Origin of the sequence: Ancylobacter koreensis, from assembly GCF_023016525.1 — a bacterium.
In the GTDB taxonomy this organism is placed as follows: domain Bacteria; phylum Pseudomonadota; class Alphaproteobacteria; order Rhizobiales; family Xanthobacteraceae; genus Ancylobacter; species Ancylobacter koreensis.
Map to the genome: position 1 here is coordinate 166733 of NZ_JALKCG010000005.1, position 55064 is coordinate 221796.

Consider the following 55064-nt stretch of genomic DNA (forward strand, 5'->3'; position numbering starts at 1 on the left):
CTACGACGGCGTGCTGGAGCCGCCCGAGCATGTGAAAGCGGCGTGGGCGCAGCTCGACCTGACGCCGGAGAATTTCCTTGCCCCCATCGGCCTGTCGATCCCCTCGGGCGAGAAGGACCGGCTGCTGATCGAGCTGGTCTCCTCGCGCCCCACCTTCGAGGTCAACGGCCTGTGGGGCGGCTATACGGGCGAAGGCTCTAAGACCGTCATCCCCTCCATCGCCACTGCCAAGATTTCCTGCCGGCTCGTCGCCGACCAGGACCCGGCGCAGGTGCGCGACGCGGTGCGCGCCTTCATCCGCGCGAACATCCCGGCCGACTGCACCGTCGAGTTCCTCGGCGGCGAGGGCAGCCGCGCCGTCGCCGTGGCGCATGACAGCCCCGATCTCGCCAAGGCCGCCGAGGCGCTGGAGAAGGAATGGGGCAAGCCGCCCGTCACCGCCGGCGAGGGCGGCTCCATTCCCGTGGTCGGCCAGTTCAAGAAAGTGCTGGGGCAGGACACGCTGCTGATCGGTTTCGCGCTGGACGACGACCGCATCCATTCGCCGAACGAGAAATACGACCTGGCCTCGTTCCACAAGGGCATTCGCAGCTGGGTGCGCATCCTCGCGGCGCTGGCGGAGTAGTATCGATGTCGCACTGGAGCCGGACCTTCACCTTTCTCGACGGGCAATGGCACGAGGGCAACGTGCCGATCATGGGCGTGCGCACCCATGCCGCCTGGCTCGGCACCTCGGTGTTCGACGGCGCCCGCGCCTTCGAGGGCGTGACGCCGGACCTCGCGCAGCACTGCGCGCGGGTGAACCGCTCGGCGGTGGCGATGGGGCTGAAGCCGGTCGTTTCCGTGGAGCAATGGGTCGAGCTGACCCATGCCGGGCTGAAGCACTTCGCGCCCGACGCCGCGCTCTACATCCGGCCGATGTACTGGGCGGAATTTCCCGGCGCCCGCACGGTGGATGCCGATCCCGAATCGACCCGCTGGTGCCTCAGCCTTTACGAGGCCGGCATGCCCGACCCCGCGCGCGGCACCTCGATCACCCTGTCGCGTTTCCGCCGCCCCACCATCGAATGCGCCGTCACCGACGCCAAGGCGGGCTGCCTCTACCCCAACAATGCCCGTGCCCTCGCCGAGGCGCATGCGCGCGGCTTCGAGAATGCCGCGCTGTGCGACATGCTGGGCAACGTCGCGGAACTCGCCACCGCCAACGTGTTCATCGTCAAGAACGGGGTGGCGCTGACACCGGCGGCGAACGGCACCTTCCTCGCCGGCATCACCCGTACCCGGACCCTGGAGCTGCTGCGCGCCGGCGGCGTCGAGGTGGTGGAGACGGCGCTGACCTGGCGCGATTTCCTGGAGGCGGACGAGGCCTTCTCGACCGGCAACTACTCGAAGGTCTCGCCGATAACGCGCATCGAGGAGCGCGACCTGCAACCGGGGCCGGTCTATCGCCGGGCGCGCGAACTCTATTGGGATTTTGCCCATTCGTGACGCCAGAGTTCCTGAATCCCCGCCGTCAGGCCGCCACCGCGCAAGCAAAAGCCCCCGCCTTCAGGCGGGGGCCCGTACATGGCATCGCGACGTTCAGCGCGGTCCCGCTCACATCTTGAAGCGGCGGCTCCAGTCGTCGATCTGGCGGTTGGCCTCGTCCTTGGCGAGGCCGTAGCGCTCCTGAAGAACGCCTTCGAGCTCCTCGCGCTTGCCGTGCAGGCGGTCGATGTCGTCGTCGGTCAGCTTGCCCCACTGCTGGCGCACCTGACCCTTGAGCTGCTTCCAGTTGCCTTCGATACGATCCCAGTTCATTGGGGTCTCCCTTGGTCGAACGTAGCCGTGCCTCGTCAGGCGTCGGCCGGGCTGCTAGCATCGCCCCGTTAACGCGCAGGTCCCGGTTTTGATCCACGCCCGCCCGCTTCCCCCGCTCGACGATCTCGTGAACGGCGTGCGCGAAGGGCGGCGCGCCATGCTCGCGCGCGCCATCACGCTGGTGGAATCGCGCAAGGCCGAGCACCGGGCGCTGGCCGAGGAGCTGATGCAGGCGATCCTGCCCTTCACCGGCCAGGCGCTGCGGGTCGGCATCACCGGCGTGCCGGGCGTGGGCAAGTCCACCACCATCGACGCGCTCGGGGCCTGGCTGCTGGAACAGGGCCACCGCGTCGCCGTGCTGGCGGTCGACCCCTCCTCGACCCGCACCGGCGGCTCGATCCTCGGCGACAAGACCCGCATGGCCCGCCTCTCCATGGACGAGCGCGCCTTCGTGCGCCCCTCGCCCTCCGCCGGCACGCTGGGCGGGGTGGCGGCGCGCACGCGCGAGACCATGCTGCTGTGCGAGGCCTCCGGCTACGACGTGGTGCTGGTCGAGACGGTCGGTGTCGGCCAGTCCGAGACAGCCGTGGCGGACATGACCGACACCTTTCTGGTACTGATGCTGCCCGGCGCCGGCGACGAGCTTCAGGGCATCAAGAAGGGCATCGTCGAGCTTGCCGACATCGTGGCGGTGAACAAGGCGGAGGGCGCCAACGCGGCGCGTGCCAAGGCTGCCGCCGGCGAATACCGGGCGGCGCTTCACGTGCTGGGCGGCCGCGAGGCGCACTGGTCGACGCCGGTGCTCACCTATTCCGGCCTCACCGGCGAAGGCATCGCCGAATTGTGGACGCAGGTGCGGCTGCATCGCGCGCGCGCAGAGGCGGCGGGGGCCTTCGCGGACAAGCGCAGCGCCCAGCAGGTGCGCTGGATGTGGACCCTGTTCGACGACCGGCTGCGCGAGCGGCTGCGTTCGGACCCCGCGCTTCGCGCAGAACTGCCCGATATCGAGCGCGCCGTCGCCGGCGGCACGCTCGCGCCAACCCTTGCCGCAGCACGAATTGCGAGGCATTTTGGCTGGTGACTCGCAAAAAAGCCTGATTGATTGCATTAATAGATCTTAATGAGATCGGGGCCGCGGCGGTTTCGAAAAGCCGCGGCGGGCGAATGCTGGCCGCACCGGCATCGGGGGACGAAACACCATGGGCGAGGCGCACGAGCTGTCGGGCCGACGCGTCTTTGTTGTCGAGGACGAAACCCTCGTCGCCGCGATGATCGAGGCGATGGTGGAGGAACTCGGCGCCGTGGTGATCGGCAGCGAGACACGCATCGCCGACGCCCTCAGCTTCATCGACAGCCGCCATGGCGATATCGACATCGCTCTGCTCGACCTCAATCTGGGCGAGGGCCGCAGCTACGACATCGCCCAGGCAGTGTCCCGCCATGACATCCCGATCGTGTTTTCCACCGGCTATACCGACGGCGCCATCGACGAGCCCTGGCGCAACCGGCCGCTGCTGAGCAAGCCTTTCCGCCTTGCGGACCTTGAGGGCGCGTTGGCGCGCGCGCTCGCCGCGCGTGTGCTCTGAGGCGGCCCGGCCGGCACGCGGCGACAGACCGCGCATCCTCGTCACCGGCTTCGGCCGCTTTCCCGGCATGCCCTCCAACCCGTCGGCGAGCCTCGCCCGTGCGCTCGCGCGGGGCCGTTCCGGAGCCGGGCGCGTCGACGCCCGCATTGAGGCCCGCATCCTGCCGACGCTGTGGAGCGAGGCAACCGCCTTCCCCGCCCTGCTCGACGCCGCCGCACCCGATATCGTGCTGATGCTCGGCGTCGCCGGCCGGCGGCGGCAGGTCTGCATCGAGTGCGTGGCCCGCAATGCCACAGGCGTCTTCCCGGATACGGCCCGCCGCCGACCCGGCGGGCGGCGGCTGGAGATTGGCGCACCGGCCCAGCGCGCCCTCGCCGCCAGCCCGATGCCGCTGCTGCGGGCGCTGCGTCTGGCCGGCCTTCCCGCCCGCCTCTCGCGCGACGCGGGCGGCTATGTCTGCAACGCGCTGGCGTGGCGCGGATATGGCTGGGCGGCCGAGGGGCAAAGGCTGGCCGTCTTCATCCACATTCCGCTGCCGCGTCCGGGCGCCCTCTCGCGACAACGCCTCCAGCGCGGGCTGGAGGCGTTGCTGGTCGCGCTGGTGGCGCAATGGCGGCAGCACTCGCGCGCAGTTCGCACAGCGAAGACCTAGGGCGGCGTCTGCGCCGTTACCTGGATCGAGGCGTACCAGGCGGCGAGATTGGCGACGTCGGAATCGCTCAGCCCCTTGGCGATCACCGTCATCATCTCGTTCTCGCGCTTGCCGGAGCGGAAGTCCTCAAGCGCCTTGATCAGGTAGAGTTCCTGCTGCCCCGCGAGATTGGCCGCCGTCGGCATCTGCGCGATGCCGTTCGGGCCGTGGCAGACGGCGCATTGGGCGGACGCCTTGGCTCGGCCGGCCTTGGCGTCCTGCGCCATTGCCGGCGCGCACATCATTACCGATGCCGCCAGCAGCGGCACGCAGATCGTCCATTTCATCGACTGTTCCCGGCATGAAGAAAGGGTCCCCCGCGACGGTTGCCGCGGGGGACGGGAGGTCTCACTCGCCGTAGGAGATGCGGTAGATCGCACCCGAAGTGTCGTCCGACACCAGCAGCGAGCCGTCATTGAGCTGCGCGACCGAGGCCGGGCGGCCGAGATACTCGCCGTTCGGCGTCAGCCAGCCGGAGGCGAAGACTTCCGTCTTGGCCGCCGTGCCGTCGTCCTTCAACGAGGTGAACATCACCCGCGCGCCGACCGGGGTGGTGCGGTTCCACGAGCCGTGCTGCACCGAGAAGATGCCGCCGCGATACTTCGCCGGGAACTGCTGGCCGGTGTAGAAGGTCATGCCGAGATCGGCGGCATGGGCCTGCATCTCGACCTCGGGCTTGACCGCGTCGGCCGGCGGCGTCTGGTCCTTGTACTCGGCGGTGCGGACGGAACCGCCGCCGAAATAGGGGAAGCCGAAGTTCTGGCCGGCCTTGGTGGCGCGGTTCAGCTCGCCGGGCGGGATGTCGTCACCCATGCCGTCGACCTGGTTGTCGGTGAACCACAGGGTCTTGTCCTTCGGGTTGAAGTCCATGCCCACCGAGTTGCGGATGCCCCAGGCATAGACGTCGCGGTTCTTGCCGTCGCGGTCCATGCGCACGATGCCGCCGATGCCGTTCTTCTTGTAGAGGTCGAATTTCTCCGGCGCGAACACGTTGAAGGGCTGGCCGAGCGTGATGTAGAGCTTGTCGTCCGGCCCGATGCGGCAGACGCGCGCCGTGTGGTTATAAGATTCTTCCGAGGTCGGGATCAGGTCACCCTGCTTGACCACCTCGAAGGCGGCGACGTCCGGCCCCTCGTAGAAGAACTCGGCGGCCGGGAACAGCAGCACGCGGTTCTGCTCGGCGACGAACAGGAAGCCATCCTTCGAGAAGCAGACGCCGTTGGGCAGCTTGAAGTTGATCGACGGGGCGAACACCTTCACCTCGTCGGCCACGCGGTCCTTGTCGCGGTCCGTCACCGCCCACACCTTGGACTTGCGGGTGCCGACGAAGACCACGCCGGCGCTCGGGCCGACCGCCATCTCGCGGGCGTCCGGTACGATGGCGTAAAGCGAAATCTTGAAGCCGTCCGGCAACTTGATGCCCTGGAGCGTCTTGTTGAAGGCGGCGACGCGAGGACCCGTCTGCGGAACCGTCTCCATTTCCATGGAGGCGCCCGTCGACTGGAAATTGGAGAGCTTCTGCATGTTGTCGGTCGACTGGGCGTTCGCCGCCGCCGAGAACATCAGGGCACCGGCGAACATGGTCGACGCGAGCAGCGCGGCGGAGCGCCGGCTGCGCGAAACGATAGACATGGGTTTCCTCCTAGACATACCGGACCTCGTTCGGATCCGTTGACGGCGGCACGCTAGCACGCGCCCCGCGAAGGTTAAGTCAGCAAACCTGCCCCAATGGGCAAATTTCTAATATTACCTTCAGACCATGGTCTAAATTTATGACCATGTATTAGCCAGATACTACAACTCCGTTCGATCACTTCCAAACTACATTATGTGGGATAATGTATTAGCCAAATCCACGCCGAAACCGGGCGACGGCACCCGCCTGCCGCCCTTCCGCCTATCCGCCACAGCGCGGCGGCACGCGAATCCTGCTACTCCCTTCGACGTCCTCCCGCCCGCCGGACCGCCCGCCCCGTGACCATCTACCTGCCCATCGCGGAACTGCCGGTGAACATCTTCACCCTGCTCGCCCTCGGCGGCGCGGTGGGGTTCATCTCGGGCATGTTCGGCGTCGGCGGCGGCTTCCTGATGACGCCGCTGCTCATCTTCCTCGGCGTGCCCCCGGCAGTGGCCGTGGCGAGCGTCTCCACTCACATGGCCGCCTCGTCCTTCTCCGGCACGCTCAGCTACATGCGGCGCGGGCTCGTCGACGTGCCGCTCGCCCTCGTGCTGCTGGCGGGAGGCCTGACGGGGACGCTCTGCGGCGTGCTCACCTTCATGGTGCTGCGGCGCTTCGGGCAGCTCGATCTCGTCATCGCCATCACCTATATCGCGCTGCTCGGTACGGTCGGCACGCTGATGCTGGCGGAAAGCCTGCGCGCATTGCTGCGTGAATGGCGCGGCCAGAAGGCACAGGTGAAGCGGCCGGGCGCGCATCCCTGGTTCCTGCGCATGCCGTTCAAGATGCGCTTCCGCCAGTCGCGCATCTATGTCTCGGCGATCCCGGTGGTGACGATCGGCTTCTCCATCGGCTTCCTCGGTGCGCTGATGGGCATTGGCGGCGGCTTCCTGCTGGTGCCTGCGCTCATCTACCTGCTGCGCGTGCCGACCGTGACCTCCATCGCCACGGCGCTGATGCTCACGCTGGTGACGATGATCGCCGCCATCGTCATGCACGCCGTGCTCAACCAGACGGTGGATGCGGTGCTTGGCCTCGTGCTCATGGTGGGCGGCACCATCGGCACGCAGTTCGGCGCCCGGGCCGGCCAGACCATGAAGGCGGAGCGGCTGCGCCTGCTGCTCGGCCTGCTCGTGCTGGCGGTCGGCATCCGCGTCGCCGTTGACCAAATCGTGCGGCCGACCGATCTCTACACCGTCAAGATCGACGAGGCGGCCCGATGAGGCGGCTGGCGGCGCTGGTTCTCATTCTCCTCGCCCTGCCCGGCGCGGCCATGGCCGGCGACCTCGTGCTGTCGCTCTCCAAGTCGCGCATCACCATCACCTCCAGCTTCGCCGGCGAGAGCATCGTGCTGTTCGGCGTGATCGAGGCGGGCGACGCGGGAGACGACGGCCAGCCCTACGATGTCGTCGTCACCGTGCGCGGGCCGAATGAGAGCTTTGTCACCTGGCGCAAGGAGCGGCGGTTCGGCCTGTGGGTGAATGTCGACAGCCGCTCCTTCCTCGCCGCGCCGTCCTATCTCGCCGTGCTGAGCAACCGCGAGCCCTCGCTCATGGCGCCGGCCGACATTCTGCGGCAGGAGCAGGCCGGCTTCGTCAACAACCGCCTGCTGCAGCGGGTCGGCTCGGATTTCGCCGACGTGGTGCCGGAGGACCCGTTCCGGCAGGCATTTCTGCGGGTGAAGCAGGCGCAGGGCCTCTATATCGAGAACGCCGCCGGCGTCGAGTTCCTCGCCCCGCATGTCTTCCGCGCCGCCTTCCCGATCCCCGGCACGGCGCCCATCGGCACCTATGAGGTGGTGGTGAAGACCTTTGCCGGCGGCGCCCCTGTCAGCCGGGGCGCGGTGCGCCTCGACGTCGGCAAGGTCGATTTCGAGCAGGCGGTGGCGACGGCGGCGCAGGACCATCCCTGGTTCTACGGCCTCGTGACCGCCTTCGGCGCGCTGGCCGTCGGTTTCGTCGCCAACGTCGCCTTCCGCCGCGACTAGAGCGCCGGCTCGGGCGCGTAGGCGACGCCCGCCGCCTCCAGCACGCCGGCGGCGCGCAAGGCCACATCCTCCCGCCACGGCGCCGCGATGAGCTGCACGGCAATGGGCAGCTTCTCCTCCGTCGGCACCGGGGCCGCCGCCACCGGCAGGCCTATGAAGGAGATCGGCTGGGTGTAGATGCCGATATTAGGCCGCACCAGCATCTCGCGCCCGTCCAGCACGAAGGTCGCCTGTCCGCTGCGCGGGGCCGGCACCGGCGTCGCCGGGGCGATCAGCACATCCCAGTCGGCGAACAGCTCCAGCGCCCGCTCCCGGAACCAGCGCCGGAAGATCTGCGCCCGCACCACGGCGGCGGCCGGCAGCACGGCGCCGGCCAGCAGCCGCTCGCGCACCGCCGGGTCGAAATCGCCCGGCCGCGTGCGCAGGCGCTCAGTGTGCAGCGCGGCACCCTCCGACATGGAGATGATGAAGGCGGCCGCGCGCGCCCGCTCCACCTCCGGCAGTTCGACCGTCGCCGTGGCGCCGAGTGCCTTTGCCGCGCGCGCCACCACCTCATAGGCCTGCGCCGTGCCCTGCCGGGCGAACCAGCCGCCGAGCACCGCTACCCGCAGCCCGCCAGGCACGTCGAGCGTCGGTAGGGTCGGCGCGAACGGCATATTCGCCTGGCCAGGATCGTCCGGGTCGGGGCCGAGCAGCGCGTCATAGGTCGCGGCGAGGTCGCCGACATGGCGCGCGAACGGCCCCAGATGGTCGAGGCTTGCCACAAAGGGGAAGCTGCGCGCCCGCGACAGCCTTCCATAGGTCGGCTTCAACCCGAAGATGCCGCAGAAGGAGGACGGCACGCGGATCGAGCCATTGGTGTCCGAGCCGAGCGAGAGCGGCACCAGCTTGCCGCCCACCGCCGTGCCGGAACCGCCGGAAGAGCCGCCCGACATGTGGCCATGGTCGTGCGGGTTGCGCGAATTGCCGTCATGCAGGTTCTCGCCGGTGAAGTCATAGGCATATTCGCCCATGTTCAGCGAGCCGAGGCACACCGCGCCGCTCGCGCCCATCCGCTCCACCAGCGTGGCGTCGCGCGTTGCCGGGGGACGGTCGCGGTTGATCTTCGAGCCGGCCCGCGTCGGCAGACCCTTGAGATCGAACAAGTTCTTCACCGCATAGGGCACGCCGGCAAGGGCGCCGAGCGGCGCCCCCGCCGCCCGCGCGGCGTCAATGGCGTCGGCTTCCGCGCGGGCGCGCTCGGCGGTCACGTCGGTGAAGGCGTTCAGCACCGGATCGAGGGCGTGGATGCGGGCGAGCGCCGCCTCGGTCACGGCGCGCGCGCTCACCTGCCCCGCGCGGACGGCGGCGGCAAGGTCGAGCGCGGGGCCGGCGAGCAGGCACGCGGCGGCGTCGAGTTGGCTCGTGTCGTCGGGCATGGCGCTCACGGCACATAGACCGGAGCAGGCTCCGCCTCGTCGGGGAGCGGGAAATCCGTCACCAGCTTCGCCATGGCGAAGGCGGTGGCAAGGTGCATCAGGACGCGCGGGCGCAGCTCGCTCTCCAGCGGCAGGCCGGCGAGGCGCAGCCCCGAATCGAGAAAGGCGCCGAGATCATCCCCGGCATCGGCGGCGCTCGGCCCGCCCGTCTGGTCGCTCATACACTCCCCCGTCCTGTCGGCCGGCACGCCCGGCACAGGCCCGCAAGCATACAGAAACCGTGCCACGGGCGCGCGCGGTCGGGCCACCGGCGGCTTTTCCGCGCGGCACTGCAAAGGCTTGTGCAGGGTGCGGCCCGCCATTGCGCGGCGGTCTTGCAAAGCGCGGGCCGGGCAAGTAGGTTCCGCGCCGTTCTGGCACGCAGCTGTAGCTCAGTTGGTTAGAGCGCCGGTCTGTGGAACCGGAGGTCGGTGGTTCGAGCCCACCCAGCTGTACCAGAATCGCTTCCCTATCATTGTCGCTCCGCGTCTACGGGCACCGGCCGCGTCCGTTGACACGGTTCCTTCGCTGCGTGAGGCTTCGACATGCCCGGCTCGACGCGCCCCACCCTCTATCTCATCCTGCTCGGCATCGTCGCCGTGGTGGGCGGCGCGCTCCTTACCGGCAATGGCGAGATGCTGGCCGGGCTGCTGCCGTGGCGGAAATAGGCCGCTGGCGCGCCTGCGGGGCGGCGCTGCTGCTGGCGGCGGCGCTGTCCGGTCCACTCGCCATGGCGCAATCGGAACCGGCCGTCAGGGACGTTGTGGTGTGGGACGTTCCTGCCCTCGACCAACTTCCCGACGATGATTTCGGCCGGCTCGCCCGCTACGGCCGCTCGGTGGTCGAGGCGACCTATGCCCATATCGGCCCCGCCGTGACGGACGAGGCCGCCCGCTTCGCCGGCAACAACCTTGCCTGCGCGAGCTGCCATCTCGAAGCCGGGCTGAAGAAATTCGGCCTGCCGCTGGTCGCCGCCTCGGCCGACTACCCCGCCTACAGCACGCGCAGCGGAGAGGTCGCGTCGCTCTTCGACCGGGTGAACCAGTGCATGCGGCGCAGCCTCAACGGCCGGCCCATGCCGGAGGACTTCCGCCCCATGCGGGCGATCCTCGCCTACCTCGAAGTGCTCTCGACCAACGTTCCCCATGACGCCGCCATCGCCGGCGCGGCGGCCGGCCGGATGCCGGAGCTCGACCGCGCCGCCGATCGCGCGCGCGGGGCGCAGGTCTATGCACGCGAATGCGCCGACTGCCATCGCCGCGACGGGCTGGGCGTCCGGCGCAACGAAACCCTGCCGCAGATGGGCTATGCCGTTCCGCCTCTGTGGGGCGACGACAGTTTCAACGACGGCGCCGGCCTCGCCCGGCTGATCACGCTCGCCAATTTCGTGCATGACAACATGCCGAACGGCACCTCCTGGGTCGCCCCGACGCTTACGCCGCCGGACGCCTGGGACGTCGCGGCCTTTGTGGCCAGCCAGCCGCGCCCGCGTTTGGCTGGGCTGGAGCGCGACTTCCCGGACCTGCTGCTCAAGCCCGTCGACGCGCCCTACGGCCCCTTCGCGGACGGCTTTTCGCAGGAACAGCACCGCTTCGGCCCCTTCGCGCCGATCCGCGCCGAGATCGCCCGGCTGAAGGCCGAGCGCGGGGCGATCGACAACCCGAACGCGCGCTGAACGCGCGCGCATCCGGCGCGCAATCTTCCTCGTGACGGCGCTCCCTGCTAGCATCGGGGCAATCGGTACGCGCCGGCAGGTAGACAGGAGCCCCAAGATGAACCGGACCGCCTCCACCCGCCTTCTGGGCTCCCTCATGGTGATCGCGTGTCTCGGCGGCACGGCGCTGGCGCAGAACAACCCGCTGCCGCCCGCCGATTCGGGCAATCCCGGCAGCCCCGGCCCGTCCTCGCTCAATCAGGCCCCCGACATCAATCTCGGCCCCGACGCCCCTGCACCGCTGACCGGCGAGCTGGTGCCGCTGCCCGGCCCGCCGCCCGAAGGGCAGGCGGCGAAGATCAAGCTGCCGGACTGCGCGCCGCCCAATTGCGGGGTGCCCGAGATCATGGCCCCCTGAGCCTGTCCCTGCGCCCCGCCGGCGGCGCAGGCTGTCGTTCGGCCCCGGGCCTGCATTTTCCCGGTTGACCCGATCCCTGCGCTTTGGCCAGAGAGAGCGCCGAGGAGAAGCAGCATGGCGCGCAACCCGGTCTTCGTGTTCGGCTCGAACCTCGCCGGCATCCATGGCGGCGGCGCGGCGCGCTGGGCCTATGAGAATCGCGACGCCGAATGGGGCGTCGGCTTCGGGCTCACCGGCACCGCCTTCGCCATCCCGACCAAGGACTGGAACATCGAGACGCTGCCGCTCGGCGAGATCGAGAAATATGTGCGCCGCTTCCTTAAATTCGCGACGGCGCGGGCCGACCTGTCCTTCCAGCTCTCGCCCATCGGCTGCGGCCATGCCGGCTACAAGCCCGAGCAGATCGCGCCGATGTTCAAGGACGCGCCGGAAAACGTCCTGCTGCCCGACGAGTTCAAGGCCGTGCTCGGCCGCCACTAGGGCCCCGCGTCAGCGCGCGTCGCACATGTAGAGCGACATGTCGGCGCCCGCCGTGCTCAGCGCGCGCCAGACTTCCGGGCGCACCCGCAGGCGCGCCCCGCGCTTGCGCAGATAGGCCATCGCGAACGCATCCGTCGCGCGCACGCAGTCCTCCGACATGGCTTTCGAGCCTCCCCGTTGCGACCCGGTTTTCCATGCAAGCGGACGGCCAGCCGCAACGGAAGCGAAGGGTCAGGGCGCCAGCACCCCCGCCCCAACCGTCGCCTTTGGATAAGGCAAGTCGTTCACCAGCTTGCCCGCCGGCTTCTCCTGCGCGAACAGCGCGTCGAGCTCGATGGTGAGGAAGCTGGTGCGGTTGGCGTAGTCCGCGATGGTCAGGCGGTTGTTGGTCAGGTCCTTCAGCACGACCCACTGGGTGTAGTCCGAGCCGGTGCTGCCGTCGGCATTGCGGAAGGCGGCGACGCCGAGCGGGATATCGACATTGTTGAGAATATGGGCGACCGCCTGCGTCGCCTCGGTGATATCCTTGGGCGGCGTCACGTAATGGCGCAGGAAGGCCGCGCGCACGAAGCGCGAGGGCGGGGTGTAGTCGCCCGGCAGGCCGACGAGGCCACCGCCCTGGCCGATCTCCGTCACATTGGCCGAACCGACCTGCCGGCTCGACACGGCGAGGTTGGAGAGGCTGAGATAGTTGCGCAGATTGGTCAGATGCCAGTCATAGGTCGGCGCGTTGGTGAGCACATGGGCGGCGTTGTCGTGGATCTTCAGCGCGCCGCCGACATATTCCACCACCATGCCCGCTCCGCTGCGGTCGACGAAGACGAAATGCAGCGTCGCCGGCGTCGGCCCGGTCGGCAGCGAATCATCCGCCCACACCTTCATCGCCGGCAGCGCTGCGCGCAGTTCCGCGACGCTGGCGAAGCCGCCCAGCGCCCAGGAGCCGAAGGTGAGGATGGACTGGTACTGCTTATCCTCCTTCGTCACCGTCTGGTACTGCGTGAAGCCCGGCAGGAAATTGCCGCTCATCGAGAGCCCGGCCGAGTTCTGCCCGTCGAGCAGCGTCACGCCCGGGATGATGCCGGCGCTGACGCCGACCACCGCATATTTCGTGGTGAAGCTGTTGGCGGGAAGGCCGGTCTCCTTCGGCGCCGCGAGCTGGAGCTGCGTGCCCTTGGGCTGGTTCACCAGCATCCATTTCATGTCGAACGCCCATTCCATGGTGCGTCCGGCAAGCACACTGCCGTCGGAGGCGGCGATGTCGACCGCCGTGCAGCCGAGCGCGAGGTTGACGCTGGCCAGCAGCGCGACGGCGGTGGCGAGAGCGCGTTTCATGGTGGCTTCCTCCGGATGGCTTTTGTTAAAGCGCCGGTCGGCGGCCGCGCCGCTCCACCTGCGCCCCTCTATGAAAAAAGGCCCGGCGGGTGACGCCGGGCCTTGATCGTTTCCTCGCCGGCCGCGCCCTCAATGCGCGAGGAACAGCGGCACGGTCGTGCGGTCGAGAATGTCGCGCGTCACGCCGCCGAGCACGAATTCGCGCAGGCGCGAATGGCCGTAGCCGCCGAGCACGATGAGGTCGATGTCGCGCGCCTCGACCTCCTTGAGCAGCACGTCGACAATGCCCTCCCCGCTGGCCGGCACGAGGCGGCGCAGTTCCACCCTCTTGCCGTGGCGGGCGAGATGGCGGGCAAGGTCGGCGCCGGGCAGGTCGCCGTGCTTCTTCGACTTGCCGCTGTCGACCACCACCGCCTCGACGAGATCGGCATGGGCGAAGAGCGGGCGGGCCTCGGCGATGGCGCGGGCCGCCGCGCGGCCGCCGTCCCAGGCGACGAGGATGCGCTTGGCGGAGAACGGCTTCTGCTGCTTGCGCGGCACCACCAGAACCGGCCGGCCGGAATCGAACAGCACCGCCTCGGTGATGACTTCCTCGGCGCCCAGCTTGTCGGGGTCCGCCTGATTGACGATGGTCAGGTCGTAGAGGCGGGCGATGGTGCCGATCTGCTCGGCCGCGCCGCCCGGCGTGCCGTCGATCAGCCGCACCTCGGCGGTCAGCCCGAGCGAGCGGGACGCTTCGCCGAAATGATCGACCGAGAGCTGCGCCAGGCGCTGGCTTTCGGCGCGCTGGGCCTCGATGAAATCGGTCGAGAAGGCCTCGGTGTAGACCGGGGGAACGTCGATCTGGTAGCTCACCGCGATGCCGGTGAGATCGGCGCCGAGCGCCGCCGCAGCAGAAACCGCATAGTCGACGGCCGTGTCTTCGCCGCCTTCCCCTACGCGAAGGCTGACGAGAATATCCTTGATCATCTGGTTTCCTCCACTTCTGACGTTGGCAATCTTCTTACCAATAAAGTGTGGCCGCGTTGACGGGCGTCAAGTTGTGCCGACGCGCCGGAACCGGCGGCGCACCCCGACACTCGCGCAGTCGCCGCGCGGCGGCTATAAGTGCTGAAACCGATCCAGGAATTTTGATATGGCCGCCGTCGGGCGCACGCTCGCCGTCACGTTCGTGCTGCTCGCGCTGTGGGAAGCCGTGGTGCGGCTGTTCGCCCTGCCCGCCTATATCCTGCCCGGCCCGCTCCGCATCGGCGTGACGGCGTGGGACAATGCCGACATCCTCGCCCATAACGCTGCCATCACGCTGGGCGAGATGCTGCTCGGCCTCATCTGCGGCTCGCTGCTCGGCATATGCTGCGCGCTCGCCATGGCGTCCTCCCCGCTGATGCGGCGCGCCATGCGCCCGGTGCTGCTGGTCGCGCAGGCGCTGCCGGTCTTCGCCATCGCGCCGCTGCTGGTGATCTGGTTCGGCTTCGGCCTCGCCTCCAAGATCGTCATGGCGAGCCTCATCATCTTCTTTCCCGTCGCCTCCGCCTTCCATGACGGGCTGGCGCGCACCGAGCAGGGGCTCGTCGACCTCGCCCGGCTCGGCGGAGCGGGCACGGCGGCGACGCTGCGCTTCATCCGCATCCCGGCTGCGCTGCCCGCGCTCGCCTCGGGGCTGCGTGTCGCCACCGCCGTCGCGCCGATCGGCGCGGTGGTCGGCGAATGGGTCGGCGCCTCGGCGGGGCTCGGCTATCTGATGATCTATTCGAATGCGCGGATGCAGACCGACATGGTGTTCGCCGCGCTCGCCGTGCTGCTCGTCGTCGCGCTGGCGCTGTTCGCGCTGGTCGACCGGGCGCTCACCCGCCTCCTGCCCTGGGCGCCGGAGACGGTGCCGGGCTGAGCCGGCGGCGGCTCTGACATGCGCGACAGGGGGCTTGCTTCGCACAAGGCTTGCATGGACGATGAACCAGTTCCGGCCCTGTGGGGATCCATGATCTCGCGCCCCGTGATCTATCAAGCGCTCGCCGACGTGTTCGAGCTTTCGCCCGTGGCCATCTGCATTTCGACGGCCGAGCACGTCTCGCGCTACATCATGGCCAATCCCGCCTATCTCACCATGATCGGCCGGAGCTGGGAGGAGATCGACGGCAAGCCGATGTTTCTCGACACGGTGCGCCCGCTGGAGGACCCTCAGCGCCTGCGCCGCATAGAGGCACTGGACTCGGTCGGCCTGTTCGAGCTTGAGGAGGTCGATCTGCGCCATTCCTCCGGGCGCATCGTGCCGACGCTTATTTCCACCCAGCGCCGCACGATAGACGGGCAGAAATTCGACATCGAGATCATCATCGACAACACCGAGCGCAAGGCGTTCGAGCGCCGGCTGCTGGAAGCCGCCTTCACGGACGCCGTCACCGGCCTGCCCAACCGCGCGGCGTTCGACCACCGCCTGCGCGGCCTTCTGGAACAACGCGCCGAGGGCCATGGCATCGGCCTCGCCTATATCGACCTCAACGGCTTCAAGGCGATCAATGACCGCTTCGGCCACATGGTCGGCGACCGCGTGCTGCGCACATTCGCCGACCGGCTGCGCCACCAGTCCCGCCCCGAGGACTTCCTCGTGCGGATCGGCGGCGACGAGTTCGCCCGCATCAGCACCTTCGAGCCGCAGGACGCGCCGACCATGGCCGACATGCAGCTCTTCGCTGACACGCTGTGTGCGGTGATCGAGGACGACGGCAACAGGCTCACGGTCGGCGCGGCCATCGGTGTGGCGCTCACCCGCAAGCCGGTCGACGTCGATTCGCTGCTGCGCTGCGCCGACACGCTGATGTACGCCGCCAAGGCGACCGGCCGCGACATCGCGGTGAAGCTCGACTGGATCGGTGACGCGTGAGCCTGCGCCTGTCCAATGCCGATGCGCGGCGCATCTTCCTCGCGCGACAGCAGCTCAGCCGGCCGCGCGGTGCCGCCGGCAAGGCGGGACTGCTGGAGCTGATCCACGATCTCGGCTTCGTGCAGGTCGACAGCATCTCGACCGTCGAGCGGGCGCACCACCACATCCTGTTCTCCCGCAACCCTTCCTACAGGCGCGAGCACCTCGCTGCGCTGCTGGAGAAGGACGGCACGCTGTTCGAGCACTGGACTCACGACGCCGCCATCATCCCCTCCGCCTTCTTCCCCCACTGGAAGCACCGCTTCGCGCGGGCGCGGCAGACGCTGGCGGCGCGCTGGCGAAGCTGGCACGAGAACGGCTTCGAGACCTATGTCGACCATGTGCTGGAGCGGGTGCGCCGCGAGGGCCCGCTGATGGCGCGCGACTTCGAGCGGGAGGCGGGCACAGAGAAGCGTCAGCCCGGCTGGTGGAACTGGCACCCGGAGAAGACCGCGCTCGAATATCACTGGCGCACCGGGGCGCTCGCCATCGCCGGCCGCGAGGGTTTCCAGAAAGTCTACGACCTCACCGAGCGCGTCATCCCCGCCCCTCTCGCCGTCGGCGAGGTGTCGCCGGAGGCCTTCGTCGACTGGGCCTGCAGTTCGGCGCTGGAGCGGCTCGGCTTCGCCACCCATGGCGAGATCGCCGCCTTCTGGGACCTCGTCTCGCCCGAGGAGGCGCGGGGCTGGGTCGAGGCGAACCGGGCCCGGCTGGCCCCGGTGCTGATCGAGGGCGCCGAGGGCGGCAAGCCACGCGCCTCGCACGCCTTCGCCGACGCGATTCCCGGCTTCGATACCTTGCCCGCCCCGCCCTCGCGGCTGCGCGTGCTGAGCCCCTTCGACCCGCTGCTGCGCGACCGCACCCGCGCCGAGCGGCTGTTCGGCTTCAGCTACCGCATCGAGGTGTTCGTGCCGGCGCCGAAGCGGGTCTATGGCTACTACGTCTTCCCGCTGCTGGAGGGCGACCGCATGGTCGGGCGCATCGACATGAAGGCCGACCGCAAGGGCGGCACGCTCGACGTGCGCCGGCTCTGGCTGGAGCCCGGCGTGCGCGCCACCAAGGACCGGCTCGCTGCGCTCGACGCCGAGCTCACCCGCCTCGGCCGCTTCGCCGGGGTCGAGCGCACGGTCTATCTCGACGGCTGGCGCGGGGAATAGGGCGCGTTATCCCGCCCGCCCGATTTGCCGTGGCATGCCGGCGATGCTAGCGTGCGCCGCATCCGAGGGGTGTCCTGCGGCCGAAAGGCCAAGGGGCTGAGATGGCATCCGCCAGACCCTTTGAACCTGATCCGGGTCATGCCGGCGAAGGGACGGAACGACGGCAGGATGGCGCGTGGCGCGAACCTGCGCCGGATTCTCCCGTAAGCTCATGCGCCGGATCTCCACTGGGAGGAGATCCATGTTCAAGACCATCGCCGCGACGGCATTCGCCCTCGCGCTCGGCCTCGCCCAGGCGAGCGCGGCCGACAAGCTCACTGTGCTGCTCGACTGGTACGTCAACCCCGACCACGCCCCGCTGGTCGTGGCGCAGGAGAAGGGCTTCTTCAAAGCCCACGGGCTCGATGTCGAGCTGGTCGCCCCCGCCGACCCCTCCGCCCCGCCGCGCCTCGTCGCCGCCGGGCAGGCCGAGATCGCGGTGAGCTACCAGCCCAGCCTCTATCTCTCGGTCAAGGAAGGCCTGCCGCTGGTGCGCTTCGGCACGCTCATCTCCACCCCGCTCACCGCGCTGGTGGTGCTGAAGGACGGGCCGATCAAGTCGCTGGCCGACCTCAAGGGCAAGACGGTCGGCTATTCCGTGGCCGGGCTGGAGGATGCGCTGCTCGGCACCATGCTGGCGAGCGCCGGGCTGAAGCCCACCGACGTGACGATGATCAACGTCAATTTCGCGCTCTCCCCCGCCCTCGTCTCCGGCAAGGTCGACGCGGTGATCGGCGCCTATCGCAATTTCGAACTCACCCAGATCAAGCTGGAGGGCAAGGAAGGCGTCGCCTTCTTCCCCGAGGAGCACGGCGTGCCGGTGTTCGACGAACTGATCTACGTCGCCCATAAGGACAAGATCGGCGATCCCCGGCTCAAGGCCTTCCTCGCCGCCGTCGAGGACGCCACCATCTATGTGCTCAACCACCCGCAAGAGGCGTGGGAGCTCTTCGTGAAGGCGAATCCGAAGCTCGACGACGAGCTCAACCGCACCGCCTGGACCGACACGCTGCGCCGCTTCGCCCACGCCCCGGCGGCACTCGACGCCGGCCGCTATGAGCGCCTCGGCGCGTTCATGAAGAGCCACGGGCTGATCGACAAGGTGGAGCCGGTCTCGACCTACGCGCCCGCCCTCCCCTGATCCGCCCCGCCCTGATCCGCCGGCGGCGTGGCGACGGATCGCCGCGCCGCCGTAGCGTCAGCCGCGTCTACGTTCTTCCGATACCCGCCCGCCGATGCTACCGATGCCCTCAACTGATCGAAGCATGAGCGGAGGCATCGGCGCGGCATGGGCAATGCGGTCTATCACCTCGTCGCGATCGCGGTGGGCGCTGTCGTCGGCGTGCTCGGCGTCGCGCTTCATGTCGGCGTCGAGCGGTTCTCCGCCGCATGGCCGGCCTTCCTCGACACCACGCTCGGCCTCGACGGCCTGCCGCTCTACGCCGCCGCCGCGCTCGTCGCCGTTACCATGACCCTCGTCTCGCTCTGGCTGGTGCGCAACTTCGCGCCGGAGGCCAGCGGCTCGGGCGTGCCGGAGATCGAGGGCGCGATGGAAGGGCTGCGCCAGGTGCGCTGGCACCGCGTGCTGCCGGTCAAGTTCGTCGGCGGCTTCCTGTCCCTCTCCTCCGGCATGGTGCTCGGCCGCGAGGGACCGACCATCCATATCGGCGCGTCCGTGGCCAAGGCGGCGTCCGACCTGATGAAATGGCAGTCCGAGGACATGCGCGCCATGCTGGCGGCGGGCGGCGCGGCGGGGCTCGCGGCGGCGTTCAACGCACCGCTGGCGGCGGTGCTGTTCGTCATCGAGGAGACGCGGCGCCAGTTCCCCTATTCGGCGCGCAGCTACATCGCCGTGGTGCTGGCCTCCATCGCCAGCGCCATCGTCACCGAAACCCTCACCGGCAACCGGCCCTACATGCTGCTGGAGGCGAGCGCCATCCCCTATGGCTGGCTGCCCGCCTTTCTCGTGCTCGGCGTCATCCTCGGCGCGGTCGGCGTCGGCTTCAACCACACGCTGGTGTGGTCGCTCGACCATGTGCGCCGGCTCGGCGAGCGCCGCTCCTACTACATCTTTCCGACCGCCGTCGGCCTCGTCGTCGGCGTGCTGGTGTTCGTCCGGCCGGAGGCGACGCAGGGCGGCGAACTGCTTGCCGTGCAGCTCACCCGGGAGGGCCTGCCGCTCGCCATGCTGGCCTTCATCGTGCTGCTGCGCTTCGTCATGACCATGGCGAGCTATTCGACCGGCGTCGCCGGCGGCATCTTCGCGCCCATCCTCGCCCTCGCCACCACCATCGGCCTCTGCTATGGCACCGCCATCGAGAGCGTGACGGCGCTGCCGGAGCACGGCCACGCCGCCTTCGCCATCGCGGCGATGAGCGGGCTGTTCGCCTCCACCATCGGCGCGCCGATGGTGGGCATGGTGCTGGTGCTGGAGCTGACCGGCGCCTATTCCGTGCTGGTGCCGGTCATGATCACCGCCATCTTCTCCAACATGACCTCGCAGGCGCTGGGCGGCCGCCCGATCTACGAGATCCTGCTGGAGCGCACGCTGGCGATCGAGGCGGCGGCGCGCGCCGCCGCCGCGCCGCGCTGAGCCGCGTTCAGGCACCGGCCGGCAGCGCCTGCGCCAGCTCGAGCCGTGCCGGCCCGTCGCCGGCGCGGGTGAGCTCGATATGGCGCTCATGCATCGCGCGCAGCGTCGAACGGTGGCCGATGGAGAGCATCGCCGTCGCCGGCAGCCGCTCGCGCAGCAGCCGGTAGAGAGCCGCCTCGCCCGGCTCGTCCAGCGCCGAGGTCGCCTCGTCCAGCAGCAACACGTCCGGCTTCAGCAGCAGGGCGCGGGCGACCGCGAGGCGCTGCTGCTCGCCGCCCGACATCACCGCCGGCCACAGCGCGCGCTCGTCGAGCCAGCCGGCAAAGCCCGCGAGGCCGACCGCCTCCAGCGCGAGCCGCATCTCCTCGTCGGAATGGCGCTCCATCGGGTCGGGATAGGCGAGCGCCCCGCGCAGCGTGCCGATCGGCAGATAGGGGCGCTGCGGCAAAGTGAGCATGCGCGCGCCCGCCGCCAGCGCGATCTCGCCATGCCCATAGGGCCAGATTCCGGCGATGGCGCGCAGCAGCGTGCTCTTGCCGGCGCCCGAGGGGCCGGTGAGCAGCACGCGCTCGCCGCGCCGGATCGCGAGGTCGTCGACGGTGAGCAGCGCCCGCCCGTCCGGCAGGCGCACTTCCATCTGCGAGACGGCGAGCGGGGCGTCCCCGGCCGCCGCCGGCGCGGCGCGGAAGTCGCTCTGCAGCGCCTCGGCCTGCGTCGCCAGCACGGAGCGCTCGAAGCCGACCAGACGGTCGACGACGGACTTCCAGTCGGCGAGCTGGGCATAGGCGCCGATGAAGAAGGAGAAGGAGCCCTGCACCTGTCCGAAGGCCGAGCCCGTCTGCATGAGCTGGCCGAGCTGGATGGTGCCGGCGAAATAGGCGGGCGAGACCACCACGAAGGGGAAGATCATCGAAAGCTGGCTGTAGCCGGCGGTGAACCAGGTCAGCCGTTTCTGCGCGATCATGATGCCCCAGTAATTGTGCACCACATGGGCGAAGCGCGAGAGCAGGCGCTCGCGCTCCACCGGTTCGCCGGCCATCAGCGCGATCTGTTCGCCATTCTCGCGCACGCGCACCAGCTCGACGCGGTAATCCGCCTCGAAGCGCTGCTGGTCGAAGTTCAGCTTCACAAGCACCCGGCCGATGAGGTGGGCGAGCGCCGTGCCCGCCGCCGCATAGGCGAAGGCAGCCCAGACGAGATAGCCGGGAATGTCCCAGCTCGCCCCGAACAGGTTGAAGGAGAAGTCGCCCGACAGCCCCCACAGGATGACGGCGAAGGAGCACAGCGTCATCACCGCGTTGAGCAGGCCGAGGAACAGGCTGATGGTCTGGGCGATGTAGCTGCGTATGTCCTCGGCAATACGCTGGTCGGGATTGTCCGCGAGGTCGCCCTTCAGGCGCATGCGGTAATGCGTCTGGTTGGCGAGCCAGGCGGTCAGGTACTTGTCGGTCATCCAGTTGCGCCAGCGTATCTCCAGCCACTGCCGCAGATAGACCTGGTAGACCGCCACCGTGATCGCCCCCGCCGCGATGAAGGCAAAGATCCAGAGCTGGCGGGTGAAGGCGGCGTAGTCCTTCTCCTGGATCGCGTCGTAGAAGACGGCGTTCCACTTGTTCACCATCACGGTGGCGAAGACCCAGGCCACCTCCATGGCGACCACCGCGCCGAGCAAAGCGAGGCCGCGCCAGCGGTCCTCGCCGCGGAAATAGGGAATGGACAGCCGCCAGACGTCGGCGAGAAGCGAGAGGATGGCACGCAAGGGAGCGACTCCGGTGACGCGGAACGGCCATATGAGCCGGCCGATGCTGGCAGCATGGTGTCCGCGACATTAATGTTTGGAGAGCTTTAGCGCCATTTGCCGCGCGCGCCCCGCGCGCCGCGCGACATGAAAAAGGCGCGGAACGGGCGTCCGCGCCTTTTCTGCCGGAATAGGGAGGACGGGCCGGACCCGCCGACCCTCAGATGAAGCGCGTTTCAGATGAAGCGCTTGCGGATGCGCTGGCTGATCATGTCGAGCATGGTCACGGTCAGGATCACGATGATCAGGATCGCCGCCGCCTGCGAGTAAAGGAAGCCGCGCATGGTCTCGTTGAAGGTCATGCCGATGCCGCCGCCGCCGACGATGCCGAGCACGGTGGCCGAGCGGACATTCGATTCGAAGCGGTACAGCGCGTAGGAGATCCACAGCGGCAGCACCTGCGGCAGCACGCCGTAGATGATCTCCTGCAGCCAGGTGCCGCCCGTGCCGCGAATGCCCTCGACGGGCGCCGGGTCGATGGCCTCCACCGCCTCGGAGAACAGCTTGGCGATCACGCCCGTGGTGTGGATCCACAGCGCCAGCACGCCGGCGAAGGGACCGAGGCCCACGGCGGCGATGAAGATCAGCGCGAAGACCAGCTCGTTGATGGCGCGGCAGGCGTCCATCACCCGGCGGATGGGGAAGGCCACCCAGTGCGGCACCACATTGTCGGCGGAGAGGATGCCGAAGGGGATGCCGACGATCACTGCCAGCAGCGTGCCCCAGATCGCGATCGCCAGCGTCTCCAGCATGGCGTTGAAGTAGACGTCCCAGTCGGTGAAGTCGGGGCGCAGGAAGTCGGCGCCGAGCGTTGCCATGTTGCCGGCGTCGCGCACGAGCTGCGCCGGGTTCATCTCCGCCTCGTGCCAGGCGAACACCAGAACCACCGCCACCAGCGCCGCGCCGGCGAGCCGCGTCAGGCGGGTCAGGAACGGCGTCACCGGCGGAGCCGGCAGGGTGCGCTCGGCGGCGCGGTGAGCGGTACGCTCGGCTTCGGTGGCGAACATGGCGGGTTCCCTGTCGTCGGCACGGCCGCGGCGTCGCGGCGGCAAGGCGGGCGTCTTCGAAGGAGAGCGTTCGTCGCGGGCGGGGCTGTGCCGGCCGCCTCTCGCGGCGATCCCGGAGACGGCTCGGCGCCGCTCCGGGATCGGTCGGAATCCGAGGAGGGCTGCGGGCGGCGCGGCGGCCGCCCGCTGGGGCTCACATGCTCGGCAGCTTCTTGGACTGCTCTTCGAGAGCGGCGAGCTTGTCGTCGATCTCCTTGACCTTCTTGGCCTTCTCGTCAGCCGACAGCTTGTCGTCGTTCTGGATCTTGACCTTGGACTTGAACAGCTCGAGCTGACGGATCGGGATCAGCTGGGCGTCGGAGGAGGCGAGGAAGGGGCCCCAGCCGTCCGAGGTCTTGGCCAGCACGGCGCGGGCGTGCTCGATCTCTTCCGGGGTGCCGTTGCGGCCATAGGTCATGAAGAAGGTGTAGATCTTGGCCTTGAGGTCGGCCGGCAGGTCCTTGCGCCACACGATCGGGTCGCCGGCGATCAGCGGGGAGCGCCACACTTCCTTGATCTTCTTCGCCTCTTCAGGGCGGGTCATCTGCAGGCGGGTGACGTTTTCGGTGTTGTTGGTGGCAAAGTCGACCTGCTTGTTGGCGACCGCGAGCAGGTTGCTCTCATGGTTGCCGGTCACGACGCGCTTGTAGCACTTGACCGGATCGACATTGTTCATCGCGAACACGTAGTAGCCGGGGACCAGGAAGCCCGAGGTGGAGTTCGGGTCGCCATTGCCGAAGTTGAAGCCCTTCGAGCAGTCCAGCACGTCCTTGAGATCGTTGATGTCGCTGCGGTCGGCATTGGTGACGATCAGCGCATAATAGCCCGAGGAACCGTCCGGCTTGGCGGTCTTGACGAAGACTTCGCCGTTCGAGCGGTCCACCGCTTCCATGGCCGACTTGTTGCCGAACCACGCAACATCGACCTTCTTGAAGCGCATGCCCTCGATGACACCGGCATAGTCGCCGACGAAGAAGGGCTTCACCGGAATGCCGATGGCCTTCTCCATGTCCTTGAGCAGCGGCTCGAAGCTCTTGGCGAGGTTGGCCGAGGACTCGGTGGAGATGAAGCCGAAGTTCAGCTCCTTGATCTCGTCGGCGGCGCGCGCCGGAGCGCTCGCAAGGGCGGCCAGCGCGAGGCCGGCGGCAAGGATACGCTTCATGGTCGTGGCTCCTGTCAGGATAATGTGTGCGAAGGGGCGGCGTCGGCGGGGGCCGCCACCGCAAACTGGCTCGGCAGGATCAGCTCCTCGGCGCTGGCGCCGTAGAGCTCGGTCAGGAAGGCCGCGTTGATCTGCGAGGCCGGGCCGTCGAACACGACGCGCCCGGCATTCATCGCGATGACGCGGTCGAAATAGGCGGTGGCGTAGTCCACCTGATGCAGCGACACGACCAGCGCGATGCCGTGGTCGCGGCTCATCGTCACCAGCGTGTCCATCACGCGCTTGGCGCTCTTGGGATCGAGCGAGGCGATGGGCTCGTCGGCCAGCACCAGCTTGGCGCCCTGCACCAAGGCGCGGGCGATGGCGACGCGCTGCTGCTGGCCGCCGGAAAGCTCGCGCGCCCGCTTGGCGGCGTGCTGGGCGATGCCGACCTCGGCGAGCGCGGCATAGGCGGTGCGCTTCTCGTCGGCGTTGAACAGGCCGAGCGTGCCGCGCAGCGCGCCGATGCGCCCGAGCACGCCGACCAGCACATTGGTCATAACGCTCAGCCGCCCGGCGAGCGCGAACTGCTGGAAGACGAGGCCGATATTGCGGCGGGCGGCGCGCACCTCGGAGGCGAGCCGGCCGCTTTCCTGCACCTTGAGGCCGAAGGCGTGCACGGCGCCGGTGCCGCTGCCCTGCGCATCGGCGAGGATAAGCCCGGAGGCGAGGCGGATCAGCGTCGACTTGCCCGACCCCGAGGCGCCGATCAGCGCCACGCGCTCGCCTTCGCGAATGAGGATGGAAACATTGTCCACGGCGCGCATGGCGCCATAGGTCTTGCTCACCCGGTCGAGTTGCAGCGCTGCCGCCATCGGATCTCCCGCCGGCCTGTTGAAGACCGGCTTGGGGTAGTCCTCGTGCGTGACGGGTGGATGAAGCCCGGATTACAGTTCGATGACGGGGCGCGGGAGAACGCTTCGACCTTCGTTGACATTGCCCGCGCCGCCGCCACACTTCGCCCGGGGCCGATCGACGGGGGTGAGGATGTATTACGCGGTCATAGCGCTGACGATGGTGGTGGCGCCGCTCGTCAGCATCGCCATCGAGTTCGGCAGCATCACCAGCCTCGGCGGCTTTGTCCTCGCCGCCACCAAATGGTTCGCCTTCTGGGCGGTGGGCGTGCGGCTGCTGCTGGCGGGCGTCTCGCAGATCCTGCGGCCGGGCTACACGCTGAGCGGCATCCTCGGGGTGGAGGAGCCGCGCGCCCATGTCATCGTGCAGGAGCTCGGCTTCGCCAACGTCTCCATCGGCCTCGCCGGCCTGCTCTCCATCATCTTCTCGATCTGGGCGCTGCCAGTGGCCTTCATCGGCGGGCTGTTCCTCGCCCTCGCCGGCTTCAACCACATGAAGCGCCCGGAGCGCAGCCTGCGCGAGAACGTGGCGATGGTCTCCGACCTCTGGGCCGCCGCCATCCTGCTCGCGGTGTTCGTGTTCAGCCTGTTCTGAGCGCGAACTGCGCGCGCAGCCAGCCCGCCGCGCGCGCGAGCCCGGCACGCCCGTCGGCCAGCCGCGCGGCCCATACCATCCACGCATGGATCATCTGCGGCCACACCTCCAGCACCACCGGCACCTCGGCGGCACCGAGCGCGCGGGCAATGCCCACCGCGTCGTCCAGCAGCGCCTCGCTGGAGCCCACCTGGACCAGCGTCGGCGGCAGGCCGGCGAGGTCGGCGAAGAGCGGCGAGACGGCCGGATCGCGCGCGTCGCGACGCGCCAGAAAGGCGTGCGCCAGCCCGTCGAGATACTCCCGGCTGATCAGCGGGTCGACGGCGGCCTTGCTGTCGAGCGTGGCGCCGCCCATCGTCAGGTCGGTCCAGGGCGAGACCAGCCAGGCGGCGGCGGGCATCTCCTCGCCGGCCTCGCGCAGGGCGACCAGCGTGGCGAGCGTCAGATTGCCGCCGGCGCTGTCCCCGCGGATCGCGATGGACGGCGCCGCATAGCCCTGCGCCCGCAGGAAGCGCCAGGCGGTGAGAGCGTCTTCGAGCGCGGCGGGGTAAGGGTGCTCCGGCGCCAGCCGGTAGCCGATGGCGAGGGTGCGTATGCCCGCCTGTCGGCCGAGGGCGCCGACCATCGCCCGGTGGCTGCGGATCGAGCCCGAGCAATAGCCGCCGCCGTGGAAATACAGCAGGACACGTGCCGGGTCGCTCCCCGGCGCCAGCGACCATTCGGCCGGAAGTCCCTCAAGGTCGACGGGCGAGAACACGACGTCATCCGGGGGCGGGTCGAGGGCGCAGATCTCGTCCATCCGCTGCCGTCGCTCCGCCCAGCTTGCCGGGCGCGGCTGGCCGGCGAAGAGCTGCCTCAGTTCGTCGATCTCGCGAGCCATCGCTTCCCCCGTGGCGATGTCGGTCACCGGCCGCTCACCTCGGCCGGAAGCCGACATAGCCGCCTTCGCCGTCATAGAGCACGTCGAAGCCGTTCAGCAGGTGGTAGCTGGTGTTCACGAAAGCCGGCCGGTCCTGCGCCACCCGCAGATGCACCGCGCTCGGCGTGACGGGCGAGCCGTCGCCGACCGCGAAGCTGTAGAGCGGGAAGGCCGCCTCCCCCGCCCCGACGCTCACCGCCACCGGCGTGCCCGGCGGCAGCGTGCCCTGCGCGCCGGCCGCCTGCACGGGCGGGACGGTCATGTACATGACCGAGACGCCGGTATCGACCAGCACCGAGCCGCAGGCCGGCGGCGTCATGCCATTGAGCGCGATGCAGGCCGGCGTCGGCTTCCAGTCCGTGCCGTCCGCATTGCGCTCCAGCTTGAGATAGCGGAACGGGCCGCGCGTGTTGGCGGCGGTCAGCCCCACATGCACGCCCTCGCGGGTGAGGATGTAGCCCTGCCGGCGCGGGCCCTCGCCGCGCGCGACATGCAGCAGCGGGTTCTTGTCCGGCGTGCTCTGGCTCTGGCTGTCGCCCTCGCGCGCGAAGCCCACGCCCACCATGGCGATGTTGCGCGGGCTCGTCGTCGGTTCGCACATGCGCGCATAGTCGAGGCACTGCACCTCGGTGACGACCAGCACCGGCATCGGGTCGGTCGTCACGCTCGCCCCCTCGCGCCCGGTCAGCGTCACCGGCATCACCGTCCACTGGCCCACCATCACCCGGCCGGAGCTGGAATAGGTGAGCCTGGCCGGGCCCTGCGAGGGATACTGCTCGAAGCCGGGCACGAATTCGGCGGCGACGACGATGCCGGTGGAGCCGGAATCGATGACGGCGCGCAGCGGATGCCCGCCGAAGGAGAGGCCGATGCGCGGCACGGCGTCGATCTCCTCGGGCACCGCGCTGAGGTAGCGCAGGAAAAGCCCCTCGCGGAACGGGCCGTAGTCCGGCCCCTGCTGGGCCGAGGCGGGCCCGGCAACGAGGCCGGCCCCAAGCGCCATCGCCGGAAGGAGGGCGGGAAGCCGGGAGAGCCGAAGCCGGAAAGACATGCGCGCCTCACATGTTGGGGTAGTTCGGCCCGCCACCGCCCTCGGGCGCCACCCAGGTGATGTTCTGGTTCGGATCCTTGATATCGCAGGTCTTGCAGTGGACGCAGTTCTGCGCGTTGATCACGTAGCGCGCCTCGCCCGCCCGTCCATCCGCCTCCACCCACTCATAGACCCCGGCCGGGCAGTAGAGCGCGGAAGGCCCGCCATAGACATCGTGCTCGGAGGATTTCTGCAGCGCAAGGTCGGCGACCTTGAGGTGAACGGGCTGGTCCTCCTCGTGATTGGTGTTCGACAGGAACACCGAGGAGAGCCGGTCGAAGGAGACGACGCCGTCCGGCCGGGGATAGTCGATCCGCTTCGTCTGCGCCGCCGGCTTCAGCGTGGCGTGGTCGGGCTTGCCATGCTTCAGCGTGCCGAAGGGCGAGACGCCGAACAGCGTGTTCAGCCACATGTCGAGCCCGCCCAGTGCGATGCCGGCATAGGTGCCGAATGTCGACCAGAGCGGCTTGGCGTTGCGCACCTTCCACAGGTCGCGCCCGATGGCCGAGCCGCGCCAGCCGGCCTCGTAGCCTTCCAGCATGTCGTGCTGCCGGCCGGCGGCCAGCGCGGCGGCGATCTCCTCGGCGGCGAGCATGCCCGAGAGCACCGCGTTGTGGCTGCCCTTGATGCGCGGCACGTTGACGAAGCCGGCCGCGCAGCCGACCAGCGCGCCGCCCGGAAAGACCAGCTTCGGCACCGACTGGAAGCCGCCCTCGGTGATGGCGCGCGCGCCATAGGAGATGCGCGTGCCGCCCTCCAGCGTCGGGCGCACCAGCGGGTGTGTCTTGAAGCGCTGGAACTCCTCGAAGGGCGACAGATGCGGGTTGGCGTAGTTGAGGTGGACGACGAAGCCCACCATCACCTGCCGGTCCTCCATGTGGTAGAGGAAGGAGCCGCCGCCGGTGGCGGAATCCAGCGGCCAGCCGAAGGAATGCTGTACCAGCCCCGGCCGGTGCTGCGCGGCCGGCACGGTCCACAGCTCCTTGAGGCCGATGCCGTATTTCTGCGGCTCGCGTCCCTCGCCGAGCGCGTAGCGGGCGATGACTTGCTTGGAGAGCTGGCCGCGCGCGCCTTCCGCGAACAGCGTGTATTTCGCCCGCAGCTCCATGCCGCGCGTGTAGCGCTCGGTCATCTCGCCGTCGCGGCCGATGCCCATGTCGCCGGTGGCGATGCCGGCCACCGCGCCGTCCTCATACAGCACCTCGCTGGCGGCGAAGCCGGGATAGATCTCGACGCCGAGCGCCTCGGCCTTCGCGGCCAGCCAGCGGCAGACATTGCCGAGCGAGCCGATATAGGCGCCGTGATTGTTCATCAGCGGCGGCATCAGCGCATTCGGCAGCCGCAGCGCGCCGGCCGGGCCGAGGAAATAGAAGCGGTCGTCGGTGACGGGGGTCTTCAGCGGGGCGTCCGCCTCCTCCCGCCAGCCGGGGAACAGCCGGTCGAGCCCGATGGGGTCGATCACCGCGCCGGAGAGGATGTGCGCGCCGACCTCCGAGCCCTTCTCCACCACCACGACGGAGAGGTTCTCGTCGAGCTGCTTCAGCCGGATAGCCGCCGCCAGACCCGCCGGTCCGGCACCGACGACCACGACGTCGAACTCCATGGCCTCGCGTTCCGGCAGTTCCGCCGCGTCCATCACCCAAACCTCCGCCGCAACGTGCTGATTGGACTTCTTCCACGCTTGCCCCGACCTGACAACTGCGTCCGCGACGGATAGGATCAGACTTCCGCCGCGAAGAATGCGCCTGATGACCTCGACACTTAGCGACAGCGAATTCGGCGAGCGCGACGCTCTGGCCGACATTCTCGCCTTCCATCTGGAAGCGGGGGTCGACGTCGCGCTGGGCGAGGAACCGGTGGACCGCTTCACTGAGAGCGCCGCCGAGCGCGAGGCGGCCGCCGCCCGCGCCGGGCGCGCGCCCGAGCGCATGGCGGACAGAGCGGCGGCGCCCGCTCCTTCCACCGCCCCGGCGCCGGTGCGCCCGCCTCAGGCCCCCGCCGCCCCCCGCGCGCCTGCCGGCCCGGCCTTGCCCGCCGACGCCCCGCCCCCGCCGGACCTCGCCGCCGTGGAAGCGCGCGAGGCCGCCGCCTCGGCGCCCGATCTCGACACGCTGCGCGCCCTGCTGGAGCGCTTCGACGGCTGTCCGCTCAAGCACACGGCAACGCGCCTCGTCTTCGCCGACGGCAACCCGCAGGCACGGCTGATGCTGGTCGGCGAGGCGCCGGGACGCGACGAGGATATCGAGGGTAAGCCCTTCGTCGGGCGCTCGGGCAAGCTGCTCGACCGCATGCTGGCCGCCATCGGCATCGACCGCACCGGCGCCTACATCGCCAATGTGGTGCCGTGGCGCCCGCCGGGAAACCGCACGCCGACCCCGCAGGAAACCGCCATCTGCCTGCCCTTCATCCGCCGGCAGATCGAGCTCGCCAATCCGGAGGTGCTGGTGTGCCTCGGCGGCCCCTCGGCGCAGACGCTGCTGGGCATACGCGACGGCATCACCAAGGCACGCGGGCGCTGGGTGGAATACGACACCGGCACGCGGGTCATCCCCGCGCTCGCCACCTTCCATCCCGCCTATCTGCTGCGCACGCCGCTCGGCAAGCGCATGGCGTGGCGCGACATGCTCGCCATCGAGGCGAGGCTCGCCCGCCTGCCGCCGCGCGACTGAACAGGCGGGTCCGGCCACTATGTCACATAGGACGAATTGAACGGTTCCATACTGCCGCCGACAGGCTTAACCTGTCCCGTGTCACCCGAAGCGAGCGGTGACAGCAGAGGGGTGCGCGATGGAATTCGACCCTATTCTACTGGCGCGAATCCAGTTCGCCTTTACCGTTTCCTTCCACGTCATCTTTCCGAGCTTCACGATCGGCCTCGCGGCCTATATCGCGACGCTGGAGGTGCTGTGGATCGCCACCGGGCATGAGCGCTACCACCGCATCGCGCGCTTCTTCACCAAGATCTTCGCCGTCTCCTTCGCCATGGGCGTGGTGTCGGGCATCGTGCTGTCCTACCAGTTCGGCACCAACTGGAGCCGCTTCGCCCATGTCGGCGGCAACGTCATCGGCCCGCTGATCGGCTATGAGGTGCTCACCGCCTTCTTCCTGGAGGCGACCTTCCTCGGCATCATGCTGTTCGGCTGGAACCGGGTGCCGCGCGGGCTGCACGTCTTCGCCTGCGTCATGGTGGCGGCCGGCACCTCGCTCTCGGCCTTCTGGATCCTCGCCGCCAACAGCTGGATGCAGACGCCCGCCGGCTACGAGATGATCGACGGCATCGCCCATCCGGCCGACTGGCTCGCCGTCATCTTCAACCCGAGCTTCCCCTACCGCTTCGCCCACATGGTGACGGCCTGCTACCTCACCACCGCCTTCGTGGTGCTGGCGGTGGGCGCGCGCTACGTCTATGCCGGCCGCTTCCCCGAGGACGGGCGCACCATGATGCGCATGGCGATCGGGCTCATCGCCATCCTCGCGCCGCTGCAGGCCTTCATCGGCGATTCGCACGGTCTGAACACGCTGGAGCACCAGCCGGCCAAGATCGCCGCCATCGAGGCGCATTGGGGATCGAGCGACGATATCGGCGGCAGCGTGCCGCTCGTGCTGTTCGCCATCCCCAACGAGGAGACCGAGAGCAACGACTACCAGATCGAGATCCCCTATCTGGGCAGCCTCATCCTCACCCACAGCCTCGACGGCAAGATCAAGGGGCTGAAGGAGTTCGCCCGCGAGGACCGCCCGCCGGTCGCCATCCCCTTCTTCGCCTTCCGCGTCATGGTCGGCCTCGGCCTCCTGATGATCGCGGTCGGCTGGCTCGGCGCGTTCCTTTTGTGGCGGCGCCGGCTGTTCGAGACCGACTGGTATCTCGCCCCGCTCCAGCACATCTGGCCCATCGGCTTCGTCACCATACTGGCGGGCTGGTTCGTCACCGAGGTGGGCCGCCAGCCCTATGTGATCTACGGCATATTGCGCACCGAGGACGCCATCTCGCCGGTCGCCGGCTGGGCGCTCGCCACCTCGCTGGCGCTGTTCGTGCTGGTCTATTGCATCGTGTTCTCGGGCGGCATCTACTACATCAACCGCCTGATCGCGAAGGGGCCGGAGGGTGCCGCGCTGGAGCCGCCCGAGGGCGTGCCGAACCGTCCGCTCGCCTCCGCCCACGAGGCGACGCGCGCCGCCATCAACGCCCGGGAGGAATGAGCCATGGCCGTCACCGCCGGCATGGAATGGTATCTGCCCGTCATCTGGTCGCTGCTGCTCGCCGTCGCCATCGCCATGTATGTGGTGCTGGACGGCTTCGACCTCGGCATGGGCATCCTTTTTCCCTTCGCGGCGAACGACCGCGAGCGCGACCAGATGATGAACTCGGTGGCGCCCTTCTGGGACGGCAACGAGACCTGGCTGGTGCTGGGCGGCGGCGGGCTGCTGGTCGCCTTCCCCCTCGCCTACTCCATCGTGATGCCGGCGCTCTATCTGCCGGTCATCTTCATGCTGCTGGCGCTGGTGTTCCGCGGCGTCGCCTTCGAGTTCCGCCACGTCGCCGACACCAGCCGCTATCTCTGGAGCATCTCGTTCGCCGGCGGCTCGACGCTGGCGGCCTTCTTCCAGGGCGTGCTGCTCGGCGGCTTCGTGCAGGGCATCAAGGTGGAGAACAACGCCTTCGCCGGCGGCCCGCTCGACTGGGCGACGCCCTTCGCGCTGCTGTGCGGCCTCGGCGTCGTCGCCGGCTACGCTCTGATCGGCAGCGTCTGGCTGGTGATGAAGACCGAAGGCGCGGCGGCCGCCGCCGCCCGTGCCCGCGCCCGCGTGCTGCTGCCGGTGGTGCTGGTCTTCATGGCCATCGTCAGCCTGTGGACGCCGCTCGCCTTCCCGCGCATCGCCGAGCGCTGGTTCACCACGCCGAACCTGTTCTATCTGGCTCCGGTGCCGCTGGTGACGCTGGCGCTCGCCTATGGCGTGTGGCGCTGGCTGGAGAAGGGCTACGACAACCTGCCCTTCTTCGGCGTGATCGGCCTGTTCCTGCTCGGCTATGTCGGCATCGGGATATCGATCTTCCCTTACCTCATCCCGCCCTCGCTCACCGTCTGGGAGACGGCGGCGGCGCCGGCGAGCCAGATCTTCATGCTGATCGGCACGGTGTTCCTGCTGCCGGTGATCCTCGGCTACATCTGCTTCGTGTACTGGCTGTTCCGCGGCAAGGTCCGCGAGGGCGAGGGCTACCACTAGCCCCGCCGTCCAACGTTGCCGGCGGGCGCTATTCCGCCGCCGCCAGCCGGGCGCGGATGGGGGCGAAGGAAGTGCGGTGGTGGCGGCAGGTGCCGAGCTGGGCCAGCGCCTGCTGATGCTCGGGCGTTCCGTATCCCATGTGACGCTCGAAGCCGTAGCCGGGATGGGCGGCGCCGAGCGAGGCCATCAGCCGGTCGCGCGTCACCTTGGCGACGATGGAGGCGGCCGCGATCGAGGCGACGAGGCCGTCGCCGCCGATAACAGTGCGCGCCGTGCAGGCGACGGGCGGCGCGTCGTTGCCGTCCACCAGCACGAGGCGGGGCGCGCGCGGCAGCCCGGCCACGGCACGGGCGAGCGCCCAGAGCGTCGCCTGCCGGATGTTGTGGCCGTCGATGCGGGCCGGCGGGGCAAAGGCCAGCGACACCTCCGCCGTGGCGCAGATGATCTCGAACAGTTTCTCGCGCTGCGCCGCCGACAGGCGCTTGGAATCGTCGAGCCCTTCCGGCACCCGCGCCGGATCGAGCACCACGGCGCAGGCGACGACCGGGCCGGCCCACGGACCGCGCCCCACCTCGTCGGCGCCGGCGACGGGAACCTCGCCGGCCGCCCAGGCGGCACGCTCATGCGAAAAATCCGGCAGGCTGCGCGGGGCCGTGTTTCGCGTGCCGGAGTTTGGCGTAACAGCCATTCAAGCGGTTCCCGAGATGCGATTCGGCGCCTCGACCGGCACCGGCCGGCAAGATGCCGCCCCGCCCGGCCCGGCGCAACCGCCGCCGCGCGTCGCTGTGGACGGCGGCGGGGATACGTCCGCCGTCATGGCCGGGTTTGTCCCGGCCATCCACGCCTTCCCTGCGGCCGCCGAAAATCGTGGATCCCCGGGTCAAGCCCGGGTACGGCGGTTGGCAAGTTCAAAAGCAAAGGGCGCGGCTTTCGCCGCGCCCTTGCCTGTCTTCATCATCTCTGCCGGAAGCAGGAACGGATGGACTTCCTCAGAAGTCCATGCCGCCACCCGAAGCCGGGCCTGCCCGGCTTCGGCACTCAGCAACCGCAGGGGCGGATGGACTTCCTCAGAAGTCCATGCCGCCCATGCCGCCACCCGGCATGGCGGGGGCGGACGAGGCGGGCTTCGGCAGGTCGGCGATCATCGCTTCGGTAGTGATCAGCAGGCCGGCGATGGAGGCGGCATCCTGCAGGGCGGTGCGCACAACCTTGGCCGGGTCGACGATGCCGGTGGCGATCATGTCGACGAACTGCTCGGTCTGGGCGTTGAAGCCGAAGTTCTGGTCCTTCGACTCCAGCACCTTGCCGACCACGATCGAACCCTCGACGCCCGAGTTCTCGGAGATCTGGCGGATCGGGGCCTCAAGCGCGCGCAGCACGATCTTGATGCCGGCCTGGATGTCCGGGTTGTCGGAGGTGAGCTTCTCGACCGCCTTCTTGGCGCGCAGCAGGGCGATGCCGCCGCCGGGGACGATGCCTTCCTGCACGGCCGCGCGGGTGGCGTTGAGGGCGTCGTCGATGCGGTCCTTCTTCTCCTTGACCTCAACCTCGGTCGCGCCGCCGACGCGGATCACCGCGACGCCGCCGGCGAGCTTGGCCAGGCGCTCCTGCAGCTTCTCGCGGTCGTAGTCCGAGGTGGTCTCCTCGATCTGCGCCTTGATCTGCGCCACGCGGCCTTCGATGTCCTTCTTCTTGCCGACGCCGTCGACAATCGTGGTCTTTTCCTTCTCGATGATCACCTTCTTGGCGCGGCCGAGCATGGCGAGCGAGACGCTCTCCAGCTTGATGCCGAGCTCTTCGGAGATCACCTGGCCGCCGGTGAGGATGGCGATGTCTTCGAGCATCGCCTTGCGGCGGTCGCCGAAGCCGGGAGCCTTCACCGCCGCGACCTTCAGGCCGCCGCGCAGCTTGTTGACGACGAGCGTGGCCAGAGCCTCGCCCTCGACGTCCTCGGCGACGATCACCAGCGGCTTGCCGGACTGAACGACGGCTTCGAGGACCGGCAGGATCGCCTGCAGGCCGGAGAGCTTCTTGTCGAAGATGAGCAGGTAGGGATCTTCCAGATCCACCGTCATCTTCTCGGGGTTGGTGACGAAATAGGGGGAGAGGTAGCCACGGTCGAACTGCATGCCTTCGACCACGTCGAGCTCGGTCTCGGCGGTCTTGGCTTCCTCGACGGTGATTACGCCCTCATTGCCCACGCGCTGCATGGCGCCGGCGATCATCTCGCCGATGGACGCGTCGCCATTGGCGGAGATGGTGCCGACCTGCGCCACCTCGTCGGAGTTCTTCACCTTCTTGGCGCGCTTCTCGATGTCCTTGATCGCCTCGATCACGGCCAGGTCGACGCCGCGCTTGAGGTCCATCGGGTTCATGCCGGCGGCGACGAACTTGGCGCCTTCGCGGACGATCGCCTGGGCCAGCACGGTGGCGGTGGTGGTGCCGTCACCGGCGAGGTCGTTGGTCTTCGAGGCCACTTCGCGCACCATCTGGGCGCCCATGTTCTCGAACTTGTCCTCGAGCTCGATCTCCTTGGCGACGGTGACGCCGTCCTTGGTGATGCGCGGAGCGCCGAAGCTCTTGTCGATCACGACGTTGCGGCCCTTCGGGCCGAGCGTGACCTTCACCGCGTTGGCGAGGATGTCGACGCCGCGCAGCATCCGATCACGCGCGTCACCACCGAATTTTACGTCCTTGGCAGCCATCTGGCCTACTCCTGAATTCTGTTGCGTCCGGGTCGGTTCGGCCAGATCAGCCGACGATGCCGAGAACGTCGGATTCCTTCATGATCAGAACGTCCTGACCGTCGATCTTGACCTCGGTGCCCGACCACTTGCCGAACAGCACCTTGTCGCCGGCCTTCACGTCGAGCGGCACCAGCTTGCCGGCCTCGTCACGCGCGCCGGGGCCGACGGCCACGACTTCGCCCTGCGAGGGCTTTTCCTTGGCGCTGTCGGGGATGATGATGCCGCCCGCAGTCTTCTCCTCGGCATCGAGGCGCTTCACCACGATGCGGTCGTGCAGGGGGCGGAACTTCAGCTTGGCCATCGGTAGATCCTCGGTCTTCGTGTCGCGCGCCGCGTGGCGCTGGGAGAGCAGCGATTAGCTGGGCAGGTTATTAGCACTCTTCGAAAACGAGTGCCAATCGCGGCGGAGATAGGCAGGCGGCCGGAGGGTGTCAAGCGCCGGCGGGCGAACAAAAAGGCGGCGTGGCGCCGGGTCGCGGCGGCATCTGCCGGGCGCTCGCGAGAGGCTCACCGCACACGAAAAGACCCGGCCCGCGCAGGCGGACCGGGTCTCGGCATTACGATGGAAAGGCGCTCAGGAGGCCTTCTTGATGGACTTCTCGACCGAGGCCTTGATCGGCTCGGCGGTGTCGGTGGCAACCTTCTGGGCCAGCGTCGACAGTTCCTTGGCCTGGGCCGAGAGAACGTCGAACTGCTTGCGCAGGTGGCCGGTCGAGATCTCGACCGCTTCCGACACGCTCTTGGAACCCAGCAGCAGGCCCATATAGTCGAAGGCCGCGTTCACATTGGTGCGCAGCGACTCGAGCGCCACGGCGTTGTACTCGGCCACGCCCTTGGTGGCGGTGGAATAGGTGTCTTCGAGGAGGTCGGTGGTCTCCTCGGCGCTGGACTTCATCTTCTCATAGGCTTCGCGCGCGCTCTGCACGCTCTTCTCCGCCATCTCGCGCATGACGGCCGGCACTTCGAGATTGGCCGGAATGTCGAGCTTGGGCATCGCCGCCTCGAAAGCGGACGTCGCCGCCTTGGCGACCTTCTTGGTGGACGCAGTGACCGGGGTGGCCTCAACCATGGGTTTCTCCTCACGTTCGCGGCGACTACGGAAAGGCACCGACCGCTTCCGCGCGCGCGATCGTGCCCGACCGGCAGACCCGGCTCCGAACGAAGAGCCGCAGGCTGTCCTGATCTCGTCTGCCTTAATTGTGCATTGCAATATCATATTGCAATGCACAATCAACCCGTCTGCGGGATTTTTTCGCGCAAAGGACGCCAGAAACCGTCAGGTGGAGCTACTTGGCTTTGCCGAGCCCCGCCGCCGCCCCGGCATGCTCGCCCAGAACCTTGGTCTGCTCGGTGAGGCGGGCCGCCTGCTCCTGCACGTAGTCGGCATGGAGGCGCGCCCATTCGTCCACCGTCGTCGCCCTGGCGAGGCGGGAGGCGAAATCGAAGCCCGCAGCGATGTTGGCTTCGGCGAAGTCCAGCGTGGTGCGGCCCATGTCGCGCGCATTGTCATGCGCGGCGTCGAACTGCTTGCCCGCATCGTCGAGCGCCTTGTGCGCGGCGTCGATGAAGCCGTCTATGGCGGCGCGGGCCTGGTCGACCCCCTGTTCCGCGATGGTGCGCAGTTCCGGGGGAATGTCGAGCTTCGGATCATCGGCCATGTCGCAGACTCCGTCCCTTGGGTGAACGTCGATCCTAGCCACCGCCCGCGCGGGGAACATCGGGGCACATGCCTACAACCAAAGTAGTAGGTGCGGTGCAAAAGGCAACCGGAAAAGTGCGCATGCCCTCTCCCCTCGGTTGCAAGTGATTAACCGGGATCGGTGGCAACCGGTTAACCGGAAAACGTGAAGCTGCCACGACAGGGCCGGGTTCGCGTGGCACGCGGGGCCGGCCGGCACTATTGTTACGTTCCGGCGGCGGGCCTTCTCTGCCTGCCGCTCCGTCCGGCGAGGTGCCGGCGGCTTCACTTCTGGCGGGTCATGAACACTCCGACGGACGGTTTCGGCAACGCGGCGATCGACGCCCTACGTGCCCAGGCGGCCACCGCCCTGGCGGCAGCGCCGGCGGCCGTGCTCGTCCATGCCGACGGCACCGTCCTTGCCGCCAATGCGGGCGGCCGCGCCGCTCTCGACAACGCGCTCGCCGCCGCCCTCGCCGCCCGCCTCGCCCCCGGCCTGCGCCCGGACCGGCCGGCGCGGCTGGAGCGCGTGCGCCTGCCCGGCCGGCTGACGCCCGCCACCTTCGCCTGCTCGCTGCTCGCCTCCGGCCCCGCGCGCGCCGTCCTGCTGGTCGGCCTGGACCTCGCCCCGGCCACCGCCGTGGAACCGGCGCCGGCCGCGCCCGCCGCCCCGCGCGGAGAAACCCCGCCCGCGCCCGCCAATATCCGCTTCACCTGGCGCACCGGGCTCGACGCCCGGCTGTCCGCCATCGACCCGCGCCTTGCCGCCGCGCTCGGCCGCGCGCCCGAGGAGATCGCCGGCCTCGACTGGCGCACGCTCGGCGCGCATGGCGCCCACCGCGCCGTGCTCGAGGGGCTGAGCTTCAACCACCTGCCCGTGCTGCTCGCCACCGCGCAGGGCGACGCGCTCGACGTCGAGCTCGGCGGGGCGCCCATACGCGGCGAGGGCATGCGCGGCTTCGGCATCGTGAAGGGCCGGCGCGCCGCTGCCGCCGTTCCGCCGACCGAGCCCGCCGCGCCGCCCTCCTCTTCCTCCGCCCTGCCGCCCGCCGCCCCGCGCCCACCGCAGCCCGAATCCGCCCCTCCCGCCGCTAGCCCGGAGACGCCGCCGGTGCGGGTGACGCTCAGCATCGTGCCCTCGGCACCCAATGTGGTGCCGCTGCGCGGGCCCGCGAGCCCGACCAACGGCCATGGCGACGCCCGCGCCGATGGCGTGCGCGCCTCGTGGGAGGGCCTGTCGACTGGCGAGCGCAACGCCTTCCGCGAGATCGCCCGTGCCCTCGGCGCGCGTCTGGAGGGCGTCGACGACTTTTCCGAGCCGTCCACGCTGCCGTCCGCTCCCCCTTCCGCCGAGCCGCCCGCCGCCGCGCCGGAAATCCCTGCCGCGTCCGATCTGCCGCCGCCCCCGGCCCAGCTTGCGCCGCCGCCCGCGCCCCTCGCCGTCGAGCCTCCCGCCCTCCGCCCCTCCCCGGTCCCTGCCGGGCCGGACGGCTTCCAGCGCCTGCTGGCGGAAGGCGAGCGCCCGGTGCTCGACCGGCTGCCGCTCGGCCTTGTCGCCTTCCGTGGCGACCGCCTGCTCTACGCCAATCGCGCCCTGCTGGACTGGACCGGCTATCCCGACGTCGCCGTGATGGAGGATGCCGGCGGGCTCGCCGCCCTGTTCGGCGCCGGCGGCGCGGACGAGGCGGACGGCCGCGCGCTCACCATCTTCGACGCCGCCGGCGCGCCCATCGCCGTCGAGGCGCGGCTCATGTCGGCGCCGTGGGACGGCGGCACCGCCATGCTCTATGTGCTCCACCGCACCTCCGGCGGCGCCGACGAGCGGCTGCGCGAGAACCTGCGCACCGCCGAGCTGGCGTTGCGCGAGGCGGAGAGCTCCGGGCGCGAACTGCGCGCCATTCTCGACACGGCGACCGACGGCGTGGTGCTGCTCGACGCCGCCGGCGCCATCCTCAGCATGAACCATCCGGCCGAGGCGCTGTTCGGCTTCAATGCCGCCGACGTGCAGGGCGAGGCCTTCACCCTGCTGCTGGCGCCCGAGAGCCACCGCGCCGCCGTCGACTATCTCGACGGCCTCGCCTCCAACGGCGTGGCGAGCGTGCTCAATGACGGACGCGAGGTGATCGGCCGCGTGCGCGAGGGCGGGCTGATTCCGCTCTTCATGACCATGGGCCGCATCGGCGAGGACCCCAGCAAGTTCTGCGCCGTGCTGCGCGACATCACCCAATGGAAGCGCGCCGAGGAAGAGCTGACCGACGCCAAGCGCCTCGCCGAGCGCGCCAACCTCGCCAAGTCCGACTTCCTCGCCAAGATCAGCCACGAGATCCGCACCCCGCTCAACGCCATCATCGGCTTCTCCGAGGTGATGATGGAGGAGCGCTTCGGCGCCATCGAGAACCAGCGCTACCGCGACTATCTGCGCGACATCCACGCCTCGGGCGAACACCTCATCTCGCTGATCAACGATCTGCTGGACCTCTCCAAGATCGAGGCCGGCAAGCTCGACCTCGCCTTTACCAGCGTGCCGCTCAACGAGATCGTGCAGCAGTGCATGGGCATCATGCAGCCGCAGGCGAACCGCGAGCGCATCATCATCCGCTCCTCGCTCGCCACCGACCTGCCCCCCGTGGTGGCCGATGCGCGCTCGATCCGCCAGATCGTGCTGAACCTCGTCTCCAACTCGATCAAGTTCACCCATCCCGGCGGACAGGTCATCGTCTCGACCACACTGACCGAGGAGGGCGAGGTGGTGATGCGGGTGCGCGACACCGGGGTGGGCATGTCGGAATCCGACATCGCCATCGCCATGGAGCCGTTCCGCCAGATCGCCACCTCCGGCCGCGCCGGCTCGGGCGGCACGGGTCTTGGCCTGCCGCTGACCAAGGCGCTGGCGGAAGCCAACCGCGCCGCCTTCAACATCCGCAGCGCGGTGGATGTCGGCACCATCGTGGAGATCACCTTCCCCTCGACCCGCGTGCTGGCGGAGTGAGCGGGTCCTTGCTGGCGCCGGCGGGCGGCTAGAGGGCGGCCCCGCGCGATGATCGACGCCATCCTTGTGGACGCGGCCGCCTACGCCGGCCTGTTCGTCGCCGCGCTGGCAGCCGCCACCATCCTGCCCATGCAGTCGGAAGCCGCGCTGGTGGCGCTGGTGCTCGCCGGGGCGCAGCCGCCCTGGGCGCTGGTCATGGTGGCGAGCGTGGGCAACGTGCTGGGCTCGGTGATCAACTGGGCGCTCGGGCGCGGTATCGAGCGGCTGCGGCACCATCGCTGGTTTCCCGCCAGCGAGGCGGCGCTGGAGCGCGCGCAGGGCTGGTATCGCCGCTACGGAAAATGGTCGCTGCTGCTGAGCTGGATGCCGCTGATCGGCGACCCGCTCACCGTGGTCGCCGGCGTGCTGCGCGAGCCGCTCGGTGTGTTCCTGCTGCTGGTGACGGTGGCCAAGGTCGGGCGCTACCTCGTCCTCGCCTGGCTCACCCTCGCGCTGGCGTGAAGCGTCAGGGCAGCGGGTCGACGACGCCCATCGCCCCCGGCCCGCCGAAGAGCGGGCGGGCGGCGCCGGAGCGGCGGATCAGCGCCTGCGGGTCCGGCAGCACGATGGGCCGGTCCCAGTCGCCGCGCACGATGAAGGGAAGCTCGAAGGCGATGGGCACGACCGCCGCCTCGCCATTGCCCGCCGACGCGGCGGTGGCGGTAGGGGCCGCAGCCGCATTCGCGGGAGGCGACGCTGCCTTGCCGGAGGCCGTACCCGAGGCCGCGCCCGAGCCCGAGCTTGCCCGGCCGGCCTCGGCCGGGCCGCTGCCGACAAGCTGCGCGGTGCCGGCGAAGTCGAGGTCGCGCTGGGCGATGGAGCTCTCGCCGGCCAGCGCGATGCGCAGCTTGCTGCTTTGCAGGTCGATGCGGTCGAGCTTGGCGATGCCGCCGCTGATGCTGGCATCGACCACGATGCTGTCATAGGGCGTACGCCCGCCGCGCAGGTCGCCCCCGCCCGAAAGCGGGCGCTTCTCCAGCCGCGCGAGAATGCGCCCGACATCGATGCCGACCAGCGCCCCCTTCTCGCCCGTCAGGGTGAAGGCGCCGCCCAAATTCTGCACGATCTCCATGACGCTGGCCCCCGCGCCGCCGGCGGAGAGGCGGAACGAGCCGGTGCCCTCCAGCCGCTGCACGCGGAACAGTTCGCCCAGCGCCTGCGCCAGCGCCACGTCGTCGGCGGACAGGTCGACCCGCACCTCGGCGCCGGTGTCGAGCGGGGCGACGTGCAGCGCCGCGCGGAACACCCCGCCCCAGGCTTCCGCCTCGCCGATGGCGAGAGAGAGCTTGCCGCCCTTGACGGTGGCGCTGGCGGCCATGCCGCGGAAGCTGGCGTCGCCCGCCAGCACCTGGGTAGCGGAAAGGCGCAGGTCCACATCCATGGAGCGGGTGCGGTCGAGGTCGATGGCGTCGCGGCTCCACATGCCGCCCTGCACGCCGGCAAGCGCGAGCTGGCCATAGGGCGACAGGTCGAGTTGCTCGCTGGCGAGCGAGCCCTGCAATATGGCGCGGCTGCCGTCGACGCGCAGGTTGAAGCCGCCGACCCCGGAATTGCCGTCGAGGTCGATGCGGGCATCGTTCAGCACCACGCCCTGCGCCGACACCAGCGCGGCGCCGCGCAGCCGGAACGGGCCGAAGCCCTGCTCGGTCGGAGGCTCGACGTCGAGCCATTCCAGCGCCTCGCGCAGCTTGCGCGAGGACACCGACAGCGCGCCGTTGACGACCGGCCCGCCGGCCAGCCGCATGCCGCCCTCGAAGGCGAGGTCCGCAGGCACGCCGGACAGGGAGAGCCGCAGCCCTCCCGCGCCGCCCGCCGCCAGCGCGGCGAGGCCCGACACGTTAAGATCGACGTCCAGCGGCTCCCCGCGCCACACCGCGCGCCCCGCGACCGTCGCGTCGCGCCCGCCGCGCCAGGCGATGCGCACATCGGCCTGCGGGATGACTGTCTCGTCGCCGCCCTGCCGCGCGACGCGCACGCTGCCGCTGCGGACGTAGATCTCCGCCTCCGAGCCCGCGGCGCCGAGGCCGGTGACGAGCGCACTCACGGCGTCGAGGCCGTCGCCGGGCTCGTTCAGCGTGACGTCGGCGCCGGTCAGTTCGATATGGTCGGCGCTCAGCGTGCCGGCGAGCAGCGGCAGCAGGTCCAGCACCACCCGGGCCGCACCGATCTCGACGCGCCCGCGCGGCTCGTCGATGGCCACGCGCTCGACCTCGATGGACGGCCAGGGCAGCACGGCGAAACTCACCGGACCCTCGATCACCGGCGTGCGACCGGCCTTGGCCTCGACCAGCGCCACGATCTCGCCGCGCAGCCGCTCCTCGGAGGCGAGCTTGGGCGCGAGGACGCCGGCGGCCAGCGCCGCCGCCACCGGCAGGATCAGGAACGGAACGTATTTCTTCATCAGGTCGAGCGCCTCTGGACCCTCGCTACAGCATCGGGGCGAAACCGCGCAAGCACAGGTCGCACCGCGGTCGTGGATCCGGTTGAAAGCGGGCGCAACATGTTGTGCGTCTGTGTCTGTTTGATGGCCTGACAGACGCGCGGCCGAACGCTATGACTGGCAGTCGAGGGAGCCGCGATCCGGCGAGCGGCGCGGCGGATGAAGAGGACGAAAAGCATGAGCGCGACGGGGCAGGAACCGCTTTGGACGCCGAGCCCGGAACGGGTCGCGGCCACGCAGCTTTCCGCCTTCATCGGCGCGGTCAATGCCCGCCGCGGCACCTCCCTCGCCGGCTATCGCGCGCTGCACCGCTGGTCGATCGAGAATCCCGCCGATTTCTGGGAGGAAATCTGGGATCTGGGCGAGGTGATCGGCGAGAAGCCGGGGCCGCTGCTGGTCGACGGCGCGCGCATGCCCGGCGCGCAGTTCTTCCCCGAAGCGCGCCTCAACTACGCCGAGAACCTGCTGCGCCCGCGCGCGCGCGCCGACATCGCGGTGATCTTTCGCGGCGAGGACAAGGTCGAGCGGCACGTCACCTTCGGCGAACTGAGCGATCTCGTCTCGCGTCTCCAGCAGGCGCTGCGCGCGGCGGGCGTGACGGCGGGCGACCGGGTGGCTGCGACGCTGCCCAACATGCCCGAGACCATCGCCATCATGCTGGCGGCGACCTCGCTGGGCGCCATCTTCTCCTCCTGCTCGCCCGATTTCGGCGAGCGCGGCATTCTCGACCGCTTCGGCCAGATCGCGCCCAAGGTCTACTTCGCCTGCGACGGCTACTGGTACAACGGCAAGCGCGTCTCCATCGCCGACAAGCTGGCCCATGTGGTGCCGCAGCTTCCCGGCCTCGCGCGGGCGGTCATCGTGCCCTATCTCGACGAGGCGGAAGCGGTCGTCGCCCGCCTTCCGAACGGCGCCTCGCTCGACGCCTTCATCGCGCCCTTCGCGCCGGCGCCGCTCACCTTCGAGCGGCTGCCTTTCAACCATCCGGCGTTCATCCTGTTCTCCTCGGGCACCACGGGCGTGCCCAAATGCATCGTGCACGGGGCCGGCGGCACGCTGCTCCAGCACATCAAGGAGCACCGGCTGCATTGCGATCTCGCGCCGGGCGAGCGGCTGTTCTACTTCACCACCTGCGGCTGGATGATGTGGAACTGGCTCGTCACCGGCCTCGCCAGCGGCCTGACCCTGTGCCTGTTCGACGGCTCGCCCTTCGCGCCGACGCCCTCGGTGCTGTTCGACTATGCGGAGAAGGAGCGGTTCGCGCTGTTCGGCACCTCCGCGAAATACATCGACTCGCTCCGCAAGGAAGGCGTGCGTCCGGGCGAGACGCACGACCTCTCGGCGCTGAAGGCGCTCACCTCCACCGGCTCGCCGCTGGCGCCGGAAAGCTTCGCCTATGTCTATGAGGGCATAAAGTCGGACCTTCACCTCGCCTCGATCTCGGGCGGCACGGACATCGTCTCCTGCTTCGTGCTCGGCGACCCGACCGCCCCCGTCTACAAGGGCGAGATACAGGCGCCAGGCCTCGGCATGGCGGTCGAGGTGTGGTCGGACGAGGGCAAGGCCGTTACCGGAGAGCGCGGCGAGCTGGTCTGCACCCGTCCCTTCCCCTGCATGCCGGTGCAGTTCTGGAACGACCCGGAGGGCGCCAAGTACCATGCCGCCTATTTCGAGCGCTTCGACAATGTGTGGTGCCACGGCGACTTCGCCGAATGGACCGAGCATGGCGGCATCGTCATCCACGGCCGATCCGACGCGACGCTGAACCCGCAGGGCGTGCGCATCGGCACCGCCGAGATTTACGCGCAGGCCGAGCAGGTGCCGGAAATCCTCGAAGCCATCGCCATCGGGCAGGAATGGGACAATGACGTGCGCGTCGTGCTGTTCGTGCGGCTGAAGGAGGGCGCGGCGCTCGACGCCGATCTCGACAGGCGCATCAAGACGCAGATTCGTACCGGCGCCAGCCCGCGCCACGTGCCGGCGAAGATCATCGCCGTGACGGATATCCCGCGCACCCGCTCGGGCAAGATCACCGAGCTCGCCGTGCGCGAGGTGGTGCATGGTCGGCCGGTGAAGAACACCGAGGCGCTGGCCAACCCGGAATCGCTGGAACTCTACCGCGACCTGCCGGAACTGGCGGTGTGAGGGGCGGCCGCCCCCAGACCATACACCGTCGTCCCCGGACTTGATCCGGGGATCCACGACTTGGGCCCGAAAGCCCCCGGCATGGGAAAGACGTGGATGGCCGAGTCAAGCCCGGCCATGACGGTGTTGCAGCCGCCCGAACACCGTCATCCCGGCCGGAGCGTAGCGAAGAGCCGGGATCGCTCGCCATTCGGGGAACGATCCCGGACCGGCCTCCGGCCGTCCGGGATGACGGATCGACCACCGCCCCGATGAAGCACCGCCAATCCCACGAACACCGTCATCTCCGGGCCTGACCCGGGGATCCACGACTTCGGCCCGAAAGCCCCCGGCATGGGAAAGACGTGGATGGCCGGGTCAAGCCCGGCCATGACGGTGTTGCAGGCCGTCCGGGATGACGGCCTTTCCCCCAAGGCTCAATCGTGCTGCGGCCGGCTCAGGCGGGCCAGCAATATGACCGGCGCGAGGCCCACCAGCACGATGAGGAGCGCGGCCAGCGCGCCGTCCTCGTAGGTTCCCCGCGCGGCTTCGGCATAGACGTGGCTCGCCAGCGTCTCGAAGTTCAGCGGGCGCAGCATCAGCGTCGCCGGCAGTTCCTTCATGCAGTCGACGAACACCAGCAGCGCGGCGGCGCCGAGCGCGGGGCGCAGCAGCGGCAGGTGGATGCGCCGCACCACCCCGCCGGGCCGCTCGCCGAGGCTGCGCGCCGCCATGTCGAGCGTCGTGCCGATCTTGCCGTAGCCCGCCTCCAGCCCACCGACGGGGATGGCGAGGAAGCGGATGACATAGGCGATGATGAGCGCCGCGCCCGAGCCGGAAAGGATGAGGCCGGTGGAGATGCCGAAAAGCTGCTGGCTGAAGGCCGAGACGAGATTGTCGAAGCCCGCCAGCGGCACCAGCAGGCCCACCGCCAGCACGGTTCCCGGCACGGCATAGCCGAGCCCGGCCAGCCGGAGCGCGAGCGCCGAGCGCAGCGCGCCGGTGCGCAGCGCCACCACCACGGCAAAGCCCAGCAGCAGCGCGCCGCCGGTGCCCAACGCGGCGAACAGGGCGGTGTTGACCGCCTCGGCGACCACCGTCTCGGGGAAGCCGTGGAACTGGAGCCGCTTCCAGGCCGACAAGGCGAGGTGCCCGGCCGGAACCACGAAGCCGAGCAGCACCGGCAGCAGGCAGGCGGCGAAGGCCAGCGCCGCATGGCCGGGCGCGAGCGGGCGGCGCACCGGCGCGCGGGCGCGGTCGCCGATATTGCCGACCCTCTGGTGGCGACGGCCCCAGCGCTCCAGCAGCACCAGCGCGAACATCAGCGCCAGCATCATCAGCGCGATCTGCGCCGCGCCGGGCAGGCTGGAGCGGTTGAGCCAGGTCGAATAGATCGACAGCGTCAGCGTCTGCACGCCGAGGAATTCGCTGGCGCCGATGTCGTTCACCGTCTCCATCAGCGCCAGCGTCACGCCGACCACGATGGCGGGGCGGGCGAGCGGCAGGGCGATGCGGAAGAACGCCTCGCCCGCGCCCACGCCCAGCGTGCGCGCGGCGTCCAGTACCGAGGCGGTCTGCACGAGGAAGGCCGAGCGGGCGGCGAGGTAGACATAGGGGTAGAGAACGAGGCTCAGCAGCACGATGCAGCCGGGCAGCGAGCGCACCTCCGGCAGCCAGAGGTCGCGCGGCCGCAGGCCGAACATGCTGCGGATCAGCGTCGGGATGGGCCCGAGCGGGTGCACCGCGTCGACATAGACGAAGGCCTGGATATAGGTCGGTATGGCGAGCGGCAGCAGCAGCGCCCATTCGAACACGCCGCGTCCGGGAAAGCGGCAGACCGCCACCAGCCAGGCGGTGCCGGTGCCGATCACCCCGGCGCACACGCCGACGCCGAACACCAGCAGCGTCGTCTCGAACAGCGCGTGCGGGATGACGTTGGCAATGAGGTGGGGCCACAGGTCGCCCGATCCCTGCAGCGCCACCCAGCACAGCGCCAGCAGCGGCAGCAGCACCAGAAGCACAACCGCCCCCGCCGCCACCTTGAGAAGGGGCGAGCCGGCGGCGGAGGCCGTCCTATGGGTGTCGGAAACTGCCAAGCTCATGTCACACGACGAAATCCCGGAGCGGCGGCCGCTCCGGGACAGGATGGGCATCGGGAGGCAGTGGCGGTGTCCCTGACGGCCAACACCGCGCCTACCAGATCTAGTTGTCGAACCCGACCTTGTCGGCGAGGTCGGCCGCCGCCTTGCGGGCCTTGGCCAGCGCGACGAGGTCGACATTGTCGACCTTGAGCGGGCCGAAGGCGGCGATGATCGGATCGACCGGCGCGCCGGGCACGACCGGGTATTCGAAGTTGGCCTTGGCGTAAAGCGCCTGCGCCTCCGGGGAGACGAGATATTCCAGCAGCTTGACGGCGTTGTCCTTGTTCGGCGCGTTCTTGGCGACGCTGGCGCCGGAGATGTTCACATGGGTGCCGCCGCCCTCGAAGGTCGGCAGGATCACGTTGATCGCCTTGCCCCATTCCTCCTGCTCGGGCCCGCCCTTGCCGGAGCGCATCAGGCCCACATAGTAGGAGTTGGCGAGGCCGAGATCGCAGATGTCGCCGAGAATATCGCGCGCAACCTCCCGATCCCCGCCGGCCGCCTTGCGGGCGAGGTTGGCCTTGACGCCCTTGAGCCACTCCTCGGCCTTCGCCTCGCCGTGATGGACGATATAGGCGGCAATGAGCGCGGTGTTGTAGGGGTGCTTGCCCGAGCGGATGCAGACCTCGCCCTTCCACTTCGGGTCGGCGAAGTCCTCATAGGTCAGCGCGGTTTCCTTCACGCGGTCCTTCGAGACATAGGCGACGCGGGCGCGGGTCGACAGCGCGAACCACTGGCCGTCGGCGCCGCGCAGATTGGCGGGGATCGCCTTGTCCAGCGCCTCGGACTTCACCGGCTGGGTCACGCCCTGATCGACCAGATCGAGCAGCGCGCCGACATCCACCGTCATCAGCACGTCGGCCGGCGAGCCCGCGCCTTCCGCCTTCACGCGCTCGGGAAGACCGTCCTTCACGAAGACGCTGTTGACCTTGATGCCGGTCTTTTCGCTGAAGGCGTCGAAGAGCGGCTTGGCCAGACCGGGCTCGCGGGTCGTGTAGACATTCACGACCTCTTCCGCCGAGGCGCCGAGCGGGGCGAAGGCGAAGCCGGCGGCGGCAAGCCCGCACAGGGCGAGACGGCGAGCGAAGGCGGTGGGCGCTGCGTAAGTCATGGCGGTCTCCTGCGCGAGCCGAGCGGCCGGATGTGCCGGGCATCGGACCTGACGTTAGGTACGCGGCAGGCGGTAGCGGAGAGCCCCTGAGGGGTCAATGAAAAGGTACGTTATTTCAATATCTTAGAATAAGTCTAATCCGAAACTGGATGGGCGAGGACGCGATAGGCGGCGTGCGGTGGGCCGGCATGCAAAAGGGCCGGTCTGACGACCGGCCCCCGTCATGATCGCATCGACCCCGGCTCAGTCCAGATCGCCGATATGGTGCTGGGCGTAGAGCTGGAGGCCGAGATTGCCGATGAGGTCGAGCTGGGTTTCCAGGAAGTCGATATGGCCTTCCTCATCCGCCATGAGCGCCTTGAACAGGTCGCGGCTCGGATAGTCCTGCACCGACTCGCAATAGGTCGCAGCTTCCTGATAGAGCGCGCGCGCCTCGATCTCGGCGGCGAGATCGCACTCGATCACTTCCTTGATGTCCTGGCCGATGCGCAGGGGATCCAGCACCTGCAGGTTCGGCAGCCCTTCGAGGAACAGGATGCGGTCGATGAAGCGGTCCGCGTGCTGCATCTCCTCGATCGATTCCGCGCGCCACTTGGCGGCGAGCTTCTTGTAGCCCCAGTTGTCCAGCATGCGGTAATGCAGCCAGTACTGGTTGATCGCGGTCAGCTCCGACCGGACGCCGCGATTGAGATATTCGATGACCTTGGTGTCGCCCTTCATGGCAGCGCCTCTCGTTCTGGGACTGCCATCTTTTTAGAAGAATTCTAATTGCTAGGCAACGCCGGACAGGAGGAAAGCGCCGTGTCCCGGCTCATTCCGCCGCGACGGCGAAATCGACCTGCGCGGGGTGCGTATGTCCGACGTGGGAATGCCCCGCGTGAGAGTGGCCTGCGTGCGAGTTCCCTGCGTGGGAATGGTTCGCCACGGGACAATCGCGCGCGCAGGTGCCGCAGGCGGCGTTCACGTCGTCGATCAGCTTGCGGATGGTGCGGGCGCAGCGGCCGCACTGGGCGCTGCATCCCAGGCACCGGTACACCTGCCCAACCGAACGCACGGGCGCCTGCGTCTCCGTCATCGCGTCGCGGATCTGACGGTCGGAAAGCACATTGCAGGAACAGACGATCATCGGGAGGCGGGACCGAAGTGCTCAGCCATTTAGAATTATTCTAAATTTGGCCTTAGTCTTCTTTTTCGCGCTATTCAGAACCGACGTCAATCGGCAAATGCCGATCTGTCGATCGTGTGATCCGATCCCTCAGGTAGTCATCACGGTATTTTTTACGAATTCTAGATTAGCTCCGCCCGCTCAACTCTCTTCCACTTTCGAACGGCACTAAACTAGGCGCTTCGAGCCGATGTGCCGGGGCTATGGAGTCGGTGGCGAGGCGGGCGAACAGCAGGTGGTCCTGCCAGATGCCGTTGATGCAGAGATATTCCCGCCCATAGCCCTCGCGCTGGAAGCCCGCGCCCTCCAGCAACCGGATCGAGGGCGCGTTGTGCGGCAGGCAGGCCGCTTCGACGCGGCGCAGTCCCAGCGTGCCATGGGCGAACGGCAGCAGCGTGCGCACCGCCGCGCCCATATAGCCCCGGCCGGCGAAGGGCTCGCCCATCCAGTAGCCCAGGCTCGCGGTCTGCGTGACGCCGCGCCGCACATTGGAGAGCGACAGCCCGCCCAGCAGCGCGCGGTCCGCGCGGCGGAAGACGAGGAAGGGATAGGCGAGGTCCTCGCGCACGTCGCGGGTGTAGCGCCGCATGCGGCGGCGGAACGAGCCGCGCGTGAGGTCGTAGGCGGGCCAGATCGGCTCCCACGGCGTGAGAAAGGCCCGGCTGCGCTCGCGCAGCGCCGCCCAGGCGGCGAAGTCGGCCATTTGCGGCATGCGCAGCAGCACGTCCCCGCCCTCGATGAGCATCGGAGGCTCATGCCAGGAAACCGAGCGGAAAAGGGCCATGTCGGTGCCGCGACGGCAGGTTACGCTGGAGACAGACGTTCCGCGATGCGCGCCGCCGATTCAAGAGATTTTCCGGGGCCGAGCGCAGTGAAGGTGGTCCGTCCGCGCGCGATGAGGGCACGGCCTGCCGCCCGTGCGTCGTCCAGCGTCACCGCCTCGACCTTGCCGACGATCTCCTCCAGCGGGATAGGACGGCCGAAGGCCAGCATCTGGCGGGCAAGCTGGTCGGCGCGGGCGCCGGAACTCTCCAGCGCCGCAAGCAGCCCGACCTTGGCTTGCGCCTTGGAGCGCGCCAGCTCGGCCTCGGTCATGGTCTCGATGGTTTCCGCTACCTGATCGACGGCGACGGACACCAGTTCGTCGACATCGCCGCCATCCGTGCCGGCATAGATGCCGAACAGGCCGGTGTCGGAATAGGCCCAGTGGAAGGAATAGACCGCGTAGCACAGGCCCCGCGCCTCGCGGACCTCCTGGAACAACCGCGAGGACATGCCCCCGCCGAGCACATTGGTGAAGATCTGCAGCGCGTGGAAGCCGGGGTCGCGATAGGACAGGCCCGGCAGGCCGATCAGCACATGCGCCTGTTCCAGGTCGCGCCCGCCGCCGATTTGGACGCCGCCCTCGTAGCGGCTCGGCTCCGGAGCCGGCTTGTCCTCGCCGGAGAAGCAGCCGAGGCGGCGCGACACTTCCTCGACGAGGCGCTCATGGTCGACCGCTCCCGCCGCCGCCACAATGGTGCGCGGGCCGCGGTAGTTGCGCGCGAGATAGGTCCGCAGCGCCTCCGGCCCGAAGGAACGCACGCTCGACGGCGTGCCGAGGATCGAGCGGCCAATGGGCTGGCCGGGGAAGGCCCGCTCCTGAAAAAGGTCGAAGACGAGATCGTCCGGCGTGTCGAGCGCGGCGCCGATCTCCTGCACGATCACATTGTGCTCGCGCGCCAGTTCCTCGGGATCGAAGGCCGGCTCGGTGAGGATATCGGCCAGAACGTCGAGGGCGAGCGGGACATCCTCGCCCAGCACGCGGGCATTGTAGGTGGTGTGCTCGACGCTGGTGGCAGCATTGATATCGCCGCCGACCGCCTCGATCTCCTCGGCGATGGCGCGGGCCGAGCGGCGGCGCGTGCCCTTGAACGCCATGTGCTCCAGCAAATGCGAGATGCCGTGTTCGTCCGCCCGCTCGTCGCGCGCCCCCGCCCCCGCCCAGATGCCGAGCGAGGCGGTGGCGAGGTGCGGCATGGTGTCGGTGATGACCGTCACGCCATTGTCGAGGCGCGTGATGCGCGGGCCGTTCGCCGCCTCCGCGCTCATGCCACGCTCTCCGCCGCGCGGGCATGGCGGGCGATGTAGGTCTCGATGTCGGCAATGTTGTTGGGCAGGGTCGGCGTACGCTCGGGCCGCGCCAGCAGGTCCGCGAGATGCGGCGGCAGCGCCGGCCGAACGCCGCTCGCCCGCTCCGCCGCGTCGGGGAACTTGGCGGGATGGGCGGTGGAGAGCACGACCTGCGGCACGCGCGGATCGTGCTTGATGCGCTCGGCGACCGAGACGGCGACCGCCGTGTGCGGGTCCAGCAGATAGCCGGTCTCGCGCAGCACGCGGGCGATCGTCTCCGCCGTCTGCGCCTCGTCCGTGCGTCCGGCGTCGAAATCGGCGCGGATGGCGTCCAGGGCGGCATTGGGCGGGGAGAAGGCACCGGACTGGCCGAGCGAGGCCATGAGCCCCCGCAGCGCGCCGGCGTCGCGGTCCAGCGCCTCGAACAGCACGCGCTCGAAATTCGAGGAAACCTGGATATCCATTGAGGGCGAGGAAGACGGCTCGACGCCGGTCACCTCGTAGCGCCCGGTTGCGAGGGTGCGGGCAAGGATGTCGTTGACGTTGGTGGCGATCACCAGCCGGTCGACCGGCAGGCCCATGCGCTTGGCGACATAGCCGGCCAGCACATCGCCGAAATTGCCGGTCGGCACCACGAAGGAAATTGGCCGATGCGGCGAACCGAGCGCCGCGCCGGCGACGAAGTAATAGACCACCTGCGCGACGATGCGCGCCCAGTTGATCGAGTTAACGCCCGCGAGCTGAAGCCGGTCGCGGAAGGCGTGGTTGTTGAACATCGCCTTCACATGCGCCTGGCAGTCGTCGAACGTGCCCTCGATGGCGATGGCGTGGACATTGGCGTCCGGCACCGTGGTCATCTGCCGGCGCTGCACCTCGGAGACACGGCCGGCGGGATAGAGGATAAACACGTCGGTGCGGGCGCGGCCCCGGAACGCCTCGATGGCGGCGCTGCCGGTGTCGCCCGACGTGGCCCCGACGATGGTGGCGCGCTGGTCGCGCTCGGTGAGCACGTGATCCATCATGCGGCCGAGAAGCTGCATGGCCACGTCCTTGAAGGCGAGCGTCGGGCCGTGGAACAGCTCCAGCACGAAGCGGTTCGGCGCGATCTGCACCAGCGGCGTGGTGGCGGGATGGCGGAAGGAGGCATAGGCCTCCTCCAGCATCGGCTTCAGCACGGCGGGCGTGAACACCTCGTCGACGAAGGGCGCGATCACCCGGCCGGCGACCTCGGCATAGGAATGACCGGCGAGGCGGGCGATGTCCTGCGGCGCCAGCGCCGGGAAGGCTTCCGGCACATAGAGGCCGCCATCGCGGGCGAGCCCGGCGAGCAGGGCGTCGGAAAAGGCGAGCACGGGCGCTTCGCCACGGGTCGAGATGTAGCGCACGCGCGCCTCCGGTCAGAATTCGGCGGCAAACTAGAGGCGGTGCCGCCCGGTGGCAAGCAAGGTGGCAAGCAAGGGCTTGCCGGCGCACCCGGCTCAGCGCCGCCGGCGGCTCCAGACGAGCGCGACGAATACGCCGAGCAGCGTCGCCGCAAGACCGAACCAGGTGAGCGCATATTCCAGATGCCGGTTCGGGAAGGTGACGCGCGTCAGCCCGCCGCGCGGCAGCCCGCCGGGATTGGCGGCGGCGTCCGCGTCGATGAGGAAAGGCGCCACGCGCAGAAGCCCCTTCGCCGAAGCGATGGCCTCGGGATCACGCACGAACCAGCTGTCCTTGGCCGGATCGTTTGGCGGCGTGAACGTCGCCGCCTCTTCCGGCAGGCGCAGCAGGCCGGTGACGGTGACGGGCCCGTCGACCTGCCCTTCCGCCCGCGTGGCGGGTGCGCGGCGATCGACCGGCACGAAGCCGCGATTGACCAGCACATAGGAACCGTCGGCGAGCGCGAGCGGCGTCACCACCCAGTAGCCGGGCCCGCCCGAGCCGTCCGGCGCGGTGTCGATCAGCGCATAGACCTGGACTTCGAGATCATGGCGGAAGCGGCCCTGCGCGGTGACGCGCCGGTACTCGTCCTGCGCGAAGTTCACCGCCGGCCAGTCCGCCTCGTCCGGGAGGGGGGCGAGGGGCTGGTGGATGCGCGCCTCGACCTGCGCGATGAGGGACTCCTTCCACGCCAGCCGTTCGAGCTGCCAGATGCCAAGCCCGACCAGCACGGCAAAGGCCGCCAGCGCCGCGAGCGCAACGGGGAGCAGGCGGCGGGCCGGGCGCTCGGCAACGCTCACGCGTCGCCCCTGTCGAGCCGCCCCTCCTGGGCGCGCTTGGCATATTGCAGGGCGATCATGGTCGCCTTGAGCGGGCGCAGCAGGCCGAGGGTCGAGAGCAGCACGAGCGGCGTCCACAGCAGCGCATGCACCCAGAAGGGCGGCGCCCAGGTGAGTTCGACCCAGAGCGCGAGGCCTACCACCAGCGAGCCGGCGGCGAGGATGATGAACACCACCGGGCCGTCACCGGAATCGTCGAAGCCGTAGTCGAGCCCGCAATTCGTGCAGGACGGCGCCACCGTCAGGAACCCGCTGAAGAGCCGGCCGCGCCCGCAGCGCGGACAGGAGCAGGTGAGGCCCGCCGTATAGGGCGAGACGCCAGTGTGAAAGGGCTGAAGGTCCATGGCCCTGTCTACTCCCAAACGGACATGGCGGGAAATCCGCAAAAACGCGCGGGGTTCGCCAAATGAAAAGGGGCGGCTCGACGCCGCCCCTCGATGGAATGCCCCGGTGTCTTCAGTGGACGGCGCCGGCACTGCCCCAGACATAGATGAAGGTGAAGAGGAACAGCCACACCACGTCGACGAAGTGCCAGTACCAGGCGGCGGCCTCGAACCCGAAATGATGGGTCGGCGTGAAGTGCCCGGCATAAAGACGGCCGAGGCAGACGGCGAGGAAGATGGTGCCGACGATCACGTGGAAGCCGTGGAAGCCGGTCGCCATGAAGAAGGTCGCGCCGTAGATGTTGCCTGAGAACGCGAACTCGGCGTGGCTGTACTCGAAGCCCTGCAGCATCGAGAAGATCATGCCGAGGCCGACGGTGAGCCACAGGCCCCACTTGGCGCCGTCACGGTCGCCATGCACCAGCGCGTGGTGCGCCCAGGTGAGCGTGGTGCCGGAGGTCAGCAGGATCAGCGTGTTGAGCAGCGGCAGGTGCCAGGGATTGAAAGTTTCGATCCCGTTCGGCGGCCAGTGGCCGCCCGTCACCTGGGCGCGGGCGAAGTTGATCTCCTCGCCGACGAAGAGCGCGGCGTCGAAGAAGGCCCAGAACCACGCGACGAAGAACATCACCTCGGAGGCGATGAACAGGATCATGCCGTAGCGCAGGTGGAGCTGCACGACGGGCGTGTGCAGGTGCTCGTGCTCGCCCTCGCGGATGATGTCCCGCCACCACACGATCATGGTGTAGAGGACGCCGAGGAAGCCGGCGACCATGACCAGCACGGTGAGCTGGCCGTGCATCCAGAACACGGCGCCGACCGCGAGAACGAAGGCGAATACCGAAATGACGAACGGCCACGGGCTCGGTTCGACGAGGTGGTAGTCGTGGTGCTTGGCGTGTGCCTCGGCCATGGGTTGCGCTCTCCGTTCCGTCCAATTCCCCAGCGGTCCGACGTTGCGGCCGCGCTATTGCGTCTTCCGCTCAGAGCGGTGCCTTGCCGTCCTTCGGCGCCCCGGCGGCGACCGGCGTCGCCTTGGCGAAGAAGGTGTAGGAAAGCGTAATAGTCTTGACGCCGGCCATCTCCGGATCCTCCGCGAAGGCGGGATCGACGAAGAAGACGACGGGCATGTCGAGCGTCTCGCCCGGCTGCAGCGTCTGGTCGGTGAAGCAGAAGCACTGCATCTTCGCGAAATGATAGCCGGACTGCGCGGGCGTGACGTTGTAGGTCGCGCTGGCCGTCACCGGCTTGTCGCTGCGGTTATGCGCCCTGTAGAAGGCGAGCTTGGTCTCGCCGACGCGCACCGTCACCGAGCGCTGCTCGGGCTCGAAAGCCCAGTCGAGGCCCGGCGCGACA

Annotated in this window: 55 protein-coding genes, 1 tRNA gene and 1 riboswitch (2 of these 57 running past the window's edge); of the genes, 24 read left to right on the plus strand and 32 right to left on the minus strand. The window is 69.2% G+C overall.

The features are described 5' to 3' along the window. Nucleotides 1–625, plus strand: partial view of a dipeptidase gene (locus tag MWN33_RS13605; RefSeq protein WP_247201577.1) — the 3' end only. The gene continues 758 nt to the left of window position 1, outside the view; the window shows 625 of its 1383 coding nt (coding positions 759–1383); its start codon lies off the left edge, out of view; its stop codon occupies nucleotides 623–625. Between the two features lie 5 nt (nucleotides 626–630). Then, on the plus strand, nucleotides 631–1488 hold the full coding sequence (locus MWN33_RS13610) for a branched-chain amino acid aminotransferase (protein WP_247201578.1): 858 nt from the start codon (nucleotides 631–633) through the stop codon (nucleotides 1486–1488). A gap of 108 nt (nucleotides 1489–1596) precedes the next feature. Here the strand turns inward: MWN33_RS13610 and MWN33_RS13615 are convergent, their stop codons facing one another. Continuing rightward, nucleotides 1597–1800: a CsbD family protein gene (locus MWN33_RS13615; RefSeq protein ID WP_247201579.1), complete on the minus strand. Its 204-nt coding sequence runs from the start codon at nucleotides 1798–1800 to the stop codon at nucleotides 1597–1599. Nucleotides 1801–1888: 88 nt separating this feature from the next. On the opposite strand from MWN33_RS13615, the gene meaB reads away from it, so the two are divergent. From meaB to MWN33_RS13630, 3 genes are all read left to right on the plus strand, one after another. Continuing rightward, nucleotides 1889–2881, plus strand: a complete 993-nt coding sequence (gene meaB, locus MWN33_RS13620) for a methylmalonyl Co-A mutase-associated GTPase MeaB (RefSeq protein ID WP_247201580.1) — start codon at nucleotides 1889–1891, stop codon at nucleotides 2879–2881. A gap of 118 nt (nucleotides 2882–2999) precedes the next feature. Beyond that, nucleotides 3000–3386: a response regulator gene (locus MWN33_RS13625; protein ID WP_247201581.1), complete on the plus strand. Its 387-nt coding sequence runs from the start codon at nucleotides 3000–3002 to the stop codon at nucleotides 3384–3386. After that, entirely contained in the window at nucleotides 3376–4038 is a 663-nt protein-coding gene (locus MWN33_RS13630; protein ID WP_247201582.1) for a pyroglutamyl-peptidase I, read from the plus strand. The genes MWN33_RS13625 and MWN33_RS13630 overlap by 11 nt, the downstream gene beginning before the upstream one ends. Here MWN33_RS13630 and MWN33_RS13635 read toward each other — a convergent pair. Next, the gene (locus MWN33_RS13635; protein ID WP_247201583.1) at nucleotides 4035–4364 is read right to left on the minus strand and encodes a c-type cytochrome; all 330 of its coding nucleotides are present in this window, start codon (nucleotides 4362–4364) and stop codon (nucleotides 4035–4037) included. The two genes, MWN33_RS13630 and MWN33_RS13635, sit on opposite strands and share 4 nt — an antisense overlap. Before the next feature lie 61 nt (nucleotides 4365–4425). Next, nucleotides 4426–5709, minus strand: a complete 1284-nt coding sequence (locus tag MWN33_RS13640) for a PQQ-dependent sugar dehydrogenase (RefSeq protein WP_425532006.1) — start codon at nucleotides 5707–5709, stop codon at nucleotides 4426–4428. Nucleotides 5710–6051: 342 nt separating this feature from the next. Between MWN33_RS13640 and MWN33_RS13645 the strand changes: the two genes are divergently transcribed. Both MWN33_RS13645 and MWN33_RS13650 read left to right on the plus strand, forming a co-directional pair. Then, the gene (locus MWN33_RS13645) at nucleotides 6052–6978 is read left to right on the plus strand and encodes a sulfite exporter TauE/SafE family protein (RefSeq protein WP_247201584.1); all 927 of its coding nucleotides are present in this window, start codon (nucleotides 6052–6054) and stop codon (nucleotides 6976–6978) included. Further along, nucleotides 6975–7742: a TIGR02186 family protein gene (locus MWN33_RS13650; protein ID WP_247201585.1), complete on the plus strand. Its 768-nt coding sequence runs from the start codon at nucleotides 6975–6977 to the stop codon at nucleotides 7740–7742. Before MWN33_RS13645 ends, MWN33_RS13650 begins: the two co-directional genes overlap by 4 nt. Here the strand turns inward: MWN33_RS13650 and MWN33_RS13655 are convergent. Beyond that, entirely contained in the window at nucleotides 7739–9160 is a 1422-nt protein-coding gene (locus MWN33_RS13655) for an AtzE family amidohydrolase (protein ID WP_247201586.1), read from the minus strand. The genes MWN33_RS13650 and MWN33_RS13655 overlap by 4 nt on opposite strands. Nucleotides 9161–9165: 5 nt before the next feature. Next, on the minus strand, nucleotides 9166–9381 hold the full coding sequence (locus tag MWN33_RS13660) for a DUF4089 domain-containing protein (RefSeq protein ID WP_247201587.1): 216 nt from the start codon (nucleotides 9379–9381) through the stop codon (nucleotides 9166–9168). A 199-nt stretch (nucleotides 9382–9580) separates the two neighbouring features. Between MWN33_RS13660 and MWN33_RS13665 the strand changes: the two genes are divergently transcribed. The 5 genes from MWN33_RS13665 to MWN33_RS13680 all read left to right on the plus strand — a co-directional run bounded on the left by MWN33_RS13665 (nucleotide 9581) and on the right by MWN33_RS13680 (nucleotide 11751). Next, nucleotides 9581–9657: transfer RNA gene (locus MWN33_RS13665), tRNA-His, on the plus strand. 87 nt (nucleotides 9658–9744) lie between these two features. Further along, entirely contained in the window at nucleotides 9745–9867 is a 123-nt protein-coding gene (locus tag MWN33_RS19080; RefSeq protein ID WP_281493771.1) for a hypothetical protein, read from the plus strand. Continuing rightward, nucleotides 9855–10874 carry a c-type cytochrome gene (locus tag MWN33_RS13670; RefSeq protein WP_247201588.1) on the plus strand — a complete coding sequence of 340 codons (1020 nt, stop codon included), beginning with the start codon at nucleotides 9855–9857 and terminating at the stop codon, nucleotides 10872–10874. The genes MWN33_RS19080 and MWN33_RS13670 overlap by 13 nt, the downstream gene beginning before the upstream one ends. Nucleotides 10875–10971: 97 nt before the next feature. Beyond that, complete coding sequence (locus MWN33_RS13675; protein ID WP_247201589.1) at nucleotides 10972–11271, plus strand: hypothetical protein; 300 nt, start codon at nucleotides 10972–10974, stop codon at nucleotides 11269–11271. Between the two features lie 114 nt (nucleotides 11272–11385). Beyond that, nucleotides 11386–11751, plus strand: coding sequence for an A1S_2505 family phage non-structural protein (locus MWN33_RS13680; protein ID WP_247201590.1), 366 nt, complete (start codon nucleotides 11386–11388; stop codon nucleotides 11749–11751). 9 nt (nucleotides 11752–11760) lie between these two features. On the opposite strand, the gene MWN33_RS13685 is transcribed toward MWN33_RS13680, so the two are convergent. The 3 genes from MWN33_RS13685 to MWN33_RS13695 form a co-directional block, all read right to left on the minus strand. Continuing rightward, a complete protein-coding gene (locus MWN33_RS13685) occupies nucleotides 11761–11910 on the minus strand; it encodes a hypothetical protein (RefSeq protein WP_247201591.1) in 150 nt (49 codons plus the stop codon). Nucleotides 11911–11982: 72 nt separating this feature from the next. Beyond that, the gene (locus tag MWN33_RS13690; RefSeq protein ID WP_247201592.1) at nucleotides 11983–13083 is read right to left on the minus strand and encodes a choloylglycine hydrolase family protein; all 1101 of its coding nucleotides are present in this window, start codon (nucleotides 13081–13083) and stop codon (nucleotides 11983–11985) included. Nucleotides 13084–13212: 129 nt separating this feature from the next. After that, nucleotides 13213–14052, minus strand: a complete 840-nt coding sequence (locus MWN33_RS13695) for a universal stress protein (protein WP_247201593.1) — start codon at nucleotides 14050–14052, stop codon at nucleotides 13213–13215. 166 nt (nucleotides 14053–14218) lie between these two features. Here MWN33_RS13695 and MWN33_RS13700 point away from each other — a divergent pair, with 166 nt between their 5' ends. The 5 genes from MWN33_RS13700 (at nucleotide 14219) to clcA (ending at nucleotide 19792) form a co-directional block, all read left to right on the plus strand. Then, on the plus strand, nucleotides 14219–14971 hold the full coding sequence (locus MWN33_RS13700) for an ABC transporter permease (protein ID WP_247201594.1): 753 nt from the start codon (nucleotides 14219–14221) through the stop codon (nucleotides 14969–14971). A 90-nt stretch (nucleotides 14972–15061) separates the two neighbouring features. After that, nucleotides 15062–15964 (plus strand): sensor domain-containing diguanylate cyclase, encoded by a 903-nt coding sequence (locus MWN33_RS13705; protein ID WP_247201595.1) that lies wholly within the window; start codon nucleotides 15062–15064, stop codon nucleotides 15962–15964. Continuing rightward, nucleotides 15961–17160 carry a winged helix-turn-helix domain-containing protein gene (locus MWN33_RS13710; protein ID WP_247201596.1) on the plus strand — a complete coding sequence of 400 codons (1200 nt, stop codon included), beginning with the start codon at nucleotides 15961–15963 and terminating at the stop codon, nucleotides 17158–17160. Before MWN33_RS13705 ends, MWN33_RS13710 begins: the two co-directional genes overlap by 4 nt. A gap of 55 nt (nucleotides 17161–17215) precedes the next feature. Next, nucleotides 17216–17330: riboswitch (TPP riboswitch) on the plus strand. 71 nt (nucleotides 17331–17401) lie between these two features. Next, nucleotides 17402–18340 carry an ABC transporter substrate-binding protein gene (locus MWN33_RS13715; RefSeq protein ID WP_247201597.1) on the plus strand — a complete coding sequence of 313 codons (939 nt, stop codon included), beginning with the start codon at nucleotides 17402–17404 and terminating at the stop codon, nucleotides 18338–18340. A 147-nt stretch (nucleotides 18341–18487) separates the two neighbouring features. Then, complete coding sequence (gene clcA, locus MWN33_RS13720) at nucleotides 18488–19792, plus strand: H(+)/Cl(-) exchange transporter ClcA (protein ID WP_247201598.1); 1305 nt, start codon at nucleotides 18488–18490, stop codon at nucleotides 19790–19792. A 7-nt stretch (nucleotides 19793–19799) separates the two neighbouring features. On the opposite strand, the gene MWN33_RS13725 is transcribed toward clcA, so the two are convergent. From MWN33_RS13725 to phnC, 4 genes are all read right to left on the minus strand, one after another. Then, entirely contained in the window at nucleotides 19800–21551 is a 1752-nt protein-coding gene (locus tag MWN33_RS13725) for an ABC transporter ATP-binding protein/permease (RefSeq protein WP_247201599.1), read from the minus strand. Between the two features lie 215 nt (nucleotides 21552–21766). Beyond that, nucleotides 21767–22597 (minus strand): phosphonate ABC transporter, permease protein PhnE, encoded by an 831-nt coding sequence (gene phnE / locus MWN33_RS13730; protein WP_247201600.1) that lies wholly within the window; start codon nucleotides 22595–22597, stop codon nucleotides 21767–21769. Between the two features lie 193 nt (nucleotides 22598–22790). Further along, nucleotides 22791–23798: a phosphonate ABC transporter substrate-binding protein gene (phnD, locus tag MWN33_RS13735; RefSeq protein WP_247201601.1), complete on the minus strand. Its 1008-nt coding sequence runs from the start codon at nucleotides 23796–23798 to the stop codon at nucleotides 22791–22793. Nucleotides 23799–23812: 14 nt separating this feature from the next. Continuing rightward, nucleotides 23813–24652, minus strand: coding sequence for a phosphonate ABC transporter ATP-binding protein (gene phnC / locus MWN33_RS13740; protein ID WP_247201602.1), 840 nt, complete (start codon nucleotides 24650–24652; stop codon nucleotides 23813–23815). 172 nt (nucleotides 24653–24824) lie between these two features. Here phnC and MWN33_RS13745 point away from each other — a divergent pair, with 172 nt between their 5' ends. Next, nucleotides 24825–25286 (plus strand): hypothetical protein, encoded by a 462-nt coding sequence (locus MWN33_RS13745; protein WP_247201603.1) that lies wholly within the window; start codon nucleotides 24825–24827, stop codon nucleotides 25284–25286. On the opposite strand, the gene MWN33_RS13750 is transcribed toward MWN33_RS13745, so the two are convergent. From MWN33_RS13750 to MWN33_RS13760, 3 genes are read right to left on the minus strand one after another with little or no spacing between them, the layout of a single operon-like run. Continuing rightward, nucleotides 25273–26166: an alpha/beta hydrolase gene (locus MWN33_RS13750; RefSeq protein WP_247201663.1), complete on the minus strand. Its 894-nt coding sequence runs from the start codon at nucleotides 26164–26166 to the stop codon at nucleotides 25273–25275. The genes MWN33_RS13745 and MWN33_RS13750 overlap by 14 nt on opposite strands. Before the next feature lie 34 nt (nucleotides 26167–26200). After that, nucleotides 26201–27256, minus strand: a complete 1056-nt coding sequence (locus tag MWN33_RS13755; protein WP_247201604.1) for a hypothetical protein — start codon at nucleotides 27254–27256, stop codon at nucleotides 26201–26203. Nucleotides 27257–27263: 7 nt separating this feature from the next. Continuing rightward, nucleotides 27264–28931 carry an electron transfer flavoprotein-ubiquinone oxidoreductase gene (locus MWN33_RS13760; RefSeq protein WP_247201605.1) on the minus strand — a complete coding sequence of 556 codons (1668 nt, stop codon included), beginning with the start codon at nucleotides 28929–28931 and terminating at the stop codon, nucleotides 27264–27266. A gap of 112 nt (nucleotides 28932–29043) precedes the next feature. Here MWN33_RS13760 and MWN33_RS13765 point away from each other — a divergent pair, with 112 nt between their 5' ends. From MWN33_RS13765 to cydB, 3 genes are all read left to right on the plus strand, one after another. After that, nucleotides 29044–29964: a uracil-DNA glycosylase gene (locus tag MWN33_RS13765; RefSeq protein ID WP_247201606.1), complete on the plus strand. Its 921-nt coding sequence runs from the start codon at nucleotides 29044–29046 to the stop codon at nucleotides 29962–29964. A gap of 118 nt (nucleotides 29965–30082) precedes the next feature. Next, entirely contained in the window at nucleotides 30083–31495 is a 1413-nt protein-coding gene (locus MWN33_RS13770) for a cytochrome ubiquinol oxidase subunit I (RefSeq protein WP_247201607.1), read from the plus strand. 3 nt (nucleotides 31496–31498) lie between these two features. Then, nucleotides 31499–32521: a cytochrome d ubiquinol oxidase subunit II gene (gene cydB, locus MWN33_RS13775; RefSeq protein ID WP_281493772.1), complete on the plus strand. Its 1023-nt coding sequence runs from the start codon at nucleotides 31499–31501 to the stop codon at nucleotides 32519–32521. Between the two features lie 28 nt (nucleotides 32522–32549). Here cydB and MWN33_RS13780 read toward each other — a convergent pair whose 3' ends face one another. The 5 genes from MWN33_RS13780 to MWN33_RS13800 form a co-directional block, all read right to left on the minus strand. After that, the gene (locus MWN33_RS13780; protein WP_247201608.1) at nucleotides 32550–33209 is read right to left on the minus strand and encodes a ribonuclease HII; all 660 of its coding nucleotides are present in this window, start codon (nucleotides 33207–33209) and stop codon (nucleotides 32550–32552) included. A gap of 379 nt (nucleotides 33210–33588) precedes the next feature. Continuing rightward, nucleotides 33589–35226 (minus strand): chaperonin GroEL, encoded by a 1638-nt coding sequence (gene groL, locus MWN33_RS13785; RefSeq protein WP_247201609.1) that lies wholly within the window; start codon nucleotides 35224–35226, stop codon nucleotides 33589–33591. Between the two features lie 46 nt (nucleotides 35227–35272). Next, nucleotides 35273–35569, minus strand: a complete 297-nt coding sequence (gene groES, locus MWN33_RS13790) for a co-chaperone GroES (protein WP_152301400.1) — start codon at nucleotides 35567–35569, stop codon at nucleotides 35273–35275. Between the two features lie 273 nt (nucleotides 35570–35842). Continuing rightward, on the minus strand, nucleotides 35843–36337 hold the full coding sequence (locus MWN33_RS13795; RefSeq protein ID WP_247201610.1) for a phasin: 495 nt from the start codon (nucleotides 36335–36337) through the stop codon (nucleotides 35843–35845). A 217-nt stretch (nucleotides 36338–36554) separates the two neighbouring features. Next, entirely contained in the window at nucleotides 36555–36926 is a 372-nt protein-coding gene (locus MWN33_RS13800; protein ID WP_247201611.1) for a phasin family protein, read from the minus strand. A gap of 321 nt (nucleotides 36927–37247) precedes the next feature. Between MWN33_RS13800 and MWN33_RS13805 the strand changes: the two genes are divergently transcribed. Further along, nucleotides 37248–39935: a PAS domain-containing sensor histidine kinase gene (locus tag MWN33_RS13805; RefSeq protein ID WP_247201612.1), complete on the plus strand. Its 2688-nt coding sequence runs from the start codon at nucleotides 37248–37250 to the stop codon at nucleotides 39933–39935. 48 nt (nucleotides 39936–39983) lie between these two features. Continuing rightward, nucleotides 39984–40436: a YqaA family protein gene (locus MWN33_RS13810; protein ID WP_247201613.1), complete on the plus strand. Its 453-nt coding sequence runs from the start codon at nucleotides 39984–39986 to the stop codon at nucleotides 40434–40436. A gap of 4 nt (nucleotides 40437–40440) precedes the next feature. Here MWN33_RS13810 and MWN33_RS13815 read toward each other — a convergent pair whose 3' ends face one another. Then, nucleotides 40441–42375 (minus strand): AsmA family protein, encoded by a 1935-nt coding sequence (locus MWN33_RS13815; protein WP_247201614.1) that lies wholly within the window; start codon nucleotides 42373–42375, stop codon nucleotides 40441–40443. Between the two features lie 216 nt (nucleotides 42376–42591). Here MWN33_RS13815 and MWN33_RS13820 point away from each other — a divergent pair, with 216 nt between their 5' ends. Beyond that, a complete protein-coding gene (locus MWN33_RS13820) occupies nucleotides 42592–44559 on the plus strand; it encodes an acetoacetate--CoA ligase (RefSeq protein ID WP_247201615.1) in 1968 nt (655 codons plus the stop codon). 416 nt (nucleotides 44560–44975) lie between these two features. Here the strand turns inward: MWN33_RS13820 and MWN33_RS13825 are convergent, their stop codons facing one another. The 11 genes from MWN33_RS13825 to MWN33_RS13875 form a co-directional block, all read right to left on the minus strand. Further along, the gene (locus MWN33_RS13825; RefSeq protein WP_247201616.1) at nucleotides 44976–46640 is read right to left on the minus strand and encodes an ABC transporter permease; all 1665 of its coding nucleotides are present in this window, start codon (nucleotides 46638–46640) and stop codon (nucleotides 44976–44978) included. Between the two features lie 100 nt (nucleotides 46641–46740). Then, nucleotides 46741–47790, minus strand: a complete 1050-nt coding sequence (locus tag MWN33_RS13830; RefSeq protein WP_247201617.1) for an extracellular solute-binding protein — start codon at nucleotides 47788–47790, stop codon at nucleotides 46741–46743. Nucleotides 47791–48033: 243 nt separating this feature from the next. Then, nucleotides 48034–48510 (minus strand): bacterioferritin, encoded by a 477-nt coding sequence (bfr, locus tag MWN33_RS13835; protein ID WP_247201618.1) that lies wholly within the window; start codon nucleotides 48508–48510, stop codon nucleotides 48034–48036. A gap of 91 nt (nucleotides 48511–48601) precedes the next feature. Beyond that, nucleotides 48602–48916 (minus strand): (2Fe-2S)-binding protein, encoded by a 315-nt coding sequence (locus MWN33_RS13840; protein ID WP_247201619.1) that lies wholly within the window; start codon nucleotides 48914–48916, stop codon nucleotides 48602–48604. Between the two features lie 166 nt (nucleotides 48917–49082). Continuing rightward, the gene (locus MWN33_RS13845) at nucleotides 49083–49739 is read right to left on the minus strand and encodes a GNAT family N-acetyltransferase (RefSeq protein ID WP_247201620.1); all 657 of its coding nucleotides are present in this window, start codon (nucleotides 49737–49739) and stop codon (nucleotides 49083–49085) included. Nucleotides 49740–49759: 20 nt separating this feature from the next. After that, nucleotides 49760–51046, minus strand: coding sequence for a M16 family metallopeptidase (locus MWN33_RS13850; protein WP_247201621.1), 1287 nt, complete (start codon nucleotides 51044–51046; stop codon nucleotides 49760–49762). Further along, entirely contained in the window at nucleotides 51043–52452 is a 1410-nt protein-coding gene (thrC, locus tag MWN33_RS13855) for a threonine synthase (protein WP_247201622.1), read from the minus strand. Before thrC ends, MWN33_RS13850 begins: the two co-directional genes overlap by 4 nt. A 93-nt stretch (nucleotides 52453–52545) precedes the next feature. After that, nucleotides 52546–53289 carry an SURF1 family protein gene (locus tag MWN33_RS13860; protein ID WP_247201623.1) on the minus strand — a complete coding sequence of 248 codons (744 nt, stop codon included), beginning with the start codon at nucleotides 53287–53289 and terminating at the stop codon, nucleotides 52546–52548. After that, nucleotides 53286–53672 (minus strand): DUF983 domain-containing protein, encoded by a 387-nt coding sequence (locus tag MWN33_RS13865; RefSeq protein WP_247201624.1) that lies wholly within the window; start codon nucleotides 53670–53672, stop codon nucleotides 53286–53288. Before MWN33_RS13865 ends, MWN33_RS13860 begins: the two co-directional genes overlap by 4 nt. 112 nt (nucleotides 53673–53784) lie before the next feature. Continuing rightward, nucleotides 53785–54621, minus strand: coding sequence for a cytochrome c oxidase subunit 3 (locus MWN33_RS13870; RefSeq protein WP_247201625.1), 837 nt, complete (start codon nucleotides 54619–54621; stop codon nucleotides 53785–53787). A gap of 70 nt (nucleotides 54622–54691) precedes the next feature. After that, on the minus strand, nucleotides 54692–55064 hold the 3' portion of the coding sequence (locus MWN33_RS13875; protein ID WP_247201626.1) for a cytochrome c oxidase assembly protein. Its footprint extends 263 nt past the window's final position; the window shows 373 of its 636 coding nt (coding positions 264–636); the start codon falls outside the window, past its right edge; it ends in the stop codon at nucleotides 54692–54694.

Coding starts and splice junctions, on each gene's coding strand:
- MWN33_RS13610 (WP_247201578.1), top strand. CDS start 631: ATGTCGCACTGGAGCCGGACCTTCACCTTTCTCGACGGGCAATGGCAC.
- MWN33_RS13615 (WP_247201579.1), bottom strand. CDS start 1,800: ATGAACTGGGATCGTATCGAAGGCAACTGGAAGCAGCTCAAGGGTCAG.
- MWN33_RS13625 (WP_247201581.1), top strand. CDS start 3,000: ATGGGCGAGGCGCACGAGCTGTCGGGCCGACGCGTCTTTGTTGTCGAG.
- MWN33_RS13635 (WP_247201583.1), bottom strand. CDS start 4,364: ATGAAATGGACGATCTGCGTGCCGCTGCTGGCGGCATCGGTAATGATG.
- MWN33_RS13640 (WP_425532006.1), bottom strand. CDS start 5,709: ATGTCTATCGTTTCGCGCAGCCGGCGCTCCGCCGCGCTGCTCGCGTCG.
- MWN33_RS13650 (WP_247201585.1), top strand. CDS start 6,975: ATGAGGCGGCTGGCGGCGCTGGTTCTCATTCTCCTCGCCCTGCCCGGC.
- MWN33_RS13655 (WP_247201586.1), bottom strand. CDS start 9,160: ATGCCCGACGACACGAGCCAACTCGACGCCGCCGCGTGCCTGCTCGCC.
- MWN33_RS13660 (WP_247201587.1), bottom strand. CDS start 9,381: ATGAGCGACCAGACGGGCGGGCCGAGCGCCGCCGATGCCGGGGATGAT.
- MWN33_RS19080 (WP_281493771.1), top strand. CDS start 9,745: ATGCCCGGCTCGACGCGCCCCACCCTCTATCTCATCCTGCTCGGCATC.
- MWN33_RS13675 (WP_247201589.1), top strand. CDS start 10,972: ATGAACCGGACCGCCTCCACCCGCCTTCTGGGCTCCCTCATGGTGATC.
- MWN33_RS13680 (WP_247201590.1), top strand. CDS start 11,386: ATGGCGCGCAACCCGGTCTTCGTGTTCGGCTCGAACCTCGCCGGCATC.
- MWN33_RS13685 (WP_247201591.1), bottom strand. CDS start 11,910: ATGTCGGAGGACTGCGTGCGCGCGACGGATGCGTTCGCGATGGCCTAT.
- MWN33_RS13690 (WP_247201592.1), bottom strand. CDS start 13,083: ATGAAACGCGCTCTCGCCACCGCCGTCGCGCTGCTGGCCAGCGTCAAC.
- MWN33_RS13695 (WP_247201593.1), bottom strand. CDS start 14,052: ATGATCAAGGATATTCTCGTCAGCCTTCGCGTAGGGGAAGGCGGCGAA.
- MWN33_RS13700 (WP_247201594.1), top strand. CDS start 14,219: ATGGCCGCCGTCGGGCGCACGCTCGCCGTCACGTTCGTGCTGCTCGCG.
- MWN33_RS13705 (WP_247201595.1), top strand. CDS start 15,062: ATGATCTCGCGCCCCGTGATCTATCAAGCGCTCGCCGACGTGTTCGAG.
- MWN33_RS13715 (WP_247201597.1), top strand. CDS start 17,402: ATGTTCAAGACCATCGCCGCGACGGCATTCGCCCTCGCGCTCGGCCTC.
- clcA (WP_247201598.1), top strand. CDS start 18,488: ATGGGCAATGCGGTCTATCACCTCGTCGCGATCGCGGTGGGCGCTGTC.
- phnE (WP_247201600.1), bottom strand. CDS start 22,597: ATGTTCGCCACCGAAGCCGAGCGTACCGCTCACCGCGCCGCCGAGCGC.
- phnD (WP_247201601.1), bottom strand. CDS start 23,798: ATGAAGCGTATCCTTGCCGCCGGCCTCGCGCTGGCCGCCCTTGCGAGC.
- phnC (WP_247201602.1), bottom strand. CDS start 24,652: ATGGCGGCAGCGCTGCAACTCGACCGGGTGAGCAAGACCTATGGCGCC.
- MWN33_RS13745 (WP_247201603.1), top strand. CDS start 24,825: ATGTATTACGCGGTCATAGCGCTGACGATGGTGGTGGCGCCGCTCGTC.
- MWN33_RS13750 (WP_247201663.1), bottom strand. CDS start 26,166: ATGGCTCGCGAGATCGACGAACTGAGGCAGCTCTTCGCCGGCCAGCCG.
- MWN33_RS13755 (WP_247201604.1), bottom strand. CDS start 27,256: ATGTCTTTCCGGCTTCGGCTCTCCCGGCTTCCCGCCCTCCTTCCGGCG.
- MWN33_RS13760 (WP_247201605.1), bottom strand. CDS start 28,931: ATGGACGCGGCGGAACTGCCGGAACGCGAGGCCATGGAGTTCGACGTC.
- MWN33_RS13765 (WP_247201606.1), top strand. CDS start 29,044: ATGACCTCGACACTTAGCGACAGCGAATTCGGCGAGCGCGACGCTCTG.
- MWN33_RS13770 (WP_247201607.1), top strand. CDS start 30,083: ATGGAATTCGACCCTATTCTACTGGCGCGAATCCAGTTCGCCTTTACC.
- cydB (WP_281493772.1), top strand. CDS start 31,499: ATGGCCGTCACCGCCGGCATGGAATGGTATCTGCCCGTCATCTGGTCG.
- MWN33_RS13780 (WP_247201608.1), bottom strand. CDS start 33,209: ATGGCTGTTACGCCAAACTCCGGCACGCGAAACACGGCCCCGCGCAGC.
- groL (WP_247201609.1), bottom strand. CDS start 35,226: ATGGCTGCCAAGGACGTAAAATTCGGTGGTGACGCGCGTGATCGGATG.
- groES (WP_152301400.1), bottom strand. CDS start 35,569: ATGGCCAAGCTGAAGTTCCGCCCCCTGCACGACCGCATCGTGGTGAAG.
- MWN33_RS13795 (WP_247201610.1), bottom strand. CDS start 36,337: ATGGTTGAGGCCACCCCGGTCACTGCGTCCACCAAGAAGGTCGCCAAG.
- MWN33_RS13800 (WP_247201611.1), bottom strand. CDS start 36,926: ATGGCCGATGATCCGAAGCTCGACATTCCCCCGGAACTGCGCACCATC.
- MWN33_RS13805 (WP_247201612.1), top strand. CDS start 37,248: ATGAACACTCCGACGGACGGTTTCGGCAACGCGGCGATCGACGCCCTA.
- MWN33_RS13810 (WP_247201613.1), top strand. CDS start 39,984: ATGATCGACGCCATCCTTGTGGACGCGGCCGCCTACGCCGGCCTGTTC.
- MWN33_RS13815 (WP_247201614.1), bottom strand. CDS start 42,375: ATGAAGAAATACGTTCCGTTCCTGATCCTGCCGGTGGCGGCGGCGCTG.
- MWN33_RS13820 (WP_247201615.1), top strand. CDS start 42,592: ATGAGCGCGACGGGGCAGGAACCGCTTTGGACGCCGAGCCCGGAACGG.
- MWN33_RS13825 (WP_247201616.1), bottom strand. CDS start 46,640: ATGAGCTTGGCAGTTTCCGACACCCATAGGACGGCCTCCGCCGCCGGC.
- MWN33_RS13830 (WP_247201617.1), bottom strand. CDS start 47,790: ATGACTTACGCAGCGCCCACCGCCTTCGCTCGCCGTCTCGCCCTGTGC.
- bfr (WP_247201618.1), bottom strand. CDS start 48,510: ATGAAGGGCGACACCAAGGTCATCGAATATCTCAATCGCGGCGTCCGG.
- MWN33_RS13840 (WP_247201619.1), bottom strand. CDS start 48,916: ATGATCGTCTGTTCCTGCAATGTGCTTTCCGACCGTCAGATCCGCGAC.
- MWN33_RS13845 (WP_247201620.1), bottom strand. CDS start 49,739: ATGGCCCTTTTCCGCTCGGTTTCCTGGCATGAGCCTCCGATGCTCATC.
- MWN33_RS13850 (WP_247201621.1), bottom strand. CDS start 51,046: ATGAGCGCGGAGGCGGCGAACGGCCCGCGCATCACGCGCCTCGACAAT.
- MWN33_RS13865 (WP_247201624.1), bottom strand. CDS start 53,672: ATGGACCTTCAGCCCTTTCACACTGGCGTCTCGCCCTATACGGCGGGC.
- MWN33_RS13870 (WP_247201625.1), bottom strand. CDS start 54,621: ATGGCCGAGGCACACGCCAAGCACCACGACTACCACCTCGTCGAACCG.